48 protein-coding genes and 1 tRNA gene are annotated in these 57,671 nt (G+C 60.2%); 35 read left to right on the top strand and 14 right to left on the bottom strand.

Translation table 11 applies throughout. The features are described 5' to 3' along the window. Positions 1-2: 2 nt before the first annotated feature. The 3 genes from ACM6IQ_RS15145 to cysC are packed head-to-tail and all read left to right on the top strand — an operon-like array spanning position 3 to position 9,100. Positions 3-6,956 carry an Ig-like domain-containing protein gene (locus tag ACM6IQ_RS15145; RefSeq protein WP_414879209.1) on the top strand — a complete coding sequence of 2,318 codons (6,954 nt, stop codon included), beginning with the start codon at positions 3-5 and terminating at the stop codon, positions 6,954-6,956. 40 nt (positions 6,957-6,996) lie between these two features. Continuing rightward, the gene (locus tag ACM6IQ_RS15140; protein WP_017335840.1) at positions 6,997-8,511 is read left to right on the top strand and encodes a TolC family protein; all 1,515 of its coding nucleotides are present in this window, start codon (positions 6,997-6,999) and stop codon (positions 8,509-8,511) included. Continuing rightward, positions 8,495-9,100, top strand: coding sequence for an adenylyl-sulfate kinase (gene cysC / locus ACM6IQ_RS15135; protein ID WP_017335841.1), 606 nt, complete (start codon positions 8,495-8,497; stop codon positions 9,098-9,100). The genes ACM6IQ_RS15140 and cysC overlap by 17 nt, the downstream gene beginning before the upstream one ends. 103 nt (positions 9,101-9,203) lie before the next feature. Here cysC and ACM6IQ_RS15130 read toward each other — a convergent pair whose 3' ends face one another. Further along, positions 9,204-9,962 carry a slipin family protein gene (locus ACM6IQ_RS15130; RefSeq protein ID WP_414879208.1) on the bottom strand — a complete coding sequence of 253 codons (759 nt, stop codon included), beginning with the start codon at positions 9,960-9,962 and terminating at the stop codon, positions 9,204-9,206. Between the two features lie 2 nt (positions 9,963-9,964). Then, positions 9,965-10,495, bottom strand: a complete 531-nt coding sequence (locus tag ACM6IQ_RS15125) for an NfeD family protein (RefSeq protein ID WP_017335843.1) — start codon at positions 10,493-10,495, stop codon at positions 9,965-9,967. Between the two features lie 262 nt (positions 10,496-10,757). Between ACM6IQ_RS15125 and ACM6IQ_RS15120 the strand changes: the two genes are divergently transcribed. The 9 genes from ACM6IQ_RS15120 (at position 10,758) to ACM6IQ_RS15080 (ending at position 19,344) form a co-directional block, all read left to right on the top strand. Next, positions 10,758-11,219: an aminoacyl-tRNA deacylase gene (locus tag ACM6IQ_RS15120; RefSeq protein WP_017335844.1), complete on the top strand. Its 462-nt coding sequence runs from the start codon at positions 10,758-10,760 to the stop codon at positions 11,217-11,219. A gap of 137 nt (positions 11,220-11,356) precedes the next feature. After that, positions 11,357-11,602, top strand: coding sequence for a DUF2789 domain-containing protein (locus ACM6IQ_RS15115; RefSeq protein WP_017335845.1), 246 nt, complete (start codon positions 11,357-11,359; stop codon positions 11,600-11,602). A gap of 203 nt (positions 11,603-11,805) precedes the next feature. After that, positions 11,806-12,234: a MarR family winged helix-turn-helix transcriptional regulator gene (locus tag ACM6IQ_RS15110; protein WP_414879207.1), complete on the top strand. Its 429-nt coding sequence runs from the start codon at positions 11,806-11,808 to the stop codon at positions 12,232-12,234. Further along, a complete protein-coding gene (locus ACM6IQ_RS15105; RefSeq protein WP_414879206.1) occupies positions 12,231-14,303 on the top strand; it encodes an FUSC family protein in 2,073 nt (690 codons plus the stop codon). The genes ACM6IQ_RS15110 and ACM6IQ_RS15105 overlap by 4 nt, the downstream gene beginning before the upstream one ends. After that, positions 14,300-14,509 (top strand): DUF1656 domain-containing protein, encoded by a 210-nt coding sequence (locus tag ACM6IQ_RS15100; RefSeq protein ID WP_008034684.1) that lies wholly within the window; start codon positions 14,300-14,302, stop codon positions 14,507-14,509. Before ACM6IQ_RS15105 ends, ACM6IQ_RS15100 begins: the two co-directional genes overlap by 4 nt. Then, positions 14,506-15,393 carry an efflux RND transporter periplasmic adaptor subunit gene (locus ACM6IQ_RS15095; RefSeq protein ID WP_414879205.1) on the top strand — a complete coding sequence of 296 codons (888 nt, stop codon included), beginning with the start codon at positions 14,506-14,508 and terminating at the stop codon, positions 15,391-15,393. The genes ACM6IQ_RS15100 and ACM6IQ_RS15095 overlap by 4 nt, the downstream gene beginning before the upstream one ends. After that, the gene (locus ACM6IQ_RS15090) at positions 15,390-16,838 is read left to right on the top strand and encodes an efflux transporter outer membrane subunit (RefSeq protein ID WP_017335849.1); all 1,449 of its coding nucleotides are present in this window, start codon (positions 15,390-15,392) and stop codon (positions 16,836-16,838) included. Before ACM6IQ_RS15095 ends, ACM6IQ_RS15090 begins: the two co-directional genes overlap by 4 nt. An 82-nt stretch (positions 16,839-16,920) precedes the next feature. Continuing rightward, on the top strand, positions 16,921-17,556 hold the full coding sequence (locus tag ACM6IQ_RS15085; protein ID WP_017335850.1) for a hypothetical protein: 636 nt from the start codon (positions 16,921-16,923) through the stop codon (positions 17,554-17,556). Positions 17,557-17,838: 282 nt separating this feature from the next. After that, positions 17,839-19,344 carry a YdgA family protein gene (locus ACM6IQ_RS15080; protein WP_017335851.1) on the top strand — a complete coding sequence of 502 codons (1,506 nt, stop codon included), beginning with the start codon at positions 17,839-17,841 and terminating at the stop codon, positions 19,342-19,344. Between the two features lie 95 nt (positions 19,345-19,439). Here ACM6IQ_RS15080 and ACM6IQ_RS15075 read toward each other — a convergent pair whose 3' ends face one another. Beyond that, a complete protein-coding gene (locus ACM6IQ_RS15075; protein ID WP_414879204.1) occupies positions 19,440-20,963 on the bottom strand; it encodes an FAD-dependent oxidoreductase in 1,524 nt (507 codons plus the stop codon). Between the two features lie 139 nt (positions 20,964-21,102). Here ACM6IQ_RS15075 and ACM6IQ_RS15070 point away from each other — a divergent pair, with 139 nt between their 5' ends. The 5 genes from ACM6IQ_RS15070 (at position 21,103) to ACM6IQ_RS15050 (ending at position 24,896) form a co-directional block, all read left to right on the top strand. Continuing rightward, complete coding sequence (locus tag ACM6IQ_RS15070; protein WP_414879203.1) at positions 21,103-21,663, top strand: YbhB/YbcL family Raf kinase inhibitor-like protein; 561 nt, start codon at positions 21,103-21,105, stop codon at positions 21,661-21,663. Positions 21,664-21,750: 87 nt separating this feature from the next. Continuing rightward, positions 21,751-23,442, top strand: a complete 1,692-nt coding sequence (locus tag ACM6IQ_RS15065; protein WP_414879202.1) for a vWA domain-containing protein — start codon at positions 21,751-21,753, stop codon at positions 23,440-23,442. 1 nt (position 23,443) lies between these two features. Continuing rightward, entirely contained in the window at positions 23,444-24,010 is a 567-nt protein-coding gene (locus ACM6IQ_RS15060) for an RNA polymerase sigma factor (RefSeq protein ID WP_414879201.1), read from the top strand. Then, on the top strand, positions 24,007-24,609 hold the full coding sequence (locus ACM6IQ_RS15055) for a hypothetical protein (RefSeq protein WP_414879200.1): 603 nt from the start codon (positions 24,007-24,009) through the stop codon (positions 24,607-24,609). The genes ACM6IQ_RS15060 and ACM6IQ_RS15055 overlap by 4 nt, the downstream gene beginning before the upstream one ends. Before the next feature lie 20 nt (positions 24,610-24,629). Next, positions 24,630-24,896 carry a hypothetical protein gene (locus ACM6IQ_RS15050; RefSeq protein WP_414879228.1) on the top strand — a complete coding sequence of 89 codons (267 nt, stop codon included), beginning with the start codon at positions 24,630-24,632 and terminating at the stop codon, positions 24,894-24,896. 82 nt (positions 24,897-24,978) lie between these two features. Here the strand turns inward: ACM6IQ_RS15050 and ACM6IQ_RS15045 are convergent, their stop codons facing one another. The 4 genes from ACM6IQ_RS15045 to ACM6IQ_RS15030 all read right to left on the bottom strand — a co-directional run bounded on the left by ACM6IQ_RS15045 (position 24,979) and on the right by ACM6IQ_RS15030 (position 28,260). Then, positions 24,979-25,272 (bottom strand): DUF3077 domain-containing protein, encoded by a 294-nt coding sequence (locus ACM6IQ_RS15045; RefSeq protein ID WP_414879199.1) that lies wholly within the window; start codon positions 25,270-25,272, stop codon positions 24,979-24,981. Between the two features lie 646 nt (positions 25,273-25,918). After that, positions 25,919-26,926, bottom strand: coding sequence for an Abi family protein (locus ACM6IQ_RS15040; RefSeq protein ID WP_017335860.1), 1,008 nt, complete (start codon positions 26,924-26,926; stop codon positions 25,919-25,921). 81 nt (positions 26,927-27,007) lie between these two features. After that, positions 27,008-28,003: a restriction endonuclease gene (locus ACM6IQ_RS15035; RefSeq protein ID WP_017335861.1), complete on the bottom strand. Its 996-nt coding sequence runs from the start codon at positions 28,001-28,003 to the stop codon at positions 27,008-27,010. 180 nt (positions 28,004-28,183) lie between these two features. Further along, positions 28,184-28,260: transfer RNA gene (locus tag ACM6IQ_RS15030), tRNA-Arg, on the bottom strand. Positions 28,261-28,609: 349 nt separating this feature from the next. On the opposite strand from ACM6IQ_RS15030, the gene gabD reads away from it, so the two are divergent. The 3 genes from gabD to ACM6IQ_RS15015 all read left to right on the top strand — a co-directional run bounded on the left by gabD (position 28,610) and on the right by ACM6IQ_RS15015 (position 32,881). Continuing rightward, positions 28,610-30,052, top strand: coding sequence for an NADP-dependent succinate-semialdehyde dehydrogenase (gabD, locus tag ACM6IQ_RS15025; protein ID WP_017335862.1), 1,443 nt, complete (start codon positions 28,610-28,612; stop codon positions 30,050-30,052). A 198-nt stretch (positions 30,053-30,250) separates the two neighbouring features. Further along, positions 30,251-31,528, top strand: a complete 1,278-nt coding sequence (gene gabT / locus ACM6IQ_RS15020; RefSeq protein ID WP_414879198.1) for a 4-aminobutyrate--2-oxoglutarate transaminase — start codon at positions 30,251-30,253, stop codon at positions 31,526-31,528. A gap of 123 nt (positions 31,529-31,651) precedes the next feature. Further along, complete coding sequence (locus ACM6IQ_RS15015) at positions 31,652-32,881, top strand: HDOD domain-containing protein (protein ID WP_414879197.1); 1,230 nt, start codon at positions 31,652-31,654, stop codon at positions 32,879-32,881. Positions 32,882-32,904: 23 nt separating this feature from the next. Here the strand turns inward: ACM6IQ_RS15015 and ACM6IQ_RS15010 are convergent, their stop codons facing one another. After that, complete coding sequence (locus tag ACM6IQ_RS15010; protein WP_017335865.1) at positions 32,905-33,894, bottom strand: GGDEF domain-containing protein; 990 nt, start codon at positions 33,892-33,894, stop codon at positions 32,905-32,907. Positions 33,895-34,141: 247 nt separating this feature from the next. After that, a complete protein-coding gene (gene desA, locus ACM6IQ_RS15005; protein WP_017335866.1) occupies positions 34,142-35,326 on the bottom strand; it encodes a delta-9 fatty acid desaturase DesA in 1,185 nt (394 codons plus the stop codon). Between the two features lie 148 nt (positions 35,327-35,474). Between desA and dibA the strand changes: the two genes are divergently transcribed. From dibA to ACM6IQ_RS14975, 6 genes are all read left to right on the top strand, one after another. Then, positions 35,475-37,394, top strand: coding sequence for a phosphodiesterase DibA (dibA, locus tag ACM6IQ_RS15000; protein ID WP_017335867.1), 1,920 nt, complete (start codon positions 35,475-35,477; stop codon positions 37,392-37,394). Positions 37,395-37,690: 296 nt separating this feature from the next. Further along, positions 37,691-37,873, top strand: coding sequence for a sulfur starvation response protein OscA (gene oscA, locus ACM6IQ_RS14995; RefSeq protein WP_150633166.1), 183 nt, complete (start codon positions 37,691-37,693; stop codon positions 37,871-37,873). A 66-nt stretch (positions 37,874-37,939) separates the two neighbouring features. Then, a complete protein-coding gene (locus ACM6IQ_RS14990) occupies positions 37,940-38,953 on the top strand; it encodes a sulfate ABC transporter substrate-binding protein (protein ID WP_414879196.1) in 1,014 nt (337 codons plus the stop codon). Between the two features lie 70 nt (positions 38,954-39,023). Then, positions 39,024-39,842, top strand: coding sequence for a sulfate ABC transporter permease subunit CysT (gene cysT, locus ACM6IQ_RS14985; RefSeq protein WP_414879195.1), 819 nt, complete (start codon positions 39,024-39,026; stop codon positions 39,840-39,842). Between the two features lie 13 nt (positions 39,843-39,855). Continuing rightward, positions 39,856-40,728 carry a sulfate ABC transporter permease subunit CysW gene (gene cysW, locus ACM6IQ_RS14980; RefSeq protein WP_017335870.1) on the top strand — a complete coding sequence of 291 codons (873 nt, stop codon included), beginning with the start codon at positions 39,856-39,858 and terminating at the stop codon, positions 40,726-40,728. 3 nt (positions 40,729-40,731) lie between these two features. Further along, positions 40,732-41,721: a sulfate/molybdate ABC transporter ATP-binding protein gene (locus ACM6IQ_RS14975; protein WP_017335871.1), complete on the top strand. Its 990-nt coding sequence runs from the start codon at positions 40,732-40,734 to the stop codon at positions 41,719-41,721. A 101-nt stretch (positions 41,722-41,822) separates the two neighbouring features. Here the strand turns inward: ACM6IQ_RS14975 and ACM6IQ_RS14970 are convergent, their stop codons facing one another. Then, the gene (locus tag ACM6IQ_RS14970; RefSeq protein WP_017335872.1) at positions 41,823-42,341 is read right to left on the bottom strand and encodes a DUF962 domain-containing protein; all 519 of its coding nucleotides are present in this window, start codon (positions 42,339-42,341) and stop codon (positions 41,823-41,825) included. An 84-nt stretch (positions 42,342-42,425) separates the two neighbouring features. Here ACM6IQ_RS14970 and ACM6IQ_RS14965 point away from each other — a divergent pair, with 84 nt between their 5' ends. Next, a complete protein-coding gene (locus ACM6IQ_RS14965; protein ID WP_017335873.1) occupies positions 42,426-43,112 on the top strand; it encodes a Crp/Fnr family transcriptional regulator in 687 nt (228 codons plus the stop codon). Between the two features lie 70 nt (positions 43,113-43,182). Then, positions 43,183-43,548 carry a response regulator gene (locus tag ACM6IQ_RS14960; protein ID WP_414879194.1) on the top strand — a complete coding sequence of 122 codons (366 nt, stop codon included), beginning with the start codon at positions 43,183-43,185 and terminating at the stop codon, positions 43,546-43,548. Between the two features lie 24 nt (positions 43,549-43,572). On the opposite strand, the gene ACM6IQ_RS14955 is transcribed toward ACM6IQ_RS14960, so the two are convergent. Beyond that, the gene (locus ACM6IQ_RS14955) at positions 43,573-44,577 is read right to left on the bottom strand and encodes an AraC family transcriptional regulator (RefSeq protein WP_017335875.1); all 1,005 of its coding nucleotides are present in this window, start codon (positions 44,575-44,577) and stop codon (positions 43,573-43,575) included. A gap of 100 nt (positions 44,578-44,677) precedes the next feature. Here ACM6IQ_RS14955 and ACM6IQ_RS14950 point away from each other — a divergent pair, with 100 nt between their 5' ends. From ACM6IQ_RS14950 to ACM6IQ_RS14935, 4 genes are all read left to right on the top strand, one after another. Next, positions 44,678-45,751: a fatty acid desaturase gene (locus ACM6IQ_RS14950; RefSeq protein ID WP_414879193.1), complete on the top strand. Its 1,074-nt coding sequence runs from the start codon at positions 44,678-44,680 to the stop codon at positions 45,749-45,751. Positions 45,752-46,171: 420 nt separating this feature from the next. Beyond that, the gene (locus ACM6IQ_RS14945) at positions 46,172-46,753 is read left to right on the top strand and encodes an alpha/beta hydrolase (RefSeq protein WP_017335877.1); all 582 of its coding nucleotides are present in this window, start codon (positions 46,172-46,174) and stop codon (positions 46,751-46,753) included. 57 nt (positions 46,754-46,810) lie between these two features. Next, positions 46,811-47,740 carry a sigma 54-interacting transcriptional regulator gene (locus ACM6IQ_RS14940; RefSeq protein ID WP_414879192.1) on the top strand — a complete coding sequence of 310 codons (930 nt, stop codon included), beginning with the start codon at positions 46,811-46,813 and terminating at the stop codon, positions 47,738-47,740. Positions 47,741-47,979: 239 nt separating this feature from the next. After that, positions 47,980-48,762: a MetQ/NlpA family ABC transporter substrate-binding protein gene (locus tag ACM6IQ_RS14935; RefSeq protein ID WP_017335879.1), complete on the top strand. Its 783-nt coding sequence runs from the start codon at positions 47,980-47,982 to the stop codon at positions 48,760-48,762. Positions 48,763-49,355: 593 nt separating this feature from the next. Here the strand turns inward: ACM6IQ_RS14935 and ACM6IQ_RS14930 are convergent. Further along, positions 49,356-50,552: an AAA family ATPase gene (locus ACM6IQ_RS14930; protein ID WP_414879191.1), complete on the bottom strand. Its 1,197-nt coding sequence runs from the start codon at positions 50,550-50,552 to the stop codon at positions 49,356-49,358. A gap of 112 nt (positions 50,553-50,664) precedes the next feature. Here ACM6IQ_RS14930 and ACM6IQ_RS14925 point away from each other — a divergent pair, with 112 nt between their 5' ends. The 3 genes from ACM6IQ_RS14925 to ACM6IQ_RS14915 are packed head-to-tail and all read left to right on the top strand — an operon-like array spanning position 50,665 to position 55,882. After that, complete coding sequence (locus tag ACM6IQ_RS14925; RefSeq protein ID WP_017335882.1) at positions 50,665-51,768, top strand: efflux RND transporter periplasmic adaptor subunit; 1,104 nt, start codon at positions 50,665-50,667, stop codon at positions 51,766-51,768. Beyond that, positions 51,765-52,832, top strand: a complete 1,068-nt coding sequence (locus ACM6IQ_RS14920; RefSeq protein WP_017335883.1) for an efflux RND transporter periplasmic adaptor subunit — start codon at positions 51,765-51,767, stop codon at positions 52,830-52,832. The genes ACM6IQ_RS14925 and ACM6IQ_RS14920 overlap by 4 nt, the downstream gene beginning before the upstream one ends. After that, complete coding sequence (locus ACM6IQ_RS14915; RefSeq protein ID WP_414879190.1) at positions 52,829-55,882, top strand: efflux RND transporter permease subunit; 3,054 nt, start codon at positions 52,829-52,831, stop codon at positions 55,880-55,882. The genes ACM6IQ_RS14920 and ACM6IQ_RS14915 overlap by 4 nt, the downstream gene beginning before the upstream one ends. Before the next feature lie 117 nt (positions 55,883-55,999). On the opposite strand, the gene ACM6IQ_RS14910 is transcribed toward ACM6IQ_RS14915, so the two are convergent. After that, on the bottom strand, positions 56,000-56,629 hold the full coding sequence (locus tag ACM6IQ_RS14910; protein WP_414879189.1) for a class I SAM-dependent methyltransferase: 630 nt from the start codon (positions 56,627-56,629) through the stop codon (positions 56,000-56,002). A gap of 187 nt (positions 56,630-56,816) precedes the next feature. Continuing rightward, a complete protein-coding gene (locus tag ACM6IQ_RS14905) occupies positions 56,817-57,182 on the bottom strand; it encodes a DUF6124 family protein (protein ID WP_192417257.1) in 366 nt (121 codons plus the stop codon). Between the last annotated feature and the right edge of the window lie 489 nt (positions 57,183-57,671).

The raw sequence follows: 57,671 nt of genomic DNA, 5'->3' as shown, positions 1-57,671 counted from the left end.
ACATGTGGTGGAGCAACGGCAAGTCGCGGGTAACCCAAGGCGCACGAGCGCTGGCCTCGCCAATGATCATGTCCCTGGAGCCGCGCATGCTGTTCGACGGCGCGGTCGCAGCCACCGTGGCCGATACCGCCCAGGCTGACAGCCACACAACGGCTGACGCGGCGAAACCACCGGTCGCCGAGAAACCGGTCGCCAGTCAGGACACCCACGGCCAGGCCGACGCCACCCCCGCGGTGGCGCCCGTTGCCGTGCCGGGACAGAGCGTGGTGTTCGTCGATTCCCGGGTCAAGGATGCCGACAGCCTGCTCAAAGGCGTCGCCCCCGGCACCCAGGTGGTTCAACTCGACGCCACCAGGGACGGCTTGCAGCAGATTGCCGACTATCTGGACACCCATCAGGGCATCAGCTCGGTGCAGATCATCGCCCACGGCAATGCGGGCGATTTGTGGCTGGGCAACAGTTACCTGTCGGCCGACAACGTCGCGGCCCGCAGTGCGGTGCTGGCGGAAATCGGCAAGGACATGAACGTCGGTGGCGACATCATGATCTACGGCTGCTACACCGCCGAAGGCGAACGGGGTTTGAGTTTCGTCGACTCCCTGGCGCAACTGACCGGTCGTGATGTGGCGGCGTCGAGCAACCGCACCGGCGTGGGCGGCGACTGGGATCTGGAGATCGCCACCGGCACTATCGAAAGCGCCAACGTGCTGTCGACAATGGCCATGACCGACTATCAGTGGGGCCTGGCCACCTGGACGGCCACTAACAATGGCAACACGGGCGTCGGCTCGTTGCGTGCCGCGATCGCTTCGGCGCAGAACGGCGATACCGTCACCTTCAATGGCAGCATGACGGTGCAACTGACCTCCGAACTGCTGATCAACAAAAACATCACCGTTGATGGCGACTTGAACAATGACGGTGCGGCGGATGTGATTCTCGATGGCCAGTACCGGACCCGGGTCATCGAAGTGACGTCTGGCAGTACCGTGACGCTCGATGGTCTGGTGATCACTCGTGGTCTGGTAACGGGCAACGGTGGCAATGGTGGCTACGGTGCCACGGGCGCGATGGCCGGGGGGATTTTCAACGCCGGGGTCCTGACCCTGAAAAACGTGACCGTTACCTCCAACGCCGCTTCCGGTGGCGGCGGTGGCGGCGGGGTGACGGGGGCGTTTTACGGCGGTGGCGGTGGCGGTGGTGGCGGTCTGGGTGGCCAGGGCGGCGGGCATGGCGGTTCGGCCGGGCCAGGCACCGGCACATTGGGCGGCCAGGCGGGCAGCGGTGGCGCTGGCGGTTACGGCGGCGGTTATGACGCGACCCACATGGGCGGCCGCGGCGGTACCAGCACGGGCGGGGCTGGCGGGGTGGGCGTTTCCTATTACAGCAACGGCGGTAACGGTGCGACGGCCACCAATGGCACGATTTCCATTGGCGGCGGTGGCGGCGGCGCCGGTTGGGACAAGGTCGGTGGCGCGGGCGGTAACGCGGTGGGTGGGATCTATAACGCCAGCAGCGGCGCCATCACCATCGTCGGCACATCGACCATCAGCAACAACATCGGCGCCGGTGGGGGCGGTGGCGGTGGCGGTGGTCAAGGCAGCAATGCCAGTAATGGCGGCATCGGTGGCCGAGGCGTCGGCGCGATCTGGAACAAGGGCACTTTGCTGATCACCGCCGCCAACTTCGCGGCCCTGGCCGGTAATGCCGCCGGCAGTGGTGCCGGTGGCACTGCGCAGGGCGGTGGGACAACAGGCACCTCGCCGACCTCCGTGGCGACCATCTACAACGATGGCGGCATACTCAACACTGCGTATGCGCCGCCGCCGACCGCAACCATTGTGGTCGCCGATACCACGTTGAGCATCGGTGAAACGAGCCTGGTGACGATCACCTTCTCCGAAGCAGTGACCGGTTTCACCAATGCCGACCTGACCCTCACCAACGGCACCTTGAGTGCGGTCAGCAGCAGCGACGGCGGTATCACCTGGACGGCAACGTTCACGCCGACCGCCAGTATTTCGGATACGACCAACGTCATCACCCTCGACAACACCGGGGTAATCAACGGTCTGGGCACTGCAGGCGTCGGGACCACCAGCTCCAATAACTACGTCGTCGACACGGCGCGGCCAACCGCCAGCATCGTATTCACCGACACGGCCCTCAAGGTTGGCGAAACGTCGTTGGTGACCATCACCTTCAACGAAGCGGTCACCGGTCTCACCAACGCCGACCTGACGATTGCCAACGGCACGCTGAGTGCGGTGAGCAGCAGCGATGGCGGCATCACCTGGACGGGGACCTTCACCCCGGCGGCCAGCATGACTGACGCGACTAACCTGATCACCCTGGACAACACCGGGGTCAGCGACCTGGCAGGCAACGCCGGTAGCGGCACGACCGATTCCAGCAACTACGCCATCGATACGGTGCGGCCAACCGCGACCGTCGTGGTGACGGACACGGCACTGAAAATTGGCGAAACCTCGCTGGTGACGATCACCTTCAGCGAAGCGGTCAGCGGTTTCACCAACGCCGACCTGACCCTCGCCAACGGTACGCTGACCTCGGTCAGCAGCAGTGACGGCGGCATCACCTGGACTGCCACATTCACCCCGAACGCGAGCATCAACGACACGACCAACCTGATCACCCTGAACAACACCGGGGTCAGCGACCTGGCGGGCAACGCCGGGAGCGGCACGACCGATTCCAATAACTATGTCATCGATACACTCCGGCCGACCGCGACCATCGTGGTGGCGGACAACGCGCTGAAAATCGGTGAGACCTCGCTGGTGACCATCACCTTCGCCGAGGCGGTGAGCGGTTTCACCAACGCGGACCTGACCATTGCCAACGGTACGCTGACCGCAGTGAGCAGCAGCGACGGCGGCATCACCTGGACGGCGACTTTCACGCCAACTGCCAGCATCACTGACACGACCAATCTGATCACCCTGAACAATACGGGTGTCAGCGACCTGTCGGGTAACGCCGGCAGCGGCACGACCGACTCCAACAACTACGCCATCGATACTGTGCGGCCAACAGCAACCATCGTGGTCGCGGACACGGCGCTGAGAATCGGCGAAACGTCGCTGGTGACCATCACCTTCAGTGAAGCAGTGAGCGGTTTCACCAACGCCGACCTGACCCTCGCCAACGGTACGCTGACGGCGGTGAGCAGCAGCGACGGCGGCCTCACCTGGACCGCAACGTTTACCCCAAGCGCCAGTATCAACGACACCACCAATCTGATTACCCTGAATAACACGGGAGTCAGTGATCTGTCGGGTAACGCCGGCAGCGGCACCACCGATTCCAACAACTACGCCATTGATACCGTACGCCCGACCGCCACGATTGTGCTGGCGGATACGGCGCTGACCGCAGGCGAAACGTCGCTGGTGACCATCACCTTTTCCGAAGCAGTGACCGGTTTCACCAACGCCGACCTGAGCATCGCCAACGGCACGTTGACGGCGGTCAGCAGCAGCGATGGCGGGATTACCTGGACCGCCACGTTTACCCCGACAGCAGGCATCATCAGCGCGACCAATGTCATCAGCCTGGCGAACACCGGCGTGGCCGACCTTTCGGGTAACACCGGCAGCGGGATCAGCTCCTCGGGCAACTATGCCATCGACACCGCTCCACCGACCGCGACGATCGTGCTGGCCGACAATGCCCTGAGAATCGGTGAAACGTCACTGGTGACGATTACCTTCAACCAGGCCGTGACCGGTTTCACCAACGCCGACCTGAGCATTGCCAACGGCACGTTGACGGCGGTGAGCAGCAGCGACGGCGGTATCACCTGGACCGCCACGTTCACCCCGACCGCCAGCATTACCGACACGACCAATCTGATTGTCCTGGACAACAGCGGCGTGCAGTCCGCCGCCACCGGCAACGTGGGGAGCGGCACTACCGATTCCAACAACTACGCGATTGACACCGTGCGCCCGACGGCAACCGTCGTGGTCGCGGACACGGCGCTGAGAATCGGCGAAACCTCGCTGGTCACCATCACTTTCAGCGAGGCGGTCAGCGGTTTCACCAACGCGGACCTGACGATTGCCAACGGCACGTTGACGGCGGTGAGCAGCAGCGACGGCGGCCTCACCTGGACGGCGACGTTTACGCCGAGCGCCAGTATCAACGACACCACCAACCTGATCACCCTGGCCAACACCGGCATCAGCGACCTCTCGGGTAACGCCGGCAGCGGCACCACCGATTCCAACAACTACGCCATCGACACGCTTCGACCCACCGCGACCATCGTCCTGGCAGACCCGACCCTGAGTGCTGGCGAAACCTCACTGGTCACCATCACCTTCAGCGAAGCGGTCAGCGGTTTCACCAATGCCGACCTGAGCATCGCCAACGGCACGTTGACCTCGGTCAGCAGCAGTGACGGCGGCATTACCTGGACGGCGACGTTCACGCCAACGGCGGGTGTGAACGATGGAACCAACGTCATCACCCTGGCCAATACCGGCGTGGCCGACCTTTCCGGCAACACGGGCAGCGGCACCACCAACTCCGGCAACTACACGATCGATACCGTGGCGCCGACGGCTACCATTGTCGTTGCCGACAACGCACTGAAAATTGGCGAAACGTCCCTGGTCACCATCACGTTCTCCGAGGCGGTCACCGGTTTCAGCAACGCCGACCTGAGCATCGCCAATGGCACGTTGAGTTCCGTCAGCAGCAGTGATGGCGGCATCACCTGGACGGCAACGTTTACCCCGACCAGCGCCATCACCGACACCAGCAACGTCATTACGCTGGACAACAGCGGTGTGCAAAACGGCTCGGGCAACGCGGGTAGCGGCACCACCGATTCCAACAACTACGCCATCGACACCGTGCGGCCAACGGCAACCATCGTCGTCGCGGATTCGGCGCTGGCGGTGGGTCAAACATCGGTGGTGACCATCACCTTCAGCGAGGCGGTGACAGGATTTACCATTGCCGACCTGACGGTGAGCAACGGCACCCTGAGCAATCTCAGTACCAGCGATAACATCACCTATACCGCCACGCTGACGCCAACGGCGAGCATCACCGATACCACCAACCTGATCACCCTGGACAACACCGGAGTGATCGATGGGGCCGGCAATACGGGCAGCGGTACCACCGATTCCAACAACTACGCCATCGACAGCCAGCGCCCGACCGCTACGATCGTCGTCGCCGACAGCACCCTCAGTGCGGGCGAAACCTCGTTGGTGACCATCACCTTCAGTGAGGCGGTGAGCGGTTTCGACAACAGTGACCTGAGCATCCCCAACGGCACGTTGAGTGCGGTGAGCAGCAGCGATGGCGGTATCACCTGGACCGCTACCTTCACACCGACGGTCGGCATCAAGGACACCAGCAACCTCATCACTCTGAACAATACCGGGGTGGCCGACATTGCCGGCAATACGGGCAGCGGGAGCACCAACTCGGCGAACTTTACGATCGATACGGTGCTGCCGACCGCCACTCTCGTGGTCGCCGACACGGCGCTGAAAGCGGGTGAAACGTCACTGGTGACGATCACCTTCAGCGAAGCGGTGAGCGGCTTCTCCAACGCCGACCTGACGATTGCGAATGGCACGCTCAGCAACGTGTCGTCGACCGATGGCGGTATCACCTGGACGGCGACGTTCACCCCGACGGCGAGCATCACCGACACCAGTAACCTGATCACACTGGACAACAGCGGCGTGCAAAACGCTTCGGGCAACGCCGGCAGTGGTACCACCGACTCCAACAATTTCGCCATCGACACCGCGCTGCCCAGCGCCACGATCGTGGTTGCCGACAATCGCCTGGGCATCGGCGACACCACCACGGTGACCATCACCTTCAGCGAAGCGGTGAGCGGTTTCGACCTGTCGGACATCAGCGTGGCCAACGGCGTGCTGTCGAACCTGATCAGCAGCGACGGCGGCATCACCTGGACGGCGACCCTGACACCGACCGCCGGCATGAACGACGCGACCAACCTGATCGTGCTCGACACCGGTACCGTGCAGGACGCCGCCGGCAACGTCGGTGCGAGCATCGCCATTTCCAACAACTATGCGCTGGACGCGTCCCGGCCGACGGTGAGCATTGCGGTCGCCAACCCGAACATGGGGGCTGGCCAGAGCACGGTGGTGACCTTCACCTTCAGCGAAGCGGTGAGTAATTTCGACCTGTCGGACTTGAGCGTGACCAATGGCGATTTGACCAACCTGAGCAGCAGCGACGGTGGCAAGACATGGACCGCCACCTTCACGCCCGCTGCCAATGTCAGCGACCCGAGCAACTTCATCGCCCTCGACACCAGCAACGTCACCGATCTGGCCGGTAACGCAGGTGACAGCGTGTCGGTCTCCAACAATTACGCGATAGGCATCATGTCGGTGACCGCGGATCCGCAACTCATCAGCAGCGACCCGGTGACCGTGGCCGATCAACCCAACGTGCCGCTGCAACCCATCGTGTTCACCCCACCCACCGGGGATCTCGGTTCACCGCTGACCTTTGCACCGCTGTTCGAAGACCGGGTTATCGGCAACGGCATCCGGCCGCTGGGCGACATTTTCATGAACAACGGCGCGCTGGCGCAGAGCTTTATCGCCCAAGTGTTCAGCAGCAGCGAAAGCGGCGGCGACGGTGCAGGCCACGGCTTCCTCGGTTTCGGCGGCGGCGATGGCGGGGTGTTCAGCACCAGCACGTTGTCGAGCCTGTTCAATCAGGACGTTGGCAATGAGCGGGATTCGCTGAACTCATTCGGCAGTCATTCGATCAAGGCCAGTGATGTTTCCCAGGGCCTGCGCGGCGTGTTTGGCGCGCCCAGTCTCGTCCAGCAGTTGCAACAGCTCAAAGACACCGAGCAGCGGCAGGTCAACGACCTGGCCACTGCTTTGAAACAGGCCGGTATCAGCGAAATGCAGGCCTGACACAACAATTAAAACGGGCGACACCCAGGGGCAGTCAAGGATGAAGAGAAGTCAGAAGTTGTTCGTCGCGAGCCTGCTCGCGCTGGCAGTCAGTGGATGTGCAGTCAAAAGTGAACCGATCGAACGCAGCGTCAGCGAGCAACGCGCCAAGAGCGATCTGCAAAGCATGTACAAGGGCCAGGAACCCCTCAGCGGTCCGCTGACCCTGCATCAGGCCATGGCCCGCGCGGTGAAATACAACCTTGAAGGCCGGCTGAAGATCATGGAAGAGGCCCTGGCCAAGCGCCAACTCGACCTGGCCAGCTTCGACATGTTGCCGCGCATGGCGCTGGACGCCGGGTACGTCGGCCGCAACAACGTCAACGCCTCCAGCAGCCAGAGCGTACGGACCGGCACTCAGTCGCTGGAGCCATCGACTTCACAGGACCGCGACCGTGAAGTCGCCGACCTGACCATGGTCTGGAACGTGCTGGATTTTGGTGTCAGCTACATCAGCGCCAAGCAACAGGGCGACCAGCGACTGATCGTTCAGGAGCGTCGGCGCAAAGTCATCAACACCATCGTTCAGGACGTGCGCTCGGCGTATTGGCGGGCCATGGCTGCCGAACGGTTGCTCAAGCAGATCGACAGCCTCATGGCTCGGGTCGAGACCGCTCGCGGCAACAGCCAGAGCATGAGTGAGCAGCGCATCGGCGATCCGATCCAGGCGTTGGGTTATCAACGCTCGTTGATCGAAGCCACCCGCCAGTTAGAAGAACAGCGCCGCGCGCTGTCGCTGGCGAAAACCGAACTGGCGACCCTGATCAACCTGCCGCTGGGCACCGATCTGACGCTGGCGACTCAGGACGACTACGTCATCCCCGAATTGAAAGTGGACCTCGCCAGTCTGGAACAGGAAGCCCTGACCAGCCGTCCGGAACTGCGTGAGCAGGATTACCAAAGCCGCATCAGCGCTGCCGAAACCCGTAAAGCCATGTTGCGCCTGCTGCCGGGCCTGGAGTTCTCCGCTGGCGGGCATTACGACAGCAACTCGTTCCTGGTGGAGCAGGGTTGGGCCGACTATGGCGTGAAGGTCACGTGGAACCTGTTCAGCGTGATTTCGGCGCCGGCGGCAATCAACGTCGCCAAGGCCGGTGAAGAAGTGGCCACGGCGCGTCGTCAGGCGATGTCGATTGCGGTGCTGGCGCAGCTCTACGTGGCCAACGCCAACTACCGCGAGGCACTGCGGCAGTTCAAGACCAATCAGCAACTGTCGGACATTGACGGGCAGATTGTCGGCCAGTTGCGCAATCGCTATAAGGCGGCAGGGCTGGGCGAACTGGACTTGATTCAGGGCGAGTTGAACACCTTGCAGGCCGATCTGCGCCGCGACTTGTCGTACGCCGATCTGCGCAACGCCTACGGGCAGATTTTTGCCAGCGCGGGGCTCGATCCGCTGCCCGATCAAGTGCAGTCCACTGAAGTCCAATCCATCGCCACCGCATTGGCCAATCGCGAAGCGGCGTGGGCGGCGGGCAACATCACAGTGCCGGTGGCTCATGCCCAGGCTCAATAACCTTCAGGCGCCGACAGCGAGCATCAGCCGTGCACAACGGGAGGCCCGAAACGGCCATCGCGGCACGGCGATTCTGTTGACCGGTTTGCCGGCGGCAGGCAAGTCGACGCTGGCCCAGGCGCTGCACGCACAGTTGTTCGAGCGCGGCGTGCAGAGTGTTGTGCTTGACGGCGATGGGCTGCGGGTCGGGCTCAACCGCGATCTGGGTTTTGCTGACAGCGACCGCCTGGAAAACATTCGCCGGGCCAGTGAACTGGCGGCGTTGTTGGTGGAAAACGGGCAGGTGGTGATTCTGGCGATGATTGCGCCGTTACTGGAGTTGCGTGAACTGTTTGCCACGCGTTTAGGCGAGGATTATCGCGAAGTCTGGTGCAGCGCTTCCCTGGCGGTATGCGAGCAGCGCGATCCCAAAGGTCATTACGCCCGGGCCCGTCGCGGTGACCTGCCAGGATTTACCGGGGTTTCTGCACCTTATGAACCTCCGCCGGCTGCCGGGCTGGTTCTCGACACCGGAGCGCAGTCGGTCGAGGCCTGTCTCGACCGTTTGCTGACCTGGCTCGGAGAATGTGCGGTCTTACCCAGAGCGTGAGCCGGGTGTTTTTGTGGCGAGAGAGCTTGCTCCCGCTGGGCTGCGAAACGGCCTGCTACGCAGTCCAACGGGAGCAAGCTCCCTCGCCACAGTCTTCACTGCCTCAAGGCTTTTGCGATAGATCCGCCATGCCCTTGAGCAATTCGATTGGCAGTGGAAAGACGATGGTCGAACTCTTGTCCCCGGCAATCGAACTCAGGGTCTGCATGTAGCGCAGTTGCATGGCGCCCGGCTGGCGGCCGAGCATTTCGGCGGCCTGCATGAGCTTTTCCGAAGCCTGCAGTTCACCTTCGGCGTGGATGACCTTGGCCCGGCGCTCCCGCTCGGCTTCAGCCTGTTTGGCGATGGCGCGGACCATCGATTCGTTGAGGTCCACGTGCTTGATCTCGACGTTGGCGACCTTGATGCCCCAGGCGTCGGTCTGGGCATCGAGCACTTGCTGGATATCGATGTTCAGCCGTTCGCGCTCGGCCAGCAGCTCATCGAGTTCGTGTTTGCCGAGCACCGCGCGCAAGGTGGTCTGGGCCAGCTGACTGGTGGCCATGAGGAAATCTTCGACCTGGATAATTGCCTTCTGCGGATCGAGCACGCGGAAGTACAGCACCGCGTTGACCTTGACCGAGACGTTGTCGCGGGTGATCACGTCTTGCGGCGGCACATCGAGCACCACGGTACGCAAATCGACGCGAACCATTTGCTGCACCACGGGAATCAGCAGGATCAGGCCGGGACCTTTGACTTGCCAGAAACGGCCGAGCTGGAACACCACCCCGCGCTCGTATTCGCGCAGGATGCGAAAGGTCGATCCCGCCAGCGCAATGACCAACAGCAGCAGCGCGGCAAAACCCAGTTGCAGGCCCATGGCTATTCTCCACCCGGCGCCGCGTCAGCCGCGGCCACTTGCAGCAGTAATCCCTTGCGCGCCACCACCCGGACCCGCTGCCCTGTTTCCAGTGGCGTGGCGCTGAGGACTTGCCACTGTTCTCCTTGCAGGTGCACCCAGCCGTTGCAGGCATTGCCGGGTTGTAACGACATGATCGGCGCCACGCTGCCCACGAGCCCGGCATCGCCACTGACGGTTTGGCGCGGTCGGGTTTTGAGGGCGCGGATCACCAGGAATATCAGCAACAACGCGCTGATCAGGCCCAGGCCGATCATCAACGGGACAGGTACCTCGGTGTTGCTCAGGATCACCGCGCCGATGACGAACATCACAATCCCGCCCAACCCGATCACGCCATAATTGGGCAAGGCCGCTTCGGCGATCAGAAAGGCGATGCCCAACACAATCAGCCAGATCCCGATGGGGTTGGGGATCAGCACGAGGGTGTCCGCCGCGAACGCCGATCCGCTCAAGGCCAACAGCAACGCCACTGCACAGCTACGCGTGTTCACTTGACCCTCCTTGTAGGAGCGAGCCTGCTCGCGATGAACCTGAGAGCGCCTCGCCTATCCATTGAGTCCGCGTTCCCGTTAACGCCCATCGTTAAATACAGTCTAGTCGAGCCGTTGGCTGTACGAATTTTGATCAGTTGTCGACGATGTTCCAGTGGGCAGATTTCCCGCCGGAATGCGGCGGCAGGCCTAGACTTTCAGTACAGAGCAACGTGTTAACCCATCGTCCGTCACAGACTGTTCGCGGACACCGAGGTGCATCATGCGTATGGCAAGAACCGTGCAGAGAAGCCTGGAAAAGGCTCAATGCGAATATGACATTGTCACCCACCCACACTCGGCCAGCAGCCTGGAGACCGCGCGGGTCTCGGGCATTCCAGCCGAACGGATGGCCAAGTCGGTGATCCTCGACGATCACCACGGCCATTACCTGATGGCCGTACTCCCCGCCAGCCGTCACCTGGACCTGAGCAAAGTACGCAGTAGTGGCGAATGGCAGGTCTCCCGGGAAAGCAACCTGCCGCACCTGTTCGATGATTGCGAACGTGGCGCGGTGCCAGCCCTCGGCGAGGCCTATGGGCTGGATGTGGTTATTGACCCACTGCTGACCCGGCAGAAAGACATTTATCTGGAAGCCGGCAACCACATCAACCTGCTGCACATGAACATGCCGGAGTTTCTGAAAATGGTGCCGCATGCCGAAGTGCGGGAGTTGAGTTATTGAGTCATGTGTCGTCAGTGACGCCGCCATCGCGAGCAGGCTCGCTCCCACAGTTGACCGCGTGTCCCTGTGGGAGCGAGCCTGCTCGCGATTGACCGCTTGGCGGTCACCCAATCATCAGCCATTCCCAGGAGCCCGACATGGAATCCCCAACCCACAGCCTCCCCTCACTGTTCAAACAGCTCGGCCTCCCGGATGACGCCGAAAGCATCGATAAATTCATCGCTACCCACTCACCACTCAAGCCGGAATTGCACCTGGCGGACGCCTTTTTCTGGACCAAGAGCCAAGCGCAGTTTTTGCGCGACGAGATTCTCGATGACGCGGATTGGGCGGAGGTGGTGGATCAGTTGAATGTGCTGCTGAGGAAGGGGCGAGGGGGGTAAAGAACATCGGAAAACTGGCTTTTGCAGGATGCGATGAGGGGTGGGCAGGCAGGAGGTTTAGCGATCCCTGCTGATTTTTACGGTGTCTTGACCGCCAAATTGTTTCAAAACTTGACCAACTTTCCCCCCGAATGCCATATTGATAGTTAGCAAACTAACAGTGTGTCTATTCGCCCGTGTCAAAAAATCTCGACGTTCTTCAGATGAGCATCAGCAGTTCCATGGTGGTGGCCGCCCGGCACTGGCGGAAGATCTGCCAGACCACCTTGGTCAACTATGGAATCTCCGAAGCCTGCGCCGTTCCGTTGTTGATGATCGGGCGTCTGGGCGAGGGTGTGCGGCAGGTGACGGTGGCACAGGCGGCCGGGATGGAGAGCCCGTCCCTGGTACGTCTGCTCGATCAGCTGTGTCAAGCCGGCTACGTTCGTCGAACCGAAGATGCGCATGATCGTCGCGCCAAATGCCTGAGCCTGACCGACACCGGCCGCGAGCTGGTCCAGGCGGTTGAAATCGAGCTGGTGCGCTTGCGCAATGAAGTGCTGGAAGGGATCGCCCCGAGTGATCTGGAAGCGGCGTTGCGGGTATTGAAAGCGTTCGAAGCCGCCAACGCTCCATCGGTGGTGAACCCTTGAGCGGATTTTTTACCGGCGTTCCCCCGGCCCGGGACTGGTTCTACGGCGTGCGCACCTTCGCGGCGTCGATGATCGCGTTGTACATCGCCATGCTCATGCAAATGCCGCGTCCGTACTGGGCGATGGCCACGGTGTATATCGTTTCCAGCCCCTTCGTCGGCCCGACCAGCTCCAAGGCGCTGTATCGCGCGGTCGGTACGTTTCTGGGCGCGGCGGCGGCGGTTTTTTTTGTGCCGGCGTTTGTTCAGAGCCCCTATGTGCTGGTGCTGGTCATCGCGCTGTGGACCGGGATTCTGCTGTTCCTGTCGCTGCACCTGCGCACCGCCAACAGCTACGCGTTGATGCTCGCCGGTTACACGCTGCCGTTGATCGCCTTGCCCGTGGTCGATAACCCGCTGGCGGTGTGGGACGTGGCCGAGGCGCGGACTGAGGAGATTTTCCTCGGCATCGCCGTCGCAGCGGTGGTCGGTGCGATGTTCTGGCCACGGCGGCTGGCGCCGGTGTTCAACGATTCGGTGAACAAATGGTTCGCCGATGCCTCGACCTACAGCCTGCGCTTCCTTAGCCGCAACGTGCAGCCCGATGAAGTCAGCGCGTTGCGCGCATCAATGGTCGCAACCTTTAACACCCTGGAATTGATGATCGGCCAGTTGCCCCACGAGGGCGCGCGCCCGCAAACCGTGCGCAACACCAAGGAACTGCGCGGGCGAATGATTCATTTGTTGCCGGTGATCGACGCCCTCGACGATGCGCTCTACGCCCTCGAGCGGCGCACGCCGGAGCTGGTGGACAAATTCTCGCCGTTGCTGGCCGCCACCACGGCATGGCTTGGCCACAAAGACGCCGACCTCTACCGCTGGCAAGCGCTGAAAGATCAACTCGAAGCGCTGCAACCGTCCGCCGAAGCGCTGGATGATCGCAAGCAACTGCTGTTCTCCAACGCCTTGTATCGTCTGGGCGAATGGATCGATTTGTGGCAAGACTGCCGCAGCCTGCAATACGCGATTCAGTGCGAAAGCCAGGACAGCTGGCGCGCGGTGTATCGGCACTGGCGCCTCGGTCGGCTGTCGCCATTTCTCGACCGTGGGCTGATGCTCTACTCGGCGGCGTCCACGGTCACCGCGATCATCGTCGCCTCGGTGCTGTGGATTCTGCTCGGCTGGACCGACGGCGGCAGCGCGGTGATTCTGGCGGCGGTAGCGTGCAGTTTCTTCGCCTCGATGGACGACCCGGCGCCGCAGATTTACCGGTTCTTCTTCTGGACCGCGATGTCGGTGCTGTTCGCCAGTCTTTACCTGTTTCTGGTGCTGCCCAACCTGCATGATTTTCCGATGCTGGTGCTGGCGTTCGCCGTGCCGTTCATCTGCATCGGCACCCTGACGGTCAAGCCGCAGTTTTACCTGGGCATGCTGCTGACACTGGTCAACACCTCGTCCTTCATCAGTATCCAGGGTGCTTACGACGCGGATTTCCTCAGCTTCGCCAACTCCAACCTGGCGGGCCCGGTCGGCTTGCTGTTCGCCTTTGTCTGGACCCTGATTGCGCGGCCGTTTGGCGCGGAACTGGCGGCCAAGCGCCTGACCCGTTTCAGCTGGCGCGACATTGTCAGCCTCACCGAACCCGCCTCGCTGGCCGAACATCGGCAGTTGGGTGTGCAGATCCTCGATCGCCTGATGCAGCATTTGCCGCGACTGGCCATGACCGGCCAGGACACTGGCATCGCGCTGCGGGAAGTGCGCGTGGCGCTGAACCTGCTCGACCTGCTCGCCTACACACCGCGTGTGCTCGGCGTGCCGCAGGTGCTGCTGCATCAAGTGGTGGCCGAAGTCGGCGAGTATTTCAAAGCCTGCCTCAAGGCTGGCGAACGTTTGCCGGCGCCCGGTGCGTTGTTGATGACCATGGACCGCACGCGCCGAGCCCTCAACCGCGAGTGCGATGACGGCGCCCGTCTGCACCTGCTGCACGCATTGAGCGGCTTGCGTCTGGCACTGCTTCCCGGCGTTGAATTCGTCGGCGCCGGCGACCTCGAAGAACCGCTTCCCCATGGCATCGATGGAGCGCCTTTATGATCGGTGACCTGGATATCAGCGGGGTGTTCCTGCCCACGCTGCTGGTGCTGATGGGCATTACGTATGTGATTTACCTGCTGGTGCACGGGTTGCTGACGCGCCTGCACTTTTACCGTCTGGTCTGGCACCGGGCATTGTTCAACGTGGCTCTCTACGCTTTGCTGCTCGGCGCCGTGGACTCACTCAGTCGATACCTGATGACATGAAAAAACCTTTTTTGACCCTCGGCCGTGTGGTCCTGACCCTGTTGATCGTGACCTTCGCCGTCGTCGTGGTCTGGCGCATGGTGATGTATTACATGTTCGCCCCGTGGACCCGCGACGGGCATATCCGCGCCGACATCGTGCAGATCGCCCCGGACGTGTCCGGCCTGATCCAGCACGTCGAGGTGCGCGACAACCAATTGGTGAAACGCGGCCAGGTGCTGTTCAGCATCGATCAGGACCGTTTCAAACTCGCACTGCGCCAAGCCAAGGCGGCGGTCGCCGACCGCCAGGAAACCCTGGCGCAAGCGCAGCGAGAAGCCAAGCGTAACCGCGGCCTCGGCAACCTGGTGCCGGGCGAGCAGCTGGAAGAGAGCCAATCGCGGGTGGCCCGCGCCGAAGTGGCATTGATGGAAGCGCAGGTGGCGGTAGACAGTGCCCAGCTCAACCTCGACCGCTCGACCATCCGCAGCCCGGTCGATGGCTACGTCAACGACCGGGCGCCGCGTGCGCAGGAATTCGTCACTGCCGGGCGCCCGGTGTTGTCGGTGGTGGACAGCAATTCGTTCCATATCGACGGCTATTTCGAAGAAACCAAACTGGATGGCATCCATGTCGGTCAGTCGGTCGATATCCGGGTGATCGGCGACCGCGCTCGCCTGCGCGGTCATGTGGAAAGCATCGTCGCCGGCATCGAAGACCGCGACCGCAGCAGCGGCAGCAACCTGTTGCCTAACGTCAATCCTGCGTTCAGCTGGGTGCGACTCGCGCAGCGGATTCCGGTGCGGATCGCTTTCGACGAGGTGCCGGCAGATTTCCGCATGATTGCCGGGCGCACCGCGACGGTGTCGATCATTGATGACCAGCAGCGGGAGCCGGGCAAATGAGCAGGGCCTCGGGTTTGGCGGTTGCCGGATTAGGTTTGTTGCTGTCGGCGTGTCAGGTGGTCGGGCCGGATTATCACCTGCCTGACGAAGCCGCGGTACACCGTGAAGACCTGCAGGGCAACCTGGCGGTGAACGGCAAAAATGTCGTCTCGGCGCCGGTGCCCGGCGATTGGTGGCGCCTTTATCAGGACCCGCGTCTGGACCAGTTGGTGCAGCAGGCCATGGCGTCCAACACCGATTTGCGCGTGGCCGCCGCGAACCTTTCCCGCGCCCGCGCTCAGGTCGACGAAGCCCAGGCCGCAGGTGGCTGGAGTGGCGGCGTGAAGCTCGGCGCCCAGCGCTTGCAGGAGTCCGGCGAAGCCTTCCTGCTGCCGGAAAAAGTGCCGGTGGCCAATGTCGGCGACATCGGCCTTACCACCTCGTACCAATTCGACCTGTTCGGCACCTTGCAGCGCGGGATCGAGGCGGCCAAGGCCAATGCCGATGCGACGCAAGCGGCGGCGGATACGGCGCGAATCACCTTGGTGGCCGACGTCGTCCGGGCGTACACCCAAGTGTGTGCGGCCAACGAAGAACGGGAAATCGCCCAGCATTCCCTCGACCTGCAAGCCCAGGGCACCACGCTGATCCAGCGTTTGCGCGATGCCGGGCGTGGCGATGAAACCCAGGTCACCCGCTCGCAAACCCAATTCAAATCCCTGCGTGCCGACATGCCGCGTTATGAAGCGGCGCGTCAGGCGGGCTTGTTCCGTTTGTCGATGTTGCTGGCCAAACCGGTCGACCAATTGCCCGCCGGCACCGCCACGTGCGCCGAATTGCCGAAAATCGCGCAATTGTTGCCGGTCGGTGACGGCGCCACGTTGCTCAAACGCCGCCCCGATGTGCGTCAGGCCGAGCGCCGACTGGCCGCGGCGACCGCAGGTATCGGCGTTGCCACCGGCGAGTTGTACCCGGACATCAGCATCGGCGCTACCGTCGGCACGGTCGGTATTCTGGAGAATCTCGGCAAACCGGCGACCAACCGCTGGGGTTTCGGCCCGTTGCTGACCTGGACCGTGCCGTCCAATGGCTCCCGGGCGCGAGTCCGCGAGGCCGAAGCGGCGACCCAAGGCGCGCTGGCGCACTTCGATGGCGTGGTGCTCAACGCCATTCGTGAGACCCAGACCGGTCTGGCCCAATACTCCGCGCTGCTGCAACGCCGCGATGCCCTGGCGGATGCCGAGCAGTCCGCGCAACTGGCGGCGGATCAGACGCACCGCTTCTTCCAGGCGGGTCGTGAATCGTTCCTGGCAGACCTGCAAGCGACCCGAACCTACACCGATGTGCGGGCGCAACTGGCTTCCGCCAACACGCAAGTTGCCATGAGCCAGATCGATTTGTTCCTGGCGCTGGGCGGTGGCTGGGAAAGCGGACGAACGCAAGCGACGAACACCAGCAAACCCTGAGGCCGTTGCTATGCTTTGACTTGATGAGATCGTGCGTCGAACTCATCAATCAAGGCTCGCGTTGGTCATGGGGACTCTAATAATGAAAAACCCTTATGCTCCCGGCTTCTGGTGCGCTATTGCGGCATTGGTGTTGCTGTCGGCCACCTATTTCTACGGCGTCATGCTGGCTCACCAGATCGACAAGGCGCTGGTGTTCCTCGACAGCGCAGCCGCGCTGATCGCCGTGATGGCCATCGTAGTGGTGGCCTGGGCTTCGCTCCAGGGCCAGCGCATCAAAAAAAGACAACTGGAACAAGGCAAGACGCTGGTGCTGATCTGGGACACCAAGGTCGCTTTGCGTCGGGTCGAAACGGTATTCGACCGGTATTTCTGGGGCAGTTACTGGCAACCGGGGCGCACCTTTCAGGAAGTCATGGGCGAACTCACCGGCACACCGCTGGAAAAAAGCCTCGAAACGCTGAAGAAGCAATGTCTTGAGCTGGACAAGCAAATCGCCGAAGACGACTGGCACTGGCTGAACAACGCCCGAGAGCTCTCCGACGTTGCCGCCGCCATGGCCCGCGAGCGCTATCAGCTGGATTTCTGCGACCCACGCGCGGACGTGACGGGCGGGACGGTGATCAATCGGGATTTCGAGGTGCTGGTTTATACGTGGACCGCACGGCTGAAAAGTTTTGATCATCAGCTGGATGAGATGGAAGTGCAGTATTCCTGAATTGATGTCGTCTTATCGGACGCCATCGCGAGCAGGCTCGCTCCCACAGGGTTCACTGCAATTCCTGTGGGAGCGGGCTTGCCCGCGATGGCGATTTCATGCCGCCGAAACTCTCAACCCCTTCGCACAGTCCATAGACACTCTTTAACCTTTAAACATTGGGCCACGCGGTGTGCCTGATGCTAATCTCCATCGCGCTTTAAACGCAGTCGTGACCATAGCCCGTCAAGGGCTCAGGGAAGACGACCACACCTCAGACAACGGACATTGAACGGGTCATTCATGAATAAATCAGCAGGCGTGCTTCTTGGAATTGTCGTGGCCATCGGTGCAATCAGCGCCGGCGGTGCCTGGTTCACCGGCACCAAACTCGAAGGGGTACTGAACACCTCGATCGCCGACGCCAACAAGGAACTGCAAGCCGCGCTGGTCGGTTCCAATGGCACCGCGTCGCTGGAACTGGTGTCGCTTGAGCGCCACGTGTTCAGCAGCACCGCGCACTACCGCCTCAAAGGCCAAGGCGAAATGTTCGGCGAGGCACCGGTCGAATTGCTCTTTGTCGATCACATCGAACACGGTCCGCTGCCGCTTTCGCGCCTGATGTCACTGAAGTTGTTGCCGGTCCTGGCCACCAGTCACTACGAACTGGAAAAGACGCCAATCACCGAGAAGTGGTTCGCCGCCGCCAAGGACAAATCGCCGCTCACCGGCGTGGTCAACATCGGCTATGACAACTCCACCAACGGCACCCTCCAATTGCTGCCGCTGGATGTCGCGCTGGACGACAAGTCCCACCTGAAATTCTCCGGCCTGAACCTCGATGTCTCGGCCAACGCCCAGGCGCAGAAAGTCAAAGCCAACGGCTACATGGACAACTTCACACTGACCACCGTGGCTGAAGACCAGACACCGGTAAAAGTCGAATTGAGCGGCCTGACCCTGGCCAGCAACCTGGTGAAAAGTACCTATGGCTACTACACCGGCGAGAACACCCTCGAGCTGACCGACAGCAAAACCACGTTCGGCGCGCAGCAGTCGGTGTTGGGCATCAAGAAATTCGAAATGAAGAACCAGACCGAGGAGTCGGGCACCAGCGCTTCCGGGCGTGCCGATTACAAGATCGGTGAAGTGTCCCTGAACGGCAAATCGGTGGGTTCGGCGCAGATGGCCATGAGCCTGAAGAACCTCGACATCCCGGCGACAATGTCATTGATGCAGATTTACCAGACCAAACTGCAGCCCTATGAAAAAGCCGCCGCCGAAGCGGCCGCGGCTGGCGAACCGGCACCCGAGCTGGTCTTGACCCCGGCCGAAGAAGCCCAGGTCAAAACCGGTCTGGAGAAACTGCTGGCGGCCGGTCCTCAAGTCGCCCTGGAGAACCTGTCGTTCACCACCGCCAACGGTGAAAGTCGCGCCAACTTGCTGCTCGACCTGACCAAACCACAATCCATGGACCTGCCGCCGGATCAACTGACCCAACAGCTGATCGCCCTGCTGGACGTCAATATTCAAGTGTCCAAACCGATGCTGGTTGATTTGCTCAGCGTCCAAGGGCAAATCGACGGTCAGACCGACGCCAAGGTCATCGCTGATCAGGCCACGGCCACGGCCGACATGTTCGGCGCCATGGCGGTCGGCACGCAGTTCGCCAAACTGGACGGCACCAACATCGTCACCAAGCTGCACTACGCCAACAAACAAGTGGAATTCAACGGCCAGAAAATGACCGTCGAAGAGTTTGTCGGCTTTGTCATGAGCAAGCTCGGTGGTGCTGGCGTCGTCCAGTAAAACCACAAACCCTGTAGGAGCTGCCGAAGGCTGCGATCTTTTGATCTTCAAAGGCAACAGATCGCGGCCTGCGGCAGCGCCTGCACATGTTCAGATCAATCGCGAATCAGCCGCCACGCCTCGTCAACAGGCAGCGGCTGTTTCATCCGCTCGGCCAGCATCGCCATCGCCCGCTCTTCATCGCAGGCGATGGCGGCGGTCACCACACCGTTCTTGCCGAACAGGCCGATAAAGGGTGGGTGGTACGGATCGCCCTTGAACTCGACCTCGTCCCACGTTTCGGCGTGACCGAGGTAGTCGTAGTTCTTGCCGAAGTGCCAGGTCCAGAAGTACGGCACATCCAGGTAATGCTCGTCACCGCCCAGCATATTTGCCGCCGCGATCCGTGCGTGCTGTTGTGCCAGGCGCCAATGCTCGATTCGTTGCGGCTGGCCGTTGAGCGGGAAGGTCGCGATATCACCGGCCGCCCACACCCCTTCGACCACGCGCATACCGCCATCGACCTTAAGGGAATGATCTTTTTCCTTGGGCAGATCCTTGAACGGTCCCGTTGCCGGGCTGACGCCAATACCGACCAATACCAAATCCGCCGGCAAACGCTGACCGTTTTTCAGTTTCACCGCTTCAACCTTGTCTGTGCCCTCAATCTGCGCGGCTTCGCTGTCGGTGTGAAACACCACGCCGTGGGCCACATGGCGGGCAAGAATGGCTTTGCCGACCGTTCCGCCGAACTGTTTGGCGAAGGGCACCTCGTGACGGGCCAGCACGGTGACGTCCAGGCCGTATTCGCGTAGCGCCGACGCGGACTCCATCGCGATAAAGCTGTCACCGATAATCACGGCCCGTTGGCCTGGCTGGGCCGCGGCCAGAATTTTTTGTGCCTGGTCTTTCGAGCGCAGCAAAAACACCTGCGGCAGGGCGGCGCCCGGTAAATCCAGAGATTTGGGTGTGCCGCCCGTGGCGATCAGCGCAGCGTCATAGGTCAATGTCTGGCCATCCTTGAGCTGCACGGTTCGGGCCTTGGCATCCAGGCTCGCCACTTCACCGTTTATGCGATCAATGCGCTGCTCGCGATAAAAGTTTTCATTACGCAGCGGCGGGACTTCCTCTGGCGGCATCTCCCCGGCGATCACGAATTTACTCAACACGGTACGGTCGTAACCGGCCTCGGGTTCGCGGTCGATCAGCAGCACGCGGCCACCGAAACCCTTTTCGCGCAGCGCCGCTGCCCCCGCCGTGCCTGCGGCGCCGGCGCCGATAATCACAAACGTACGTTCATCATCGGCGGGTGGGGTGTGAGCATCCGGAAGCGGGTTTTCGTCGACCCAGACTTCGTCATCATGCAATTCCAGGGGATAGCGCTTGAGGCTGTCCAGCGACGGTGGTTCACACAACGCGCCGTCCTCGATCCGGTACGCTGCCTTGTGCCATGGGCAAATCAGGCGCCCATGACACAGCGCCCCTTCGGCCAGCGGCGCCCCGGCGTGGGGGCATTCGCCCTGATAGGCGCGCAATTCATCGCCACTGCGCAGCAAGACGATTTTGGTGTCCCCAATCCGGACTTCCAGGCCTCGGTTATCGGGAACATCGGCAAAACGGGCAACGCGGTGCAGTGCCATGATCGTTCTCCAGGCAGGCGTTTCACTTAAGAGTCTGGCGCCTATCCCGTGGTTCAGCCAATTCCCACTGCCACCGCACGAACGGTTTGGCTATAGTTTGCACGCCGACCACGGCCCCACCCGCACAAGGTGCTCCGGTATGACCCGATTGACCTCTCTGAACCCTTGGCTGGCGGCCGTTGCCGTCGCACTTTGCGTGCAGTTTCCGGCGCAGGCCCAGGAACGCTTCACCGTCAGCATTCCCGGCGTTTCGGACAATCGCCTGTTCACCTCGGCGGCGGCCAGCGATGCGCCCGGGTGCGGCGGCAAGAACCAGTCCCCGGCCCTGAGCTGGACTGCGCCCCCGACGGGCACGCTGAGCTACGCCATCGTCATGCACGACCCGGACGGTCAGAAAGGCCTGGGTGTCGATCACTGGATTCACTACGGCATCAAACCCTCGACCCGTCAGATTGCACCCGGTGTCGGCGCCAAATCCGCCCTCGAAGGCGTGAGTGGCAGCAACAGCAAAGGCACCACCGGCTACATCGGCCCTTGCCCGCCGGTCGGCGACAGCTCCCACCACTACATCATCCAGCTCTACGCGCTCGACCTTGCGCCGGACGCCTTGCCCGCTGGCCTGACCCGCGCGCAGTTGCTGGAAAAAATCAAAGGCCATGTGCTGAAAAACAGCAGCGTGGTGCGGCGTTATCACCGCTGAAGATTTTTACAGCGGGTTTAACCCGAACCGACCGGGCTGTCCGTCTCAGAGGATGAATGGATCAATTTCCTCCTGAGGTCAGCCCCCATGTCCCTCCCTCTGCATGTCCTCCGCCCGGCCGCCCAGGGTTTCACCGCCGGGTTGCTGCTGGCCATTGCCGGTTGCGGTGTTTCGTCCAAGCCTGAATCCGCTGCGGTTCCGGTTTCGCCTCCGGCGCAAAGTACGTTGGTGCGCAATGAGGCGGTCATGGCCGATGCGACCATGACCAAACGCAGCCTGCGTCCGGCCCCCATGGCGGGGTTTGCGCCTGAATCTTCGCCGCCGGGTTATCAGGATGAGCAGCGTGAGCACTATCAAGCGCTGGCGGATAACCCGATTCACAGCGTCGCCGAAGCGCCGGTCTCCACCTTCAGCGCCGACGTCGACACGGGCGCCTACGCCAACGTTCGCCGCCTGCTCAATCAAGGTCGCCTGCCACCCGAAGGCGCGGTGCGGCTGGAGGAGCTGGTCAACTACTTCCCCTACGATTACGCCTTGCCCACCGACGGATCGCCGTTCGGCGTGACCACTGAGCTGGCGCCGTCTCCGTGGAACCCGCACACCCGCTTGCTGCGCATCGGCATCAAGGCGTCGGACCGTGCGGTGGCGGAACTGGCCCCGGCGAACCTGGTGTTTCTGGTGGACGTGTCCGGTTCGATGGATCGGCGCGAGGGCTTGCCGCTGGTCAAGAGCACCCTGAAATTGCTGGTCGATCAGTTGCGCGAGCAGGATCGGGTGTCGCTGGTGGTTTACGCCGGCGATTCGCGTGTAGTGCTCGAGCCTACTTCTGGACGGGAAAAAGCGAAAATTCGTACAGCCATTGATCAATTGACTGCGGGCGGTTCCACCGCCGGGGCGTCGGGCATCGAGCTCGCCTATCAAATGGCGCAGCAAGCGTTCATCCCCAAAGGCATCAACCGCATCCTGCTGGCCACCGACGGCGATTTCAATGTCGGCATCAGCGACTTCGACAGCCTCAAGCAAATGGCTGTGGACAAACGCAAGACTGGCGTTTCCCTGACCACCCTGGGTTTTGGTGTGGATAACTACAATGAACACCTGATGGAACAACTGGCCGACGCCGGCGACGGCAACTACGCCTACATCGACAACCTGCGCGAGGCACGCAAAGTGCTGGTGGATCAGCTCGGCTCGACCCTCGCGGTGGTGGCGAAAAACGTGAAGCTGCAAGTGGAGTTCAACCCGGCGCAGGTCAGCGAGTACCGGTTGTTGGGCTATGAGAATCGCGCGCTGAAGCGTGAGGATTTCAGCAACGACAAGGTTGATGCCGGTGAAATCGGCGCAGGGCACACGGTCACGGCGTTGTACGAAATTGTGCCGAAGGGCGAGAAGGGCTGGTTGGAGCCGTTGCGGTATGGCAAGTCCGAGTCGGTTGTTTCGGGGAGTGCCGGGGAACTGGCAATGCTGCGTGTGCGTTATCAGTTGCCCGAAGGTGGGAATAGTCGCTTGATCGAGCGGCCGATTGCGGGGGGGACGGAAGGCAAGGCCAGTGACGACCTGCGCTTTGCGGCGGCCGTGGCAGCGTTTTCCCAGCAGCTCAAGGACGGCCGTTACACCGGTGATTTCAGCCTGAAGGACACCGAAGCCTTGGCTCGCGGGGCGCGAGGCGAAGACCGATTCGGTCTGCGCGCAGAGTTCGTTCAACTGGTGGAACTGGCGCAGAGCCTGCGAACCACCACAGCATCCAACAGTGAGCCGCTTAAAGGAGGCTACAACTGACATGTCTGCTCCCGAATCGAGCGACGAATCACTGCTGGCCCGCTATCGCTCGGGCGACGGGCCTGCGTTCGAGATTCTATACGCCCGTCACCGGCAAGGCCTTTATCGATTCCTCCTTGGCCTCAGCGGCAAGCCCGAATTGGCCGAAGAGGTTTACCAGGAAACCTGGCTAAGCCTGATCCGCAGCACCAGTCAGCCACAAGGTCGGGCGAATTTTCGTACATGGCTTTACCAGATCGCCCGCAATCGCCTGATCGATCACTGGCGCAAACACGGAATCCACAACCCCTTGCACGACAGCTATGACGAACAGACCCACGCCCTGGCCGATGACACCGCCGATCCCGAACAACTGCTGAGCCTGAGCCGCGATACCCAGCGCCTCGAGGTCGCCCTGCATACCTTGCCCACCGACCAGCGCGAAGTATTCCTGCTGCGCGCCCACGGCGATCTCGATCTGCCGCAGATCGCCACCCTCACCGAAACACCGCTGGAGACCGTCAAAAGCCGTTTGCGCTACGCCCAGCAAAAACTGCGTCGGCTGCTGGCCGAGGAGGTACTGACATGACTGACGCCCGCAAACCACCGGAAGACGAAGTGCTTCAACATTTCCGCGAGCATTCGACCGGCGCACCACCGGCCCATCTTGATGCCTTTATCCTGTCCGCCGCACAGCGTGAAGTCCCTGCGCCGAAACCGAACCGGTGGCAACGCTGGGTTCAGGCGTGCCAGAAACCCCGTTGGCAGGTCGCATTTGCCAGCCTTGTCGGTGTCGCGCTGATGCTGGCGCTGGTGCAGCGAACTCCAGAACAGCCCGCGAGTTACGACTTCGCACCCAAAGCGTCCGCACCGGTCGCCAAAAAAGAGGCCGCACAGGCACCGTCCTCGGTTGCGCGCTCGCTGGCGACCCCAGCGCCAGCCGCACCGATGGCCGGTTTCGCCGCCCCTGCGCAGAGCGAATCGATCAGCGCCGAAATGGCCGATGAAGCAAAAGTCAGCAAACGCGCCGCCGCCCCGGTGAAAAGCCTGGATGAGCAATTGCTTGAAGTCCTGCGCCTACAAAGTGCCGGTCAGACACTCGCGGCGGATGAATTGATGGCGACATTGCACAAGCGCTTTCCCCAGGAAAATCTCGCGGCACGACTCAAGGACTTGAAGAAAAACTGAGGGGAGCGATGCTCCGCGATTTGGCATCAACACCCGAAAGCGCGCACTATCGGCCTATAGCCGATGCGTTGGAGGATGCCGTGGCAAAAAAAATCGACCGCATCGCCCAAATGCTCAACTGCCCGGAAAAGGGCGAGGAACTGCGGCGAGCAGTGACGGAGAGTCGTAAGGAGTTTCTTCTGGCGAAGCAGGCAGAGGCAGCGCCTGAGGAAGACGTTCTTGATGAGGAAGAGATTGAGGACGACGAGGATGATGAGTACGACGAGTTTGATTGGACGACTGAGTAAAAGCGGCACTTAGGAAAGCACTGCTCTTTCAAATTGCAGATCCGTACAAATCAGGATCCGCAATTTGAATGGTGGGTTGCCGCTATCCTTTGGTTTTACCCTTCCGCGAAGGTTCGTCTCGCGTCAGCACTTTCACAGCATCATCTACCAATGCCTTACTCAGCGCCGTTAGATAATGTGCCGCCCAGGCATGGCGATCGCTTTCTTTGTCATAGGCCGCATCTCTGGTCAGTGCCTTGGCAAGGAAAAGAAAGTCAGAAGCCATGCCTAGCGCGTCGCCGAGAGGCACATCGCGAGTGACGTGGAAGACTGCCTTATCCAGGCAATAGATGGCAGGCGTTAAGCCGATGGTTTTCAGTTCTGATGGATCGGTCATTTGCCACCTCCATTGATGGAGGTACGGGGGAATTGCGATTCGAAATCGCGTTGGGTGGTAAGTCGAATTTCATACGGATTGATTCTGCGCATTTTTTACTTCCTTGATTTTAGAAGTTGCCGCGCATTCGATACCAAGCGAATGGGTGGCAACTGTGCGCAGGTTGGTAAACCGGGGAATCAAGGAAACCGGCACGTCCGAAGACGTCCCACGCACAGCCGCCATAGCACAAGATCACAGACGAAAAAAAACGCCTGTAAACGTGTTTGGGGCGGTGTTGCGCCTTTATTCCATCGGGTTACCAAGCCCGGCCGCCGAATTGGCAGCGACGGCGGAAGGGTGTCGTGCGGACTTATCTCCTGCAACCTTGAAATTCGTAACGAAGTGCTGGGAAAAACGTCAGCAACAATTTTAGCGAGCCACCCAAGAAACTGCCCAGAAACTGGACGAATTCGGCTCAATCCACCGAACCGAACTGTCAAGTTTTCCTTGATAGTTGCTTCCGCGTTCATGTGGTTGCGCCTGCTTATCGGTAGTTGACGAGAAGTCCTCAATCCTTATAATCGCCCACAACACGGCCCCTGTCGGTTGATGCGCTCCGGCGCTGAGACTGCTCAGGGGTTTTTTATTGCCTGGCTTTTGCCGCCTACCAGTCGCGTTTCTGCCAGTCTTGGTCAATTCCCATGCCGTCAAGGTTGAGATCCAGATGGGTCAGATTGGGGAAGTCATTTAGCAGCAGTGCCTTCAAGCGTTTTCCCCAGCTCGATGATGGATTGATGACCTTCATCAGGTGTTGAGTGATGCAAAAAAGCATAAACGGACGAGCTCGACGGTGTGCGTCATCATGGAACGCGGACAATGTCGGCGCTTGGTCTATCGGTGGCAGCTTCGGTTGATCGACGATGTTTCGGTTCCACAGACGACTGTGATGGGCGCACACATTGCGTAGATAGTTCAGGCTTCGAAGCCAACTGGCGAAGACCCTGCCATTGCTGATGCCGTACTCTTGCGAGATATCATCTTGATCCGCCTCAGTCATACCGGCAAAAAGCATCGAAAGCGTGCCGAAATCCCAAACCTCGCACGCCACCCAGACCGCTAACGGAAGGCCATATTTTTCCTTATTGTGGCGAATAAAGTCTTCGTTCGAGCGATTGATCAACGCAGCGTGCTTGCCAAGCCAGACATGATGTTTAGTCAGACCAGTTTTGCCGTCCAGCTGTTTAGAAAAGCTTTCGTGGAACAGCTCGGACCTTAGGTAAGCAAACTTTTCGTGTTTGCCAAGCCCGTGGGAAATGTCCACCCGTAACGCAATTTCTATGCGCTCCAAAGCATCCAGAATCAATAGCCGCAGTTTCTTATCGAAAACGTAAAGGTCGACCGAATTCTGGAATGTAGTCCCAGGCTTGAAATCATCGAGTGGAAAGCGAGTCGGTTTTGTTTTGGATGGTTGTTTACTGCCTTGCTGATTGATTGGGCAGCAGAGCTCGGTGCGCTCGCGAAAGGCAAACCAATAACCACTGAGGCGGTAGTATCCGATGCGCTCCAGATACTCCATTGCTTTGGGTTTATCAGTCACTACCATCCCGCGAGCCATCAGCAATTCAAGCTGCTCTTGATAGCTCTGCCACGGTTTTGGATAGCCTTGCGTCATCGGCACACCACCTTGGCTACTGATGGCAGCCTCGTTTTGTTGGTTAAAATTTGGGGTTGAAACCTGAATCAAAAGACGAATTTATAGCGGCAAGTACGTCAGCTTCAGCGGTACCAGTCGTTTGGTTTCCGAATCCGTCTGGGCATAGTGCTCAATCAATGTTCGTACGAGGTTGTCCAACGTCCATAGCGTCAGCGGCACACTGGCTCGCTCGGCTTCGTAGTAAGCATCTTTGCTGAAACCGCCGGTACTGACATACAGCCCGCGATCATCTTTGTGCCGTCCGCCCAGAAAACTGCAGATTTCCTGGCGGCCCATTTTCTCTTTGCGATGCTTGACCTCAACGATGATTCGCGGGTTCTCAAAGCCAAACCCGTCGGGTGACGCGATGATGTCTTTTCCACGATCAGGGCCAGCCGGGGAGACCTGGGTTTTGTAGCCCATGGCCCGCAAGATTCCTGCGACCAAGTGCTGCATATCATCCCAGGGCAAAGCGTTGATCAGGTCCTTAATGCGTTCGAGAGCCAAACTTTCCATGCCTGCCAGAGGATCGCTGTCGGGATACTCTTCTTCAACTGGTGGTAACGCGGGCGGCTTGTCCCCGGCCGCCATCGCTTTCAGCTCCTGAAGGGCAAAATCAGGTACAACAAATACAGTAAGCGTTGAGCCGAGACTGTTCTTGCTGGCAGTACTCAGGCTATCGCGGTCGACTTCCTGAGCCTGCCATTGCACCGGACGGGTCAACGACATTCCCAGATCGGCCAGATCAGGATTGTGTTTGAAGTCGCCAGTGATTTTGCCCACTAAATAGGTGCGGTTGGCGGGCGAGTAGGTCACCACCCAGTCACCAGGCTGCATTTCATTGATGAAGCGCCATACTTGCGAGGCGCCTGAAATAGCGGTGCCGGGTTTGATGTTGGGCTCAATGTCTTGGTAGAGGCGAGTGACTTCTTTGCGCGTCATACCAGGTTTGGCTAATGGCGCGAGTTGTGACCATCCAATTGCGGCGACGCCACGCTCACGAAAATCATCGTATAGCCGGCCAGATTCGCCACGGATCATCCACATTTTCGCCATATCGCTTCCTTAGACATCGATCGCGCCGGTATGTACGCGGTTTGGGGTTGATCGCCATATTGAACGCATTGAGACAAACGCAGGATAAGGTAGGTGTTTCATGCCCCAACAGCAATTGACGAATTCTGGACACAAAAAAGCCCCAGACCCTAAGGCCTGAGGCTTTCTCGTTTCTATCTATGGTGCACCAGGCGGGATTCGAACCCACGACCCCTGCCTTCGGAGGGCAGTACTCTATCCAGCTGAGCTACTGGTGCAAGCGGGCGCCATGATACTCATATGCACTGCAGGCGTCCATGCCGCTGAATCGACAGCGCTTTTGCGAAGCGTAACCTGCGTTTGCTACGTTGATCAGAAAAAATGGGCAAATGCGGCGTTTTCGTTCTTTTTTTCGAACAGGCTATTGTCCTTTAACCCCTTTGATCCTAGGATTCGTTTGAGATTTCAAACGCTCTTGTCTGGGTGCTGAACCGCACGAGTTCATTCCGTGCGCTATTTATGTGCTTCAGCCCGGTGAATGATTTCCCTGACGGCAGCCTTTTGAGGCGCCTTTCTACAATCATAATTTGCTCCGCGCCTGTCGCGGTGCTGTTAAGGAAAGCCGACATGCAGCTTAAAGACACCCAGTTGTTCCGCCAGCAAGCCTTTATCGATGGCGCTTGGGTCGATGCGGACAATGGTCAGACGATCAAGGTCAACAACCCGGCAACGGGCGAAATTCTGGGCACCGTGCCGAAAATGGGCGCTGCCGAAACCCGCCGAGCGATCGAAGCCGCTGACAAGGCGCTGCCGGCCTGGCGTGCACTGACCGCCAAGGACCGTGCGAACAAGCTGCGTCGCTGGTTCGAACTGATCATCGAGAACCAGGATGACCTGGCTCGCCTGATGACCATGGAACAGGGCAAGCCATTGGCCGAAGCCAAGGGCGAAATCGTTTACGCCGCTTCCTTTATCGAGTGGTTCGCTGAAGAAGCCAAACGCATCTACGGTGACGTGATTCCGGGCCACCAGCCAGACAAGCGCCTGATCGTGATCAAGCAGCCAATCGGCGTGACCGCTGCAATCACCCCGTGGAACTTCCCGGCCGCGATGATCACCCGTAAAGCCGGTCCGGCCCTGGCCGCCGGTTGCACCATGGTGCTCAAGCCTGCTTCGCAAACCCCGTTTTCCGCATTCGCCCTGGCTGAACTGGCCCAGCGTGCCGGCATTCCTGCTGGCGTGTTCAGCGTTGTTTCCGGCAGCGCCGGCGACATCGGTAGCGAGCTGACCAGCAACCCGATCGTGCGTAAATTGTCGTTCACTGGCTCGACCGAAATCGGTCGTCAGCTGATGGCCGAATGCGCCAAGGACATCAAGAAAGTGTCCCTGGAACTGGGCGGCAACGCGCCGTTCATCGTGTTCGACGATGCGGATCTGGATAAGGCCGTCGAAGGCGCGATCATTTCCAAATACCGCAACAACGGTCAGACCTGCGTCTGCGCCAACCGTCTGTACATCCAGGATTCGGTCTACGACGCGTTCGCCGAGAAGCTGAAAGTGGCCGTGTCCAAGCTCAAGATCGGCAACGGTCTGGAAGAAGGCACCACCACCGGTCCGCTGATCGACGAAAAAGCCGTGGCCAAGGTTCAAGAGCACATTGCTGACGCCGTTTCCAAAGGCGCAACCGTGCTGTCCGGCGGCAAGAGCATGGAAGGCAACTTCTTCGAGCCGACCATCCTGACCAACGTGCCGAAGAACGCAGCCGTGGCCAAGGAAGAAACCTTCGGTCCATTGGCGCCGCTGTTCCGCTTCAAAGACGAAGCCGAAGTGATCGCGATGTCGAACGATACCGAGTTCGGTCTGGCCTCGTACTTCTACGCTCGCGACCTGGGCCGTGTGTTCCGTGTGGCGGAAGCCCTGGAATACGGTATGGTCGGCGTCAACACCGGGTTGATCTCCAACGAAGTCGCGCCGTTCGGCGGCATCAAGGCGTCGGGCCTGGGCCGTGAAGGCTCCAAGTACGGCATCGAAGATTACCTGGAAATCAAATACCTCTGCCTGGGCATCTAAGCTCGTAACAGACAGGCCACGGCAAGGCATTGCTTCAAACGCAAAGGGCACGAGAGCGCTGTTCCTTTGCGTGTTTCAAACGGGATTTTCTCTGTGGCCGGGAACGTTGTGGCAGTCGATCATCGCATGCTGTCGCCGTTGCACCCCGCCGCATTTTCCTTGAACCACACCGCCCGATGAGCGGTGAATGAGGACTTTATGAGCAAGACTAACGCTTCTTTGATGAAACGCCGCGAAGCCGCTGTACCGCGCGGTGTTGGCCAGATTCACCCGATCTTCGCCGACCACGCGAAGAACGCTACCGTGACCGACGTTGAAGGTCGCGAGTTCATCGACTTCGCCGGCGGTATCGCCGTGCTGAACACCGGGCACCTGCACCCGAAAGTCATCGCGGCCGTGACTGCACAGCTGAACAAGCTGACTCACACTTGCTTCCAGGTCCTGGCCTACGAGCCGTACGTGGAACTGTGCGAAAAAATCAACGCCAAGGTGCCAGGTGATTTCGCCAAGAAAACCCTGCTGGTCACCACCGGTTCCGAAGCCGTGGAAAACGCCGTGAAAATCGCCCGTGCCGCTACTGGCCGTGCCGGCGTGATCGCTTTCACCGGCGCTTACCACGGTCGCACCATGATGACCCTGGGCCTGACCGGTAAAGTCGTGCCTTACTCGGCCGGCATGGGCCTGATGCCAGGCGGCATCTTCCGCGCGCTGTACCCGAACGAACTGCACGGTGTGAGCATCGACGATTCGATCGCCAGCATCGAACGCATCTTCAAGAACGACGCCGAGCCGCGTGACATCGCTGCCATCATCATCGAGCCGGTTCAGGGCGAAGGCGGTTTCTACGTCGCGCCTAAAGAGTTCATGAAGCGTCTGCGCGCTCTGTGCGACCAGCACGGTATTCTGTTGATCGCTGACGAAGTGCAGACCGGCGCTGGCCGTACCGGCACTTTCTTCGCCATGGAACAGATGGGCGTCACTGCCGACCTGACCACCTTCGCCAAATCCATCGCAGGCGGCTTCCCGCTGGCCGGTGTGTGCGGCAAGGCCGAATACATGGACGCCATCGCTCCAGGCGGCCTGGGCGGCACCTACGCCGGTAGCCCGATCGCTTGCGCCGCGGCCCTGGCCGTGATGGAAGTGTTCGAAGAAGAGCACCTGCTGGACCGCTGCAAGGCTGTCGGCGAGCGTCTGGTCACTGGCCTCAAGGCCATCCAGGCCAAGTACCCGGTGATCGGCGAAGTCCGTGCCCTGGGTGCGATGATCGCGGTCGAGCTGTTCGTTGATGGCGACAGCCACAAGCCGAACGCTCCAGCGGTAGCCGCCGTTGTGGCCAAGGCTCGCGAAAAGGGCCTGATCCTGCTGTCTTGCGGCACCTACGGCAACGTTCTGCGCGTCCTGGTACCGCTGACTGCGCCGGACGAGCAACTGGACAAAGGTCTGGCAATCATCGAAGAGTGCTTCTCGGAGCTCTGATCGATTGGTGAGCTGATCGACAAAAAACCCGCTTCGGCGGGTTTTTTTGTCTGTATTACACACTGCGCTGTTTGGAATGCCCCGCATTGACTAAGGTACAAGCATTGAGAGGGAGCTTGTTGCATGACGGCCGTTGATTTGCCCGCTATACCCCGAGTGTTGATTGCCGAGGCCGATCCCTGGTCGCGGGATCTGCTCAAGCAAGTGCTGCTGAATGTGCGCTGTGATGCGCGCCTGGATCTGTGCGCCGATGGCCACGACGCGCTGACGCGACTGGCGGAAAACGTTTACGACCTGGTGATTGTCGACTGGGAACTGCCCGGCGTGGATGGCTTGAATGTCTTGCGCAGCGTTCGTCAACGCAAACGCAATCCGCCGCTGCCTTTCATCCTGATGAGCAACCGTAATGATGGTGCCAGCGTGCGCGAAGCCTTGCCGTATGCGCCCACCGCGTACCTGGCCAAACCGTTGAACATGGAGAGCCTGACCCAGCGTCTGCAAGGTTTGCTGCTCAATGCTGGAGAAGAAGTGTTCTGCGATGTACCGGCTTTGGCGCCGGGCATGACGTTATCGGTGTTTCTCGAGCGTCGACGTGAGCAGGCCGACGGCGCGCCGCTGATGACGGATGTACAGCTGGCGGTCGAACGCAGCCTCAACCCCAGTGGCCTCGATCTGATGCGGCTGGAAGATGAAATCCGTACCGATCCGCAGATTACCGCCGTCCTGATCGCCGCCGCCAACAGCGCCGCCCAGCACCATGGCGTCGCCGTACAAACCCTGTCCCAGGCGTTGCAGCGACTGGGCACCGGGCAGAGCATGAACCTGATTCTGGGGTTGGCGCTCAAGCGCAGTGCCCGGCTTAGCGATCCGTTGTTGGCGGACTATGCCGAGCGTTATTGGGAACTGTCGCTGCACACCGCCGAATACGCCCGAACACTGGCGCGTTTGCTGGATCTGGATCAGGACCGGTGCTATTGCGCCGGGATGTTGCATCGCCTGGGTGATCTGGCGCTGCTTCGCTGTCTGCAGGAATGGAAGCAGGCCGGCGGTGAGCTGGATGAATGGGAGGAGGTGGGTGATGCCCTCGCCGAATTCGGCGCGGCGTACGGTTCCGCGCTGCGCACCCGCTGGCGCTTGCCTCTGGAACTGCGAGAGCTGATTGCGGCGGTGTACCAGCTCGGTGGCGGGGTTTATTCCCGCGAGGCGCTGGTGATGAACATGGCGGCGCAGATGGCACGTCTGGGCGAGCATGAGGGCATTGAGGGGCTGGCCAAGAGCCGGACGGCGCGGTTGCTGAAGATCGGGTTGCCGGAATTGATGCGGCTGCGCAAAAAACAAGCCGATCGCTTGTAGAAGCGGGCTTGGTGTTAGGGCTGTCAGCCAGAGATGATCCGGTTCTTGCCCTGGCGCTTCGCTTCATACATCGCCGCGTCCGCCCGGGCAAACAGGCTCTCGATGCTTTCATCCTCGGCGGTCAGGCTGGTCAAGCCCTGGCTGACGGTGATGCCGAACGTCTGCTGATCATGGCTGAAGGTCAATCGCTGAATCTCCCGTTGCAGACGCTCGGCCACTTGCATGGCCATGTCTGGCGCGCAGCCGGGAAACACCGCGGCAAATTCCTCACCGCCGATTCGTCCGAACACATCACCGCGACGCAACGCCTCGCGACCGGTCTCGGCGATGTGTTGCAGTACGTTGTCGCCTTCCGGGTGGCCGTAGGTGTCGTTGATCACCTTGAAGTCATCGATGTCCAGCAGCAGAAACGCCAGCGGTGCGCCCTGTTGGCGAGCCAGTTCGAATTCGCGGTGGGCACAGTCGAAGAAATGCCGGCGATTGCTGCTCTTGGTCAGAACGTCGGTAGTGGCCAGGCGATGCAGTTCGCTTTCCATCTGTTTCTTGTCGGTGATGTCTTCGGCAATGCCGACGATGATCACTGGCTGGCCCGGTTCGGCCTGACGGTTGATGAAGCACTTGTCACTTAGCCAGCGCACTTGGCCATCGGCGGCGATGATGCGGTACTCGCGGTCTTCGACAGCGCCTTTTTCCAGCACTTCGGCGAGGCTGCGCTCGGCGTACTCCAGATCGTCGGGGTAGATGCTGTCGCGCCACTGGTTGGAGTCGGACAGTAACAGACCTGCGGAACGACCGAAGATCCGCTCATAGGCAGGGCTGACGTAGAGCACCTGGCGGGTTTCCCAGTTGAATGCCCAAAGCACCGCGTTGACGCTTACCAGCAGGGAGCTGAATAGCTGTTCGCGTTCGCTCAGGCGTGCGACTTCGCCTTGGGCGTGCATCAGCGCCATCAGGGTTTGTGCGGCCTCGGGCCACTGGGGTAGGGATGAGTCTTGGAGGTTCTTGGTGACCATCGACACAAATCTCAAAGGGCGTGCCGCGTATTGGACAGCGGTCGCAACAAAGCCCGCCGTAGTGGCGAAGTGTCTTTGAGATAGGGGATTTGGAGCTTAGTTCCCGCCCTGGGTGGCGAGGGGGCCTGCTCCCGCCGGGCGGTATTGGCGACGCGTTTTTTTGGTTAAAACGCGTCGTCAGGTTTTGCGTCTGCTGCGCAGCCGAGCGGGAGCAAGCTCCCTCGCCACAGAAAGCCCCTCAGCAGGGTCAGACAGCGGCAGGGCGCAGGGAGTAGGTTTTCAACTGATCGGCAAAGTCGCGCAGGGACTGAATCCCGCTGGCTTCGGCTTCGTGTACCCAATCCTTGATGGCGGCCAGCATGTCGTGACCATTTGAGCTGGTCTTGACCCAGATCTGCTGCAAGGCCAGTCGTTTCTCGTAAATTACCTTCAGCGCCTGGCTGTGCTCGAGCATGGTCTGGATGCGTACGTGGTGCTTGTCATCGAGCAGGCTGGTTTCCCGGGAGAGCAGGCGTTTGGCCCGATGGAACTGGTGACGGACCGAGTGATCGACCTTTTCCAGTTCCTGTTTGACCAGCGGTGCGATCACCAGTTTGCGGTACTGGGCCATGATCTGGAAGCGGTTGTTGAGGATGGCCATGGCGGTGTCCATGTCCAGGCTGCCTTTGCCTTCGACCCGATGGGCAATCGGTGCAACCCGCTGAACCTTGGCCAGACGCAGGAAGCTGAAGACCTGGATCCAGGCCCAGCCGAGGTCGAACTCCCACTTCTTCACCGACAGTTTTGCCGAGTTAGGGTAGGTGTGATGGTTGTTATGCAGTTCTTCGCCACCGATCAGGATGCCCCAGGGCACCAGGTTGGTCGCCGCATCGCGGCATTCGAAGTTGCGGTAGCCGATGGCATGGCCCAGGCCATTGACCACGCCGGCGGCCCAGATTGGGATCCACATCATCTGGATGGCCCAGATGGTGATACCGATGGTGCCGAACAGCAGCAGGTCGATGACGCCCATGATTGCAACGCCCAGCAGCGGGAAACGGCTGTAGAGGTTGCGTTCGATCCAGTCTTCGGGGCAGTTCTTGCCGTAGATGCGCAGGGTCTCGGGGTTTTCCGCTTCGGCGCGGTACAGCTCGGCACCTTTGCGCAGAACGGTGGACAAGCCCTTGATGACCGGGCTGTGCGGGTCATCGACGGTTTCGCATTTGGCGTGATGCTTGCGGTGGATGGCGGTCCACTCGCGGGTGTTCTGCGCCGTGGTCAGCCACAGCCAGAAGCGGAAGAAATGTTTCAGGCCAGCATTGAGCTCAAGGGAGCGATGCGCTGAATAACGATGCAGATAGACTGTGACGCCGATAATCGTGACGTGGGTCATCAGCAGGGTGACTGCCACCAGTGACCAGGGCGACAAGCCGAGAAAACCTTCGTACCACATAGGCTATAGGGCCCTCGAAAAAGAAAAAAACAGCCGTTGCATTATCACTAAGCCCACAGATAAAACCAGTCGCCCTTTCAGATAAGAGTGGCCGGATGTTTCTTTAACCTATAATTCGAATCCTTTTTGTAGGGACATGGACGGCCGAATGTCTGCCACCTATCGCGACGCTTTGCGTGCAGCGCTGCTTTACCTGTTGCTATCCGTAGTCTGGCTGCAGTTCAGTGGTTATTTATTGAACAGCTTCTTCGATAGCTCCAACGAGCTACTGCGGTGGCAACTGATCAACGGTTACGCTTGGGTCTTACTCAGCACCGGGTTGATTTTTATCGCTCGAGCGCGATTGCTCCGTTGCCTGGGCTTCGGCGCCACCTTGCGTGAGCGCCATGAAGATCGTGAGCGTTTGCGTCAGGCCGCCGCCGTATTCGATTGCACCCGCGAAGGCGTGCTGGTCACCAATAGCAAGGGGGTGATCGTCCACGTAAACCGGGCGTTCATGGAAATCACCGGTTATTCGGATGAAGAAGTCCTGGGCCACCAACCCAGCCTGTTCAAGTCAGGCCGTCACCCGGCGGCTTTCTACCAGGCGATGTTCGCGACACTGAACAGTTGCGGTGAATGGAGCGGTGAAATCTGGAACCGCCGCAAGAGCGGCGAAATCTACCCGCAATGGCAGACGATCCGTCTGATTCACGACGACCAGGGCCAGCTCAGTCATTACGTCGCCGTGTTTTCCGATATCAGCGCGATCAAGAACTCCGAACATGAACTCAAGCATCTGGCTCATCACGACCCGTTGACGGACTTGCCTAACCGGATGCTGTTCACTGACCGTACCGAGCAGGCACTGACGTCGGCGCAACTGCACAAGCGTGGCTGTGCGTTGCTGATGATCGATCTGGATCATTTCAAGATGATCAACGACAGCCTTGGACACACGGTCGGCGACCAGCTGCTCAAGGCCGTGGCCGAGCGATTGCAGGCCTTGCTTGGCCCGGAGATCACGTTGGCGCGACTGGGGGGGGATGAGTTCGCAGTGCTCGCCGAAAGCTGTCCGCAGTTGATGCAGGCCGCTGCGCTGGCGCAGCGGATCATCGATGGTCTCAAAGAGCCGTTCCTGATTGGCGAGCATCAACTGTTCATCAATACCAGCATCGGTATCAGCCTGTTCCCCGGCGATGCCTTGAGCGCTGAACAGCTATTGCGTAACGCCGACTCGGCGCTGTTCAAGGCCAAAAGCGCCGGTCGCGATGGCTACGCCCTTTATACCGAGGAGCTGACAGCCCATGCCCAGAATAGGGTCGAGACTGCTGTAGAGCTGCGCCAGGCGCTGGAACGGCAGGAGTTGCGCGTTTATTACCAGCCGGTTCACGACTTCAGGACCCGTCGCCTGGTTGGCGTCGAGGCGCTGGTGCGCTGGGAGCATCCGAAGCGCGGACTGGTGTCGCCGGCTGAATTCATTCCCATCGCCGAACGCACCGGGTTGATCGCAGAAATCGATACCTGGGTGATGCGCCAGGCTTGTCAGCAAATGTGCTTGTGGCAGCAGGCAGGTGTGGCGTTGTCGTTTGTCGCAGTGAACGTCTCGTCTCGATTGTTCGCTCGTCGTGAGCTCTTTCAGCAAGTGGCGAAGGTGCTGCACGAAACCGGGCTGGATCCGGCGTATCTGGAACTGGAAGTCACTGAGAGCGCGGTGATGGAAGACCCGGAAGTGGCGCTGGAGCAGATGCATCGACTGCGCGAGCTGGGTGTGCGGCTGGCCATCGATGATTTCGGTACAGGCTATTCGTCGCTGCTGCGGCTCAAGCGTCTGCCGGTGCAGAAGCTCAAGATCGATCAGGGTTTTGTCGCCGGTTTGCCGTGGGATGAGGATGACGTGGCGATCGTGCGAGTGATCATCGCGCTGGCGCAAAGCATGGGGATGCAGGTGCATGCCGAAGGCATCGAGCAGGTCGAGCAGGCGAGTTTCCTTCTTGAACAGAGTTGCGATCTGGGGCAAGGCTACTGGTTTGGACGGCCGGTGCCGGCCGAGCAGTTGGACTGGATGCACTCACCAATTATCAGCTAAGTACGCGGCCTGCTTTTTGTGGCGAGGGGACTTGTCCCCGTTGGGTCGCGCAGCGGCCCCCTTTTTTGCGTCTGCTGCGCAGCCGAACGGGGACAAGTCCCCTCGCCACAAGGATTTTGCCGGGTTCGAAAAATCGTAGTTCCGCACAAACCCTCGCACTGACGGTTTGTTTTTCTGGTTATATAAACATTCTTAAATAGTCTTTTTAAGAATATCTGCACCTATCTACTATTGGTCTCACGCCGCAAGCAGTGCCGGACATTGCCAGGCGACCTCTCAGTCGAAGGAGCAGCACCATGAGCGCATCCCTGCGTAGCGTTGACGGTCAAGACGAAGCCACCATCTTGCGCGAGATCCAGAGCGCCCTGCGCGATCTGCGGTTCGGCGCCGTGGAAATCACCGTGCACAACGCTCAGGTGGTCCAGATCGAACGCAAGGAAAAATTCCGTTTGCAGAACCCGAGCAGCAAACCGAGCTGAACAACCGGCCCCCCGACTCCCGCAACCATAAAAAAGCCAACACCCCGAATTCCAGGAGCTTTCACCATGTCGTCGATTCGTCATTTCGCTTTGGCCGCCCTGGCCAGTGCCCTTTTTGCGGGTTCCGCGGTTGCCAAGGATTACGAGTTGCTCAATGTGTCTTACGACCCGACGCGTGAGCTGTATCAGGATTACAACGCAGAGTTCGTAAAGTTCTGGCAGAAGGATCACGCCGGTGACACTGTGAAAATCCAGCAGTCCCACGGTGGTTCGGGCAAGCAGGGCCGTGCGGTGATCGACGGCCTGCGCGCCGACGTGGTAACCCTGGCCCTGGCCGGTGACATCGATGAAATCGCCAAGCTCGGCAAGACCCTGCCGGCGGACTGGCAGAAGCGTTTGCCGGAAGCGAGCACGCCGTACACCTCGACCATCGTGTTCCTGGTGCGCAAGGGCAACCCTAAAGGCATCAAGGACTGGGGCGACCTGGTCAAGAACGACGTGTCGGTCATCACCCCGAACCCGAAAACCTCCGGCGGCGCTCGCTGGAATTTCCTCGCGGCCTGGGCCTATGGCCTGAAAGCCAACGGCGGCGACGAGGCCAAAGCCAAGGAATACGTACAAACCCTGTTCAAGCACGTGCCAGTGCTGGACACCGGTGCTCGCGGTTCGACCATCACCTTCGTCAACAACGGTCAGGGTGACGTGTTGCTGGCCTGGGAAAACGAAGCCTTCCTGGCCCTGAAAGAAGACGGTGGCGCCGACAAGTTCGACATCGTCGTGCCTTCGCTGTCGATCCTTGCCGAGCCGCCAGTCGCCGTCGTCGACAAGAATGCCGAGAAGAAAGGCAACGAACAGATCGCCGAAGCGTACCTCAAGCACCTGTACAGCCCGGCCGGTCAGGAAATCGCGGCGAAAAACTTCTATCGTCCACGTGACAAGGATGTCGCCGCGAAGTACGCCCAGCAGTTCCCGAAACTGGAGCTGGTGACCATCGACAAGGACTTCGGCGGCTGGAAAACCGCGCAGCCGAAATTCTTCAATGACGGTGGCGTGTTCGACCAGATCTACCAGGCGCAGTAATCTGCTGTAGGTCATAAACGAGCCCCGATTTGACCGTCGGGGTTTTGCGCGTTCTCAACCAAGGACTTTTATGTCGCGTCGTATCTCCCCCGTCATACCCGGCTTCGGGCTGACGCTGGGCTACACCTTGGTGTACCTCAGCCTGATTGTGCTCATTCCACTGGCGGCGATGTTCGTGCATGCCGCCCAACTCACCTGGGATCAGTTCTGGGCAATCATCTCGGCGCCCCGCGTGTGGGCGGCGTTGAAGCTGAGCTTCGGCACCGCGCTCTTTGCCGCGATCATCAACGGCATCATCGGCACGCTGCTGGCCTGGGTGCTGGTGCGCTACACCTTCCCCGGTCGCAAGATCATCGATGCGATGATCGATCTGCCCTTCGCATTGCCCACGGCCGTGGCCGGTATCGCGCTGACCGCGTTGTACACCCCGACCGGGCTGGTGGGTCAGTTTGCGGCGGACCTTGGCTTCAAGATCGCGTATACCCCCCTCGGCATCACGCTGGCGCTGACTTTTGTAACCCTTCCATTCGTAGTACGTACGGTACAGCCAGTACTGGCCGATATCCCCCGTGAAGTGGAAGAGGCGGCGGCGTGCCTTGGTGCAAAACCGTTGCAGGTTTTCCGTCATATCCTGGTGCCCGCGCTGCTGCCCGCCTGGTTGACCGGTTTCGCATTGGCCTTTGCCCGCGGAGTCGGCGAGTACGGCTCGGTGATATTCATCGCCGGCAACATGCCGATGAAAACCGAGATCCTGCCGCTGCTGATCATGGTCAAACTCGACCAGTACGATTACACCGGCGCTACCTCCATTGGTGTACTGATGCTGGTGGTTTCCTTCGTCCTGTTGCTGCTGATCAACTTGCTGCAACGCCGCATCGAAACCCCATAAGGAGGCGCGAAACATGTCCCAATCGTCTATTGCGGCCGCCTCTTCGGCCAACGCTGCCCGCCGTGGCAGTGCCACGTCGCGGCGAATCCTGATCGGCCTGTGCTGGCTGGTCTTCATCCTGTTTTTGGTGTTGCCGCTGTTTATCGTCGTGTCCCAAGGGCTGAAAAACGGCTTGGGCGCGTTCTTCACCGCGATCTTCGAACCGGACGCCTTGTCCGCATTGAAGCTCACGGTGATCGCCGTGCTGATTTCGGTGCCGCTGAACCTGGTGTTCGGTGTCAGCGCCGCGTGGTGCGTGAGCAAGTACTCGTTCCGTGGCAAGAGCATGCTGGTGACCCTGATCGACTTGCCGTTCTCGGTGTCGCCGGTCATCGCCGGTCTGGTCTACGTGCTGATGTTCGGCGCGCAGGGTTTTTTCGGCCCGTGGCTGCAGGATCACGACATTCAGATCGTCTTCGCCTTGCCGGGCATCGTGCTGGCGACGATTTTCGTCACCGTGCCCTTCGTGGCCCGCGAGCTGATCCCGCTGATGCAGGAACAAGGCACTCAGGAAGAAGAGGCCGCGCGCCTTCTCGGCGCCAATGGCTGGCAGATGTTCTGGCACGTCACCGTTCCCAATATCAAATGGGGCCTGATCTACGGCGTGGTGCTGTGCACGGCGCGGGCGATGGGTGAATTCGGGGCGGTGTCGGTGGTTTCCGGGCACATTCGCGGGGTGACCAACACCTTGCCGCTGCACGTCGAGATCCTCTACAACGAATACAACCACGTGGCCGCGTTCGCCGTGGCGAGCCTGTTGCTGATCCTGGCGCTCTTCATCCTGCTGGCCAAGCAGTGGAGCGAAAACCGTATTAACCGCCTGCGCGCCAGCGCCGCGGAGGAATAATTCATGTCGATCGAAGTGCGTAACGTCAGCAAGAATTTCAATGCGTTCAAGGCGCTCAATGACATCAGCCTGGACATTCAAAGCGGCGAACTCGTGGCGCTGCTTGGCCCGTCGGGTTGCGGCAAGACCACGCTGCTGCGGATCATCGCCGGTCTGGAAACCCCGGATCAGGGCAGCATCGTGTTCCACGGTGAGGACGTTTCCGGCCACGATGTGCGTGATCGCAACGTCGGTTTCGTGTTCCAGCACTACGCGTTGTTCCGCCACATGACGGTGTTCGACAACGTCGCGTTCGGCCTGCGCATGAAACCGAAAAACCAGCGTCCGACGGAAAGCCAGATCGCGGTGAAAGTCCATGAGTTGTTGAACATGGTGCAACTGGATTGGCTGTCGGATCGTTACCCGGAACAACTCTCCGGTGGTCAACGTCAGCGTATCGCGCTGGCTCGTGCCTTGGCGGTAGAGCCGAAAGTCCTGCTGCTCGACGAACCCTTCGGCGCACTCGACGCCAAGGTGCGTAAAGAACTGCGCCGCTGGCTCGCGCGCTTGCACGAGGACATCAACCTGACCTCGGTGTTCGTGACCCACGACCAGGAAGAAGCGATGGAAGTCGCTGACCGCATCGTGGTGATGAACAAAGGCGTGATCGAGCAGATCGGCTCACCGGGCGACGTCTACGAGAACCCGGCCAGCGATTTCGTTTATCACTTCCTCGGTGATTCCAACCGTCTGCATCTGGGCGAAGACAACCACGTGCTGTTCCGTCCGCACGAAGTGTCGCTGTCGCGGCATGAGCTGGATGATCACCACGCTGCCGAGGTGCGCGATATCCGTCCGCTGGGCGCGACGACCCGGGTGACGTTGAAGGTCGAAGGCCAGAGCGAGCTGATCGAAGCGGAAGTGGTGAAGGATCACGACAGCCTGATCGGCTTGGCGAAGGGCGAAACCTTGTTCTTCAAACCGAAGGTCTGGCAGAAAGTCGCCAACATCTAAAGCAAAAGCTTCGCGAGCAAGCCCGCTCCACATTTAGCTGATGTCGTACACATAATTTGTGCTCGACACAGACTTAATGTGGGCTTGCTCGCGAAAGCGATCTACGCAGCAGCGCGATTCGGATTTATCCGCACACCCCCAACCCGCGCCTCGATCTGCTCTTTCAGATCCCGTCGCATCCCCAACAAAAACGCCAGCTCAACCACCACAAACAACGGCCCGACAATCAGTCCCGTCACATCATCGACAAACGCCGGTTTGCGTCCTTCGTAATGATGCCCGACAAACTGAATCGCCCAGCCGATCACGAACATCCCGACACCGCTCGCCAGCCACACCAGCGTGCTTTGCTGTGCCAGCACCTGACCTGCCCAAATGCATAGACTGAGCAACACCGTCATCAACGCGCCAAGACGCACTTCCAGGCGCAGGTAGAACCAGGCCGACGCCAGCGCCACCAGCACCGCCGGTGAAAGCCAGCCTCCTGCCCATTGTGGACGGGAGAGCAACACCGCCACGGCCACGACAATCAGCGGAATACCGATAAAGTGGCTGGCGATATTGCGCGGGTCACGGTGGTAAGCGGCGTATTGACTGAGATGGTCAACGAGGCTTTTCATTGTTATTCCTCCTGTAGGGTGATTGATCATGCCCCGGGTTCACCTCTCGCTCTGTCAGCCAGGCGACAATCTCCAGGAGTTTTGATGGACATGCAGGTTTGGCGTTCGCGCCTGATGACGGGGCAATGGTTCAGCCATTTACCTGCTCCCTTACAGGATAGTCTGCTGGCTGCGGCCAAGGTGCGGCGCCTGTCATCGGGGCAGCGGCTGTTCCAGCGCGGTGATCCGCCGTGTGGCCTGTACGCCGTGCTCGAAGGTGCGGTGCGCATCGGCGCGGTGAGCGAGCAAGGCAAGGAGGCACTGCTGAGCCTGGTGGAGTCGCCGCACTGGTTCGGTGAAATCTGTCTGTTCGACGGTCAGCCGCGCACCCACGATGCGTTTGGTCTGGGTCAGTGCATCCTGTTGCACATCCCGCAAACGGCGCTGCTGGCCATGCTGGATGAGCAACCGGTGTACTGGCGGCAACTGGCATTGCTGATGAGCCAGAAACTGCGCCTGACCTTCATCAACCTCGAACAGCTGAGTCTGATGCCGGCGCCTGCACGGTTGGCGCATCGTTTGCTGATGATCGCCAAGGGTTACGGCGAAATCGACCCGCCACGACGGGTGTTGCAACTGCCGCAGGAACAACTGGCTTCAATGTTGTCGCTGTCACGCCAGACCACCAATCAGCTCCTCAAGGAGTTACAAGGCCAGGGGATTCTGAATTTGAAGTACGGCGAGATCGAAATTCTGGATGCCGAGCGGTTGCGGGCGTTGGCGATTTTTTGAAACACGGCGTTATTGGTGGGCTTTGTCCGCGAACGCGCCTAGCCTGTGACGACGACAATCGAGGTGTGCCATGCGTGTGCTGTTAGTGGAAGACGAACCGGAGACCGCCAAACTCCTGGCCAACGGCCTGAGCGAGGCGAGTTACTCGGTGGATGTGGCGTTCAACGGCATGGAAGGCCGTCGCTTCATCGAGTCCGGCGAATACAAGTTGATCATCCTCGACGTCATGTTGCCGGGGCTCAACGGCTGGCAGTTGCTGCAACAGATCCGCAAGCTCGGTGAGACGCCGGTGCTGTTCCTCACCACCAAGGATGGCATCGAGGATCGCTTGCGCGGGTTGGAGCTGCATGAGGACGATTATTTGCTCAAGCCGTTTACGGTGAGCGAACTGGTGGCGCGGGTGCGCAAGTTGTTAAGGCGGGATCGGGGGCGTTAGGGATTACTGCGGTGTCTGGACCTGTCACCGCAACCCATCCCGAAACTGCCCCGGCGTCATCCCCGTCCAGCGCTTGAACGCGCGGCTGAAGCTGCTGGTATCGGCAAACCCCAATAAATAACTGATCTCGCTCAACGAGCATTGCGGGTCGCGCAGGTGCAGCAGCGCGAGGTTTTCGCGGCTCTCATTGAGCAGCGTATCGAACCGGCAACCCTCATCCGCGAGATGCCGTTGCAGGCTGCGCAAACTCAGGTGCAGGGCCTGGGCGATGTGCTCGGCACTGGGCTCGCCTTCCGGCAATTGCTCTTCAATGGCGTCGCGAACCTTGCGTTCCCAGGTCAGGGGTTTGAGTTGCGCCAGCGTGCGTTTGAGCACGGTTTCATTGTGTTCCGCCAGTTCCGGATTGGCGTCGTCCAGGTGACTGTCGAAATCCACCAGGGAAAACTCCAGCCGGTCTTCGCTGGCCGAAAAGTACACTGGAGCGCGAAAGACCTTGTGCCATTGATGCGCGTCGGCCGGTTCCGGGCGGCGCAGGTACACCGCCAGCGGCGCGTAGTCGCGACCGAGTCGGTTGCGGCAGGTACGCACGTAAATGGCGGCGAAGGCGTCGATGGCTTCGAACGCCGGCGCCGGGTTGCCTGGCGGGATTTTCAGGCGAAAGCGATAGCGATCTTCGGTGCGGCTCAATTCAAGCTCTAACGCATCGCTGACCACCTGGTGATAACGCACGATGCGCTCGAACACTTCCCGCAAACTGCCGCTGGCCACCAGGGCATAACCGAGCGCGTGAAACGTGGTCGGGCTGACGAACCGCGAGACGCGCAAGCCGATTGCCGGATCGCCACTGACCTGCACGGCGATTTCCCACAGGCGCGTGGTGCCGGACAACGGGTAACGGGCGTTCGGGTCGTCCATCAATTGCGGGTCGAGCCCCGCCTGGTGACACAGGGCGGTGCTGTCGAGGCCCAGCGCATCGAGTTGCTTGCGCAGGGCGCGGGTCCAGCTGGCGAGGGAGGTCGGTTCAGTCATGCTGATTGGCGCTTCCGGTCAACAGGTTGGCGTCCACGGCTACCGCGTTGTGAGGGTTCACAAGGCAGGATGCGAACATCAATAACCAGAGGATGGAAGCATGGAAGGTACTTCTGCAAGTCCCCAGCGACTGAATGCCGCCCAGCGATCTGCGCATATTCGCGAAGTGGTGCTGGCCAGAGGGGTTGAACTGCGTAGGCGCTACCCGGTTCTCAACCATCAGGACGCCTTGGGCGCGGGCATCCTGGCCTTCGCCTTGGCCGGAATGATCGGCTCTGCGACGCTCTATCTCACCGGGCATATGGCCTGGTGGGTGTGCCTGTTGATTAATGCGTTCTTTGCCTCATTGACCCATGAGCTGGAACACGACCTGATTCATAGCATGTACTTTCGCAAACAGCGCGTGCCGCACAACCTGATGATGGGCCTGGTCTGGCTGGCGCGGCCAAGCACGATCAACCCGTGGATTCGTCGGCACCTGCACCTCAACCATCACAAGGTCTCCGGCACGGAAACCGACATGGAAGAACGGGCGATCACCAACGGCGAGCCCTGGGGTTTTGCGCGACTGTTGATGGTCGGCGATAACGTGATGTCGGCGTTCATCCGCATGCTGCGGGCCAAGACGTGGGAACACAAGTTCAGCATCATCAAGCGCGCCTTGAAGGTCTATGCGCCACTCGCGCTGGTGCATTGGGGCGCGTGGTACGTGTTTCTTGGTTTTCACGCCGCCAACGGCATCGCACACCTGTTAGGGGTACCGATCGAATGGTCAGCGACCACGCTCTCGGTGATGCAGGTGATCGACATCGCGGCGGTGGTGATCATCGGCCCGAACGTGTTGCGCACGTTTTGCCTGCACTTCGTCAGCTCGAACATGCATTACTACGGCGATGTGGAGCCGGGCAATGTACTTCAGCAAACCCAGGTACTCAACCCGTGGTGGATGTGGCCGTTGCAGGCGTTCTGCTTCAACTTTGGCAGCAGCCATGGAATCCATCATTTTGTGGTGAAGGAGCCGTTTTACATCCGCCAGATGACCGTGCCCGTGGCGCATCAAGTGATGCGCGAGATGGGGGTGCGCTTCAATGATTTCGGGACGTTTGGGCGGGCAAACCGTTTTATTCGCAAGGAAGCCGTCGAACCGCAGGAAGTGCGTGGGGCTCGGGCTTGATCGATGCATCCGGAAACTCAAACGCTGGTCATCAAATTGACCCAAAGAGGCGCTAAGTTGTGGTCTGGAGAGTGGTTGGCATATGCGATTAAGGTCTAATAAAGTAATTAAATATTCCTTTATTAGATAACCTTTTCCGCCAATCATCTCGCTACAGATTTTGAGTTTCCGGGGCCGTCTCCTTGGCAGGGTGCGGCCCCTTTTTTATGCCTGAGGAAAACCACAAACCCCTTGTGGGAGCTAACCTGGCTAGCGAATACGGCGGATGACTGATAGTCCGCTTTCGCTAGCAGGCTAGCTGCCACAGGAAAGCGCGACATATTCGATAGCGATCTTAATAAATAGCTTCTTATTCCTTAACGAATATAACTCTCCTCCCTATACTCGACCGGGAACAGACACGCAGCAGGAGAGTTCCCCATGCGCAACGAATCAATTCGCTACCTGATTGTGCCGGGCTGGCAAGGATCGCCAGAAGATCATTGGCAAAGCCACTGGCAGAACAGCCTGCCGAACAGCGCGCGGGTGGAACAGGCCGATTGGCTGACCCCGCGTCGTGAAGACTGGGTTGCGGCGCTGGCCGAGGCGATTGCCGCCGACAGCACGCCGGTGATCCTGATTGCCCATAGCCTGGGATGCATAACGGTCGCGCATTGGGCGGCTACTGCACCGCTGCATTTTCTGCGTCAGGTGCGCGGCGCCTTGCTGGTCGCGCCGGCGGACGTCGAGCGTCCGGCCTGCGCACCGGCGCTGCGTAATTTTGCGCCGATTCCGACCGACCTTTTGCCGTTTCCGAGCCAGGTTGTCAGCTCCGACAACGACAGTGCTGTCAGTGCACCGCGTGCTCTGGAGCTGGCCCGTAACTGGGGCGCCGAGGCGGGGATTCTGTCGGGTGCCGGGCACATCAACGTGAAGTCCGGTCACCAGCGTTGGGAGCAGGGTTTTGCGTATCTGTATCGCCTGCAAAACCGCATGGAACATCACGCCCTGCGCCGCGCTTAGCCTTTCCTTTTTTTAAAAACGGCCCCGCCTCCCAGCGGTTCTGGCCGGGAGCCTGCCATGAGTTTTGAAGCCTTCGGTCAGCCGCTGCTGACCTTTCCCGACGCAGAAAAAAGTCCACTGAGCATCCGCGCCAAGGCGTTGGTGTTCGTTGATCCACGCTCGCGTCAATTGCGCGAGGAGCTGGAGCAACTGGCGCCGCGTTCGATTTCGGTATTGATCCGTGGTGAAACCGGTAGCGGTAAAGAGCTGTTGGCGCGGCACATCCATCGCGCCAGTGAGCGCGGTGGGTTATTCGTCTCGGTCAATTGCGGCGCGATCAGCCCGACCTACGCCGACGCCGAATTGTTCGGCTATGCGGCCGGCAGCTACAGCGGGTCGGCGAGCAGTCGCGCCGGCTGGTTCGGTTCGGCCAATGGCGGCACGTTGTATCTGGACGAGATCGGCGACCTGCCGTTGCCGATCCAGATCAAGTTGCTTGCCGCATTGGAAAACCACGAAGTCACCCGCGTTGGTGCACCTCAACCGAGCCCGGTGGACGTACGTCTCGTAGCTGCGACCAGCATCGATCTGGCGCAAGCTGTGGCTGCCGGTAAATTCCATGAGCGGCTTTATCACTACCTCAGTGAAGGTCAACTCGCACTGCCGGCCTTGCGCGAACGGGTGGGCGATATCCTGTCGCTGTCAGAATATTTCCTCGGCATTTATAGCCAGCGACTCGATTTGCCGGTGCCGCTGATCAGCGAAGCGGCTCAACTGTTGTTAGAGGCGCATAGCTGGCCGGGCAATACACGGGAGTTGGAAAACGTCATTCACTTTGCGTTGCTGGTGAGTACCGGTGACGAGATTTTGCCGGAGCATTTGAATCTGCCTGGGGTGCCTGCGCCGTTGACGCAGATCGAGCAGCAACTCAAACACATCCTCAGCAAAGGCAATGCCAGCGAGAAAACCGCTTTGAAACAACTCCTGAAAGACGCCGCGCTTCTGTAGGCGCTGGCGTAGCGTGCGATCTTTTGACCTGGCAATGCCGAATCAAGATCAAAAGATCGCAGCCTTCGGCAGCTCCTGCACTGTATGAGCAAAATGGAATATGAAAGTGAATAAAAGATATTGTTCGGGAATAAAAAATCCCGGTATTGTCCGCCTCACGCCAGCGATAGCACTTCGCCGGCACTCGTACTAAACAAGCCGTCGTCGATGACGACCGTGATTTTCGATAAGGACACTGCATGAAAAAGGTTCTGTTGTTCACCGCACTGGCGGCTGCCCTGACCGCGGGCCTGGCCCAGGCTGGTGAGAAACTGGTGGTCGCGGCGACCCCGGTCCCACACGCCGAGATTCTGGAACTGATCAAGCCAACCCTCGCCAAAGAAGGCGTGGACCTGGAAATCAAAGTGTTCACCGACTACGTTCAACCGAACGTGCAAGTTGACCAGAAGCGTCTGGACGCCAACTACTTCCAGACCCTGCCATACCTGAAAAACTTCAACGAAGGCAAAGGCACCAACCTGGTGACTGTGATCGGCGTTCACGTCGAACCGTTCGGTGGCTACTCGAAGAAGTACAAAAAACTGGCTGATCTGCCAAACGGCGCGACCATCGCGCTGCCGAACGAAGGCAGCAACAGCGGCCGTGCCCTGCTCCTGCTGCAGAAGGCTGGCCTGATCGAGTTGAAAGACCCGAAAAACGCCTTGGCTACCCCGAAAGACATCGCCAAGAACCCGCACAACTTCAAGTTCAAGGAACTGGAGTCGGCCATGCTGCCGCGCGTTCTGGACCAGGTTGACCTGGACCTGATCAACACCAACTATGCGCTGGAAGCCGGTCTGAACCCGGCCAAAGACGCGCTGGTGATCGAAGGTGCCGATTCGCCTTACGTGAACTTCCTGGTGGCTCGTCCGGACAACAAGGACAGCGTAGCCATCCAGAAACTGGCCAAGGCATTGACCAGCCCTGAAGTGAAGGCGTTCATCGAGAAGAAGTACAGCGGCGCGGTACTGCCGGCGTTCTGATTCGACGCAGCATCGAACCCCTTCAGGGTTTCAAACGCCGACGGCTGATACTAGCGTCGGCGTTTTTTATTGGGTGTGAGATATACCCGTGGCGAGGGAGCTTGCTCCCGCCGGGTTGCGAAGCGACCCTAATAGCTGGCGGCAGGTACACCGCGTTGGCTGGTTTTGCGACTGCTGCGCAGCCGAGCGGGAGCAAGCTCCCTCGCCACAAAATCAAGAGCTATCAGAGCAATCAGAGCTATCAGAGCATCAGAGCAATCAAGGCTGCCAGGGCGCTCAGGCCACCCTGGCCTTCAACGCCCTGCGCAACGCCATCAGCAACTTCACGATGTCCTGCGGATCCAGTCGCTGCGGTACTTTTACGTCAGCCATGTTCTCTTCCTTGTGATGGTTCGGCCGGGAGTCTGGCCAAAAGCTGTGCGTCCTTGGAAGGCTATTTCGAAAAAAAGATCCTTCCTACAGCGAAAAGGAAAATAGTCGTCTTCCTGCGCCGCAGCAAATCCGCAGGATCGTTTTTTGCGTGATATCAATATGCTTTAACGGTATTCAAAATCTTCTTTTTATACCTTTAAAGTGGTCAATTGCCGCGCCGCCTAATCCGGCCAATACCACGCCGGTTCATCCAGCATCCGTTGCCCGACAATCCCGGTCTGCCCGAGGTTTTTCTCCAGCACGATGCAGTTGCATTCCGGGTCTTCCTGCAACGCCGAGATGAGCCGCCGCGCATGGGACACCACCCACACCTGACACTGCTCCGATGCCCGGATAATCAAGCGCGCCAACGCCGGCAACAGGTCCGGATGCAGGCTGGTTTCCGGCTCGTTCAACACCATCAACGTCGGCGGGCGCGGCGTCAGCAGCGCTGCCACCAACAGCAAATACCGCAAGGTCCCATCGGACAACTCCGCCGCCGATAAGGGGCGCAACAACCCTTCCTGATAAAACTCGATGGCGAACCGGCCGCCGGCCAGCGGCTCGATATGCAGCCGTGCACCGGGAAACGCATCGCTGATCGCGTTGCTCAACGCGTCGGGGTCGCCAATTTCGATAATGGTCTGCAACGCCGCCGCCAGATCCCTGCCGTCGTGGTGCAGCACCGGGGTTCGGGTGCCCAGTTGCGGTTGACGCACCGGTGCGTCGGCGTCGCTGCGAAAGTGATCGTAGAAGCGCCAGCGGCGGATGAACTCACGCATCTCCAGAACCTCGGGCGAGGTACGCAGGCTGCCGACCTGATCGAACAGGCTGTCGAAAGTCGGCGTGTGCTGTGCCAGCACGTCCCAGGTGCGGTTGGCTCGCGTACGGATCATCGGCCCGTCGCGATCCACCAGCAGGCTCGCTGGGCGATAGAACGCCCCGGCCCACAGGCATTCGCGCTTGATCTGCGGATCGAGGCTGAACCGCGACGGAATGGGTGAACTGTGTCCGGGTAACATGAAATGACCGTTGGATTCGGGTAGCCCGAGGCTGATCGAGTAACCGAAATCCTCGCCGGCAAACCCCAGGCGCAGGCGTTTGACGCCGTGACGCACGGTCGCCTCGATCGGCACTTCACCGTTACGCATGCGCCGGGTGATGTTTTCCGGTCCGGCCCAGAACGTCGAATCCAGCCCACCCTCGCGGGCCAACGCATTGACCACGCCGCCCTGGGCGGTTTCCGCCAGCAGGCGCAACGCGCGGTAGAGGTTGGACTTACCGCTGCCGTTCGGCCCGGTGATCAGGTTCAAACGACCCAGCGGGATCACCAGTTTATTGATCGAGCGGTAATTGGCCACCGCGAGGGTTTTGAGCATGGGAAGCTTCCTGATTGCTAAGCGTGCAGCAAACCTGTGCACCTGTTGAACCCTGTTCTAAGCTCACAGTCGTATCGCCATTGGCACGTTCGTACAACGCAAAGGAGTCTGCATGGCTGGTCCCGGATTGAAAAGAGTGGTTGGCCTGAGCCTCCTTGTCCTGTTGAGTGCCTGCGGCGAAAAACCCCAGGTTGAAAAGGACCGTCCGCGGGTTTTTGTGCAGGCCGTCAAACCGGCTGATTACGCCGTATCCGTGACCCTGACCGGCGATGTTCAAGCGCGCGTCCAGACCGAACTGTCATTCCGCGTCGGCGGCAAGATCATTCAGCGTATGGTCGATGTCGGTGACCGGGTGTCGGCCAAACAAGTGCTCGCGAGACTCGACCCGAAAGACCTGCAAACCAACGTCGACTCGGCCCAGGCGCAGGTCGTCGCTGAACAGGCACGAGTCAAACAGACCGCCGCCGCCTTCGTTCGCCAGCAAAAACTCCTGCCCAAGGGCTACACCAGTCAAAGCGAGTACGACTCGGCACAGGCCGCATTGCGCAGCAGTCAAAGCGCGCTGACGGCCGCCCAGGCGCAATTGGCCAATGCCCGTGAACAACTGGGCTATACCGCGCTGATCGCCGACGCGCCGGGGATAGTTACCGCCCGCCAGGCCGAAGTCGGCCAGGTGGTGCAGGCCACGATGCCGATTTTCAGTCTCGCCCGGGACGGTGAGCGTGATGCGGTGTTCAACGTCTACGAATCGCTGCTGGCAGAGGCTCCCGAAGATAAAACGATCGTGGTCAGCCTGCTCGACAACCCGGCCATCAAGACCACGGGCACGGTTCGGGAAATCACTCCGGCCGTTTCCGCGCAGACCGGCACGGTGCAGGTCAAAGTCACCCTTGATGGTTTGCCGGAAGGCATGCAGCTCGGCTCTGTCGTCAGCGCCACGGCGAAGACGCCGGGCAAGTCGGCGGTTGAGCTGCCGTGGTCGGCCCTGACCAAAAACCTCAGCGACCCGGCCGTGTGGCTGGTGGATGACGAAGGCCGGGCGCAGTTGCATACGGTCACGGTCGGTCGTTACCTGACCGGCAAAGTCATCATCAACGATGGCTTGAAGGGCGGCGAAAAAGTCGTCATCGCTGGCGGCCAGTTGTTGCACCCCGGCGTGAAAGTGGAAATTGCTGAAAACACCTATAAAGACCTGGCCGGAGGGGCTCAGCCATGAAGCGCCTGTTGCTGGTGTTCGCCGGTGTGATGCTGGTGGCCTGTTCGGAACAAGAGCCGCCGCCGGAGCCGGTGCGACCGGTGCTGTCGATCAAAGTGCTGGCGCTGGACGAGGAAAATCTCGGCCGCTTCGCCGGCAGCATCCAGGCCCGTTACGAAACCAATGTCGGATTCCGCGTGCCGGGGCGGATCGCCAGCCGTAACGTCGATGTTGGCGCCGAGGTCGAGAAGGGCGCCTTGCTCGCCACGCTCGATCCCACGGATCAGCAAAACCAGCTGCGCTCGGCCGAGGGCGATCTGGCCAAGGTTCAAGCGCAGCTGATCAACGCCCAGGCCAACGCCCGTCGCCAGCAGGAGCTGTTCGATCGCGGGGTCGGTGCGCAGGCGCAACTGGACATCGCCCAGACGGATCTGAAAACCACTCAGGCCTCCCTCGATCAAGCGAAGGCAGCAGTCAATCAGGCCAGGGATCAACTCGGTTACGTCGAACTGCGCACTGACCACAAAGCCATCGTCACCGCGTGGAACGCCGAAGCCGGCCAAGTGGTGACCGCCGGCCAGCAAGTGGTGACCCTGGCGCAGCCGGACATCAAGGAAGCGGTGATCGACCTGCCCGACACGCTGGTCGATCAGTTGCCGGCGGACGTGGTGTTTCAAGTCGCCGTGCAACTGGACCCGAGCATCACCACCACCGCCACCGTTCGCGAAATCGAACCCCAGGCCCAAAGCGCCACCCGCACCCGTCGCGCCCGCCTGACCCTGACCGATACGCCACCGGGTTTTCGCCTGGGCACGGCGATCAGCGTGACCCTCAGCTCGGCCATCAAACCGCGTATCGAGCTGCCCCTGACCGCGCTGCAAGAGGTCGATGGCAAATCGCGAATCTGGGTCATCGACCCACAGACCCAAACCGTTTCCCCGCGTGACATCAACCTGATCAGCCGTACCGATTCCATGATGGTCCTGGCCAACGGCGTGAAATCCGGCGAGCGCGTTGTCAGTGCCGGTGTGAACAGCCTGAAACCGGGGCAGGAAGTGAAAATCGACGAGGACGGCCCACAATGAAAGGGAGCTTCAACTTATCCGAATGGGCCCTCAAGCATCAGTCGTTTGTCTGGTATCTGATGTTCATCGCGCTGCTGATGGGCGTGTTCTCGTACTTGAACCTCGGCCGCGAAGAAGACCCCTCGTTCACCATCAAGACCATGGTGATCCAGACCCGCTGGCCGGGTGCGACCCAGGAAGAAACCCTCAAGCAAGTCACTGACCGCATCGAGAAAAAACTCGAAGAGCTCGATTCCCTCGACTACGTGAAAAGTTACACCCGCCCCGGTGAATCGACGGTCTTCGTCAACCTGCGTGACACCACCAGCGCCAAGGACATCCCGGAAATCTGGTACCAGGTGCGCAAGAAAATCAACGACATCCGCGGCGACTTCCCCAAAGGCCTGCAAGGGCCGGGGTTCAATGACGAGTTCGGGGATGTGTTCGGTTCGGTGTACGCCTTCACCGCCGACGGTTTGTCGATGCGCCAGTTACGCGACTACGTCGAGCAGGCCCGCGCCGAGATCCGTGAGGTGCCGGGCCTGGGCAAGGTCGAGATGGTGGGTGAGCAGGACGAAGTGCTGTACCTGAACTTCTCCACCCGCAAACTGGCGGCGTTGGGCATTGATCAGCGTCAGGTCGTGCAGAGCCTGCAATCGCAAAACGCCGTGACGCCGGCCGGGGTGATCGAGGCCGGGCCGGAGCGTATTTCCGTGCGCACCACAGGGCAATTCGTTTCCGAGAAAGACCTGGAAAACGTCAATCTGCGGCTCAATGATCGCTTCTATCGTCTGGCCGACATTGCCGACATCAGCCGGGGTTATGTCGACCCGGCGACGCCGGAGTTTCGCTTCAACGGTCACCCGGGCATCGGCCTGGCCATCGCCATGAAGAAGGGCGGCAACATCCAGGATTTCGGCAAGGCGCTGCACCAGCGCATGACCGACCTGACCGCTGACTTGCCGGTGGGCGTCGGTGTGTACAACGTTTCCGACCAGGCGGCCGTGGTCGAAAAGGCCGTCGGGGGCTTTACCAGCGCGCTGTTTGAAGCGGTGGTGATTGTGCTGGTGGTCAGCTTCGTCAGCCTCGGCGTGCGCGCCGGGCTGGTGGTGGCGTGCTCGATTCCGCTGGTGCTGGCGATGGTCTTCGTCTTCATGGAATACAGCGGCATCACGATGCAGCGTATTTCCCTCGGCGCCTTGATCATCGCCCTTGGCCTGCTGGTGGACGACGCGATGATCACGGTCGAGATGATGGTCACCCGCCTGGAGATGGGCGAAACCAAAGAGCAGGCGGCCACCTTCGCCTACACCTCGACCGCGTTCCCGATGCTCACTGGTACGCTGGTAACGGTGGCCGGTTTTGTACCGATCGGCCTGAACGCCAGTTCGGCGGGCGAGTACACCTTCACGCTGTTTGCGGTGATCGCCGTGGCCATGCTGGTGTCCTGGGTTGTCGCGGTGCTGTTCGCGCCGGTGATCGGCGTGCACATCCTCAGTGCCAACGTGAAACCTCACAACGCCGAGCCCGGCCGCATCGGCCGTGCCTTCAATTACGGCATGCTCTGGTCCATGCGCAATCGCTGGTGGGCCATCGGCATCACCATTGCCTTGTTCGTGGCGTCGGTGTTTTCCATGCAGTTCGTGCAAAACCAGTTCTTCCCGTCTTCCGACCGCCCGGAAATCCTCGTCGACCTGAACCTGCCGCAAAACGCTTCGATTGCCGAAACCCGCAAAGCCGTAGACAAGCTCGAAGCGACACTCAAGGACGACCCGGACATCGTCCGCTGGAGCACCTACATCGGCGAAGGCGCGATCCGTTTCTACCTGCCGCTCGACCAGCAATTGCAAAACCCGTACTACGCGCAATTGGTCATCGTCAGCAAGGGCCTGGAATCGCGAGAAGCCCTGAGCCAGCGTTTGCGCGAGCGCTTGCGCAAGGACTTCGTCGGCATCGGCAGCTACGTCCAGGCGCTGGAAATGGGCCCGCCTGTCGGGCGACCGATCCAGTACCGGGTCAGCGGCAAGGACATCGACCAGGTGCGCAAACACGCCATCGCCCTGGCCACCGAGCTGGACAAGAACTCGCACATCGGCGAGATCATTTACGACTGGAACGAGCCGGGCAAAGTCCTGCGCATCGACATCGCCCAGGACAAGGCGCGGCAACTGGGGCTGTCGTCGGAAGACGTGGCCAACCTGATGAACAGTATCGTGGTCGGTGCGCCGGTGACGCAGGTCGATGACGATATCTACCTGATCAACGTCGTTGGCCGCGCGGTGGACGCGGAGCGCGGTACACCGGAAACCTTGCAGAACCTGCAGATTGTCACGTCGAGCGGCAACTCGATTCCGCTGCTGGCCTTCGCCACCGTGCGCTATGAAATGGAGCAGCCGCTGGTGTGGCGTCGCGACCGCAAGCCAACCATTACCATCAAGGCAGCGGTGCGCGACGAGATTCAGCCGACCGATCTGGTGAAACAACTCAAACCTGACATCGACAAGTTCGCCGCATCGTTGCCGGTGGGCTACAAGGTCGCTACGGGCGGCACCGTCGAGGAAAGCGGCAAGGCCCAAGGGCCGATTGCCAAGGTCGTGCCGTTGATGCTGTTCCTGATGGCGACCTTCCTGATGATCCAGTTGCACAGCGTACAGAAGCTGTTCCTGGTCGCCAGCGTCGCGCCGCTCGGTTTGATCGGCGTGGTGCTGGCGCTGATCCCCACGGGCACGCCGATGGGGTTCGTGGCGATCCTCGGGATTCTGGCGCTGATCGGCATCATTATCCGCAACTCGGTGATTCTGGTGACGCAGATCGACGCCTTGGAGAAAGAGGGGTTGTCGCCGTGGGACGCGGTGGCGCAAGCCACGGAACATCGGCGCCGACCGATTCTGCTGACGGCCGCGGCGGCGAGCCTGGGGATGATCCCGATTGCCCGGGAAGTGTTCTGGGGGCCGATGGCGTACGCGATGATCGGCGGCATCATCATCGCGACGTTGCTGACGCTGCTGTTTTTGCCGGCGCTGTATGTGGCCTGGTACAAGATTCGCGAGCCGAAGAAAGAGGTCCAGTAAAAGCAGAGCGCTTCGCGCTCTAATCGCGAGCAGGCTCGCTCCCACAGTGGAACGAGTCGCTCAGGCAAACCCGGTCCCCTGTGGGAGCGAGCCTGCTCGCGATGGCGTCGGACCTGCCTACACCGGTTTACGCCAAACACTCGCCAACCAGGGCTGCTGCTCCCGCGGCAGCCCCGCCGGCCGGTAGTAATGCTCCAACTCCACAAACCCCGCCGCGTTCAGCAAATCCTGCCACGCCTGAAGATCGTGATAAGCCCCATACCGCGGCCCATTCCACCCCTCCTGATTCTCACCACGCGGATTGGAACTGAACAACACCCCACCCGGCCTCAACGCCCCACGCAATTCCTTCAACACCCGTGGCAATTCCTGACGCGGAATATGAAACAGCACCGCGTTGGCAAAAATCCCGTCGAAGCGTTCAGCCGGCAAATCCAGTTTCAGAAAATCCTGCTGCCACACCTCGCAACCACTGTCTTCACGCGCCATTTGCGCAAACTTTTCCGAACCGTCGAGGCCGACCGCGGTGTGGCCCATGCGCGTGAACGTCTGCAAATCCCGACCCGGCCCGCAGCCAAAGTCGAGGATGTCGAAGGGCGCCTCACCCTGAATATGCCGCAGCAGTGCGTCGATGTTCTGGCTGACATCGTGATCGCGCGTCCCTTCGCGAAAACCTTCGGCCACCGAGTTGTAATGACCGAGGGTGGTGGAGGTGATTTTCTCAAGGTCGTCTGGGGTTTGTTTCATGGCGGGCTGCGCAGGCAATTGGGATTCGCCGAATATACGCCATCAGGTCTGGGGCTGCTGCGCAGCCCATAGCCGGCAAGCCGGTCTCGCTCCCACAGTAAATCGCGCCGAACACAAATCTTTCATTCACAACCGATCAACTGTGGGAGCGAGGCTTGCCCGCGAAGGCGATTTAACTGCCGGCCGATTATTCAGGCCGGTTTCCGCTGTGCTTCATCCCCAAACATTCAATGGACCGGTCAACCATCGCCTTGGCAATTTCCAGCAAATGCCAAATAGAGAACACCATGGCCCTGTCGGCACCTTTCAGTTGATCGCCACACCGATAAGCGGTGACCGAGGCGCAGCGCAGAAGGTCGGCGACATAGAGTTGCGTGTCCTCGAAATTCACGTCCTGGCTGACGTTGTAGAAGCGCAGTTCGTCCGGTGCGCCGGTATGTTCGCGGGTGAGGTAAAAATCGATTGCGTGGTAAAGCGCTGAACGACCTTTAAGCGGATCGTCGTTGTCTTTGCTTGAGGTTTCGGGAGGTGGATCGGGGACTGGTTTTTTCATTGGTAAAACTCCTGGTATTAATTGGAGCCAACCGATATCGCGACTAAACGAACAGGGGTGGCGGCTGCACGCAGGTTAGTCGACCGGATACCAGGAACTCCGGCGCACCCGAGGGTGCCCTGCGCACAGCCACCATAACGTTCAGGCATTAACAAACACCCGACACGAGGTAGCGCTGTGCGCCTGGTAGGTCCGAGCGACTAAACCCGATCACTGATGAGCAGTGACGGACCGAGACTAGCCACGAGAATCCACCGGCGCAAGCGTGCGGAATCATCTAGGAAACGTCCTGCAAATGAAAGGGATTGGCCTTGTAGGAGTGCTGATTTCTCTGTGGGAAAACTTCCCGATTTGTAGTTAATTTCCTACCGCCAACCTTGATTCAGCGCTTGTTCAGCCTCCGCCCCCCAACACTCTCGGTGCGGCTACCTGTTACTTCTTACAGTATCGGCCCGGCCAAAAAAGGCTCAGTCTTACCTCGACCCGAGC

It is taken from the genome of Pseudomonas sp. IT-P100 (genome assembly GCF_949767185.1).
GTDB classification, from domain to species: Bacteria; Pseudomonadota; Gammaproteobacteria; order Pseudomonadales; family Pseudomonadaceae; genus Aquipseudomonas; species Aquipseudomonas fluorescens_B.
Note: the sequence above shows the minus strand (reverse complement) of the source record. Positions and strands in the feature narration are given on the sequence as shown.

Excerpts from the sequence above, each read along its gene's own strand:
- ACM6IQ_RS15100 (WP_008034684.1), top strand. The coding sequence starts at position 14,300 with ATGATCGGTGACCTGGATATCAGCGGGGTGTTCCTGCCCACGCTGCTG.
- ACM6IQ_RS14915 (WP_414879190.1), top strand. The coding sequence starts at position 52,829 with ATGAAAGGGAGCTTCAACTTATCCGAATGGGCCCTCAAGCATCAGTCG.
- ACM6IQ_RS15090 (WP_017335849.1), top strand. The coding sequence starts at position 15,390 with ATGAGCAGGGCCTCGGGTTTGGCGGTTGCCGGATTAGGTTTGTTGCTG.
- ACM6IQ_RS14935 (WP_017335879.1), top strand. The coding sequence starts at position 47,980 with ATGAAAAAGGTTCTGTTGTTCACCGCACTGGCGGCTGCCCTGACCGCG.
- ACM6IQ_RS15095 (WP_414879205.1), top strand. The coding sequence starts at position 14,506 with ATGAAAAAACCTTTTTTGACCCTCGGCCGTGTGGTCCTGACCCTGTTG.
- ACM6IQ_RS15055 (WP_414879200.1), top strand. The coding sequence starts at position 24,007 with ATGACTGACGCCCGCAAACCACCGGAAGACGAAGTGCTTCAACATTTC.
- ACM6IQ_RS15120 (WP_017335844.1), top strand. The coding sequence starts at position 10,758 with ATGCGTATGGCAAGAACCGTGCAGAGAAGCCTGGAAAAGGCTCAATGC.
- ACM6IQ_RS15115 (WP_017335845.1), top strand. The coding sequence starts at position 11,357 with ATGGAATCCCCAACCCACAGCCTCCCCTCACTGTTCAAACAGCTCGGC.
- ACM6IQ_RS14960 (WP_414879194.1), top strand. The coding sequence starts at position 43,183 with ATGCGTGTGCTGTTAGTGGAAGACGAACCGGAGACCGCCAAACTCCTG.
- ACM6IQ_RS14975 (WP_017335871.1), top strand. The coding sequence starts at position 40,732 with ATGTCGATCGAAGTGCGTAACGTCAGCAAGAATTTCAATGCGTTCAAG.
- ACM6IQ_RS15145 (WP_414879209.1), top strand. The coding sequence starts at position 3 with ATGTGGTGGAGCAACGGCAAGTCGCGGGTAACCCAAGGCGCACGAGCG.
- ACM6IQ_RS14925 (WP_017335882.1), top strand. The coding sequence starts at position 50,665 with ATGGCTGGTCCCGGATTGAAAAGAGTGGTTGGCCTGAGCCTCCTTGTC.
- ACM6IQ_RS15110 (WP_414879207.1), top strand. The coding sequence starts at position 11,806 with ATGAGCATCAGCAGTTCCATGGTGGTGGCCGCCCGGCACTGGCGGAAG.
- ACM6IQ_RS15080 (WP_017335851.1), top strand. The coding sequence starts at position 17,839 with ATGAATAAATCAGCAGGCGTGCTTCTTGGAATTGTCGTGGCCATCGGT.
- cysC (WP_017335841.1), top strand. The coding sequence starts at position 8,495 with ATGCCCAGGCTCAATAACCTTCAGGCGCCGACAGCGAGCATCAGCCGT.
- ACM6IQ_RS15140 (WP_017335840.1), top strand. The coding sequence starts at position 6,997 with ATGAAGAGAAGTCAGAAGTTGTTCGTCGCGAGCCTGCTCGCGCTGGCA.
- ACM6IQ_RS14905 (WP_192417257.1), bottom strand. The coding sequence starts at position 57,182 with ATGAAAAAACCAGTCCCCGATCCACCTCCCGAAACCTCAAGCAAAGAC.
- ACM6IQ_RS15065 (WP_414879202.1), top strand. The coding sequence starts at position 21,751 with ATGTCCCTCCCTCTGCATGTCCTCCGCCCGGCCGCCCAGGGTTTCACC.
- ACM6IQ_RS14920 (WP_017335883.1), top strand. The coding sequence starts at position 51,765 with ATGAAGCGCCTGTTGCTGGTGTTCGCCGGTGTGATGCTGGTGGCCTGT.
- oscA (WP_150633166.1), top strand. The coding sequence starts at position 37,691 with ATGAGCGCATCCCTGCGTAGCGTTGACGGTCAAGACGAAGCCACCATC.
- ACM6IQ_RS14965 (WP_017335873.1), top strand. The coding sequence starts at position 42,426 with ATGGACATGCAGGTTTGGCGTTCGCGCCTGATGACGGGGCAATGGTTC.
- ACM6IQ_RS15085 (WP_017335850.1), top strand. The coding sequence starts at position 16,921 with ATGAAAAACCCTTATGCTCCCGGCTTCTGGTGCGCTATTGCGGCATTG.
- desA (WP_017335866.1), bottom strand. The coding sequence starts at position 35,326 with ATGTGGTACGAAGGTTTTCTCGGCTTGTCGCCCTGGTCACTGGTGGCA.
- ACM6IQ_RS15075 (WP_414879204.1), bottom strand. The coding sequence starts at position 20,963 with ATGGCACTGCACCGCGTTGCCCGTTTTGCCGATGTTCCCGATAACCGA.
- ACM6IQ_RS14950 (WP_414879193.1), top strand. The coding sequence starts at position 44,678 with ATGGAAGGTACTTCTGCAAGTCCCCAGCGACTGAATGCCGCCCAGCGA.
- ACM6IQ_RS14940 (WP_414879192.1), top strand. The coding sequence starts at position 46,811 with ATGAGTTTTGAAGCCTTCGGTCAGCCGCTGCTGACCTTTCCCGACGCA.
- dibA (WP_017335867.1), top strand. The coding sequence starts at position 35,475 with ATGTCTGCCACCTATCGCGACGCTTTGCGTGCAGCGCTGCTTTACCTG.
- ACM6IQ_RS14910 (WP_414879189.1), bottom strand. The coding sequence starts at position 56,629 with ATGAAACAAACCCCAGACGACCTTGAGAAAATCACCTCCACCACCCTC.
- ACM6IQ_RS15060 (WP_414879201.1), top strand. The coding sequence starts at position 23,444 with ATGTCTGCTCCCGAATCGAGCGACGAATCACTGCTGGCCCGCTATCGC.
- ACM6IQ_RS14945 (WP_017335877.1), top strand. The coding sequence starts at position 46,172 with ATGCGCAACGAATCAATTCGCTACCTGATTGTGCCGGGCTGGCAAGGA.
- ACM6IQ_RS14990 (WP_414879196.1), top strand. The coding sequence starts at position 37,940 with ATGTCGTCGATTCGTCATTTCGCTTTGGCCGCCCTGGCCAGTGCCCTT.
- ACM6IQ_RS15035 (WP_017335861.1), bottom strand. The coding sequence starts at position 28,003 with ATGGCGAAAATGTGGATGATCCGTGGCGAATCTGGCCGGCTATACGAT.
- ACM6IQ_RS15040 (WP_017335860.1), bottom strand. The coding sequence starts at position 26,926 with ATGACGCAAGGCTATCCAAAACCGTGGCAGAGCTATCAAGAGCAGCTT.
- ACM6IQ_RS14930 (WP_414879191.1), bottom strand. The coding sequence starts at position 50,552 with ATGCTCAAAACCCTCGCGGTGGCCAATTACCGCTCGATCAATAAACTG.
- ACM6IQ_RS15010 (WP_017335865.1), bottom strand. The coding sequence starts at position 33,894 with ATGGTCACCAAGAACCTCCAAGACTCATCCCTACCCCAGTGGCCCGAG.
- ACM6IQ_RS15015 (WP_414879197.1), top strand. The coding sequence starts at position 31,652 with ATGACGGCCGTTGATTTGCCCGCTATACCCCGAGTGTTGATTGCCGAG.
- ACM6IQ_RS14970 (WP_017335872.1), bottom strand. The coding sequence starts at position 42,341 with ATGAAAAGCCTCGTTGACCATCTCAGTCAATACGCCGCTTACCACCGT.
- gabD (WP_017335862.1), top strand. The coding sequence starts at position 28,610 with ATGCAGCTTAAAGACACCCAGTTGTTCCGCCAGCAAGCCTTTATCGAT.
- ACM6IQ_RS15070 (WP_414879203.1), top strand. The coding sequence starts at position 21,103 with ATGACCCGATTGACCTCTCTGAACCCTTGGCTGGCGGCCGTTGCCGTC.
- cysW (WP_017335870.1), top strand. The coding sequence starts at position 39,856 with ATGTCCCAATCGTCTATTGCGGCCGCCTCTTCGGCCAACGCTGCCCGC.
- ACM6IQ_RS15045 (WP_414879199.1), bottom strand. The coding sequence starts at position 25,272 with ATGACCGATCCATCAGAACTGAAAACCATCGGCTTAACGCCTGCCATC.
- ACM6IQ_RS15130 (WP_414879208.1), bottom strand. The coding sequence starts at position 9,962 with ATGGGCCTGCAACTGGGTTTTGCCGCGCTGCTGCTGTTGGTCATTGCG.
- cysT (WP_414879195.1), top strand. The coding sequence starts at position 39,024 with ATGTCGCGTCGTATCTCCCCCGTCATACCCGGCTTCGGGCTGACGCTG.
- ACM6IQ_RS14955 (WP_017335875.1), bottom strand. The coding sequence starts at position 44,577 with ATGACTGAACCGACCTCCCTCGCCAGCTGGACCCGCGCCCTGCGCAAG.
- gabT (WP_414879198.1), top strand. The coding sequence starts at position 30,251 with ATGAGCAAGACTAACGCTTCTTTGATGAAACGCCGCGAAGCCGCTGTA.